General features: G+C 65.0%; 57 protein-coding genes and 1 riboswitch (2 of these 58 running past the window's edge). Of the genes, 18 read left to right on the forward strand and 39 right to left on the reverse strand.

The window, feature by feature from the left end:
• The 3 genes in view from G4G27_RS17610 to smc are tightly spaced (at most 37 nt apart) and all read left to right on the forward strand, a layout consistent with a single transcriptional unit that may run on beyond the window.
• Positions 1-41, forward strand: the end of a protein-coding gene (locus G4G27_RS17610) for a thioredoxin domain-containing protein (protein ID WP_183109842.1). Its footprint begins 676 nt before the window's first position; 41 of the gene's 717 nt are visible here — the last part of the coding sequence; the start codon falls outside the window, past its left edge; the stop codon is at positions 39-41.
• 37 nt (positions 42-78) lie between these two features.
• Positions 79-822, forward strand: a complete 744-nt coding sequence (locus G4G27_RS17615; protein ID WP_183113879.1) for a thioredoxin domain-containing protein — start codon at positions 79-81, stop codon at positions 820-822.
• 35 nt (positions 823-857) lie between these two features.
• Positions 858-4262 (forward strand): chromosome segregation protein SMC, encoded by a 3405-nt coding sequence (gene smc, locus G4G27_RS17620; RefSeq protein WP_183109843.1) that lies wholly within the window; start codon positions 858-860, stop codon positions 4260-4262.
• Between the two features lie 291 nt (positions 4263-4553).
• On the opposite strand, the gene G4G27_RS17625 is transcribed toward smc, so the two are convergent.
• From G4G27_RS17625 to G4G27_RS17635, 3 genes are read right to left on the reverse strand one after another with little or no spacing between them, the layout of a single operon-like run.
• Complete coding sequence (locus tag G4G27_RS17625) at positions 4554-4964, reverse strand: hypothetical protein (RefSeq protein ID WP_183109844.1); 411 nt, start codon at positions 4962-4964, stop codon at positions 4554-4556.
• A 26-nt stretch (positions 4965-4990) separates the two neighbouring features.
• Positions 4991-5818, reverse strand: a complete 828-nt coding sequence (locus G4G27_RS17630) for a sigma-70 family RNA polymerase sigma factor (protein WP_244624726.1) — start codon at positions 5816-5818, stop codon at positions 4991-4993.
• A 58-nt stretch (positions 5819-5876) separates the two neighbouring features.
• On the reverse strand, positions 5877-6341 hold the full coding sequence (locus G4G27_RS17635; protein ID WP_183109846.1) for a carboxymuconolactone decarboxylase family protein: 465 nt from the start codon (positions 6339-6341) through the stop codon (positions 5877-5879).
• Between the two features lie 162 nt (positions 6342-6503).
• Between G4G27_RS17635 and G4G27_RS24355 the strand changes: the two genes are divergently transcribed.
• Entirely contained in the window at positions 6504-6638 is a 135-nt protein-coding gene (locus tag G4G27_RS24355; RefSeq protein ID WP_267134674.1) for a hypothetical protein, read from the forward strand.
• 125 nt (positions 6639-6763) lie between these two features.
• Positions 6764-8011, forward strand: a complete 1248-nt coding sequence (locus G4G27_RS17640) for a putative DNA modification/repair radical SAM protein (protein WP_183113880.1) — start codon at positions 6764-6766, stop codon at positions 8009-8011.
• On the opposite strand, the gene G4G27_RS24040 is transcribed toward G4G27_RS17640, so the two are convergent.
• Complete coding sequence (locus G4G27_RS24040; protein WP_210275210.1) at positions 8004-8171, reverse strand: hypothetical protein; 168 nt, start codon at positions 8169-8171, stop codon at positions 8004-8006. The genes G4G27_RS17640 and G4G27_RS24040 overlap by 8 nt on opposite strands.
• Before the next feature lie 43 nt (positions 8172-8214).
• On the opposite strand from G4G27_RS24040, the gene G4G27_RS17645 reads away from it, so the two are divergent.
• Genes G4G27_RS17645 through G4G27_RS17655 form a run of 3 tightly spaced genes read left to right on the forward strand, consistent with a single transcriptional unit; the run spans position 8215 to position 11006 of the window.
• A complete protein-coding gene (locus tag G4G27_RS17645; RefSeq protein WP_183109847.1) occupies positions 8215-9408 on the forward strand; it encodes a parallel beta-helix domain-containing protein in 1194 nt (397 codons plus the stop codon).
• Entirely contained in the window at positions 9405-10469 is a 1065-nt protein-coding gene (locus G4G27_RS17650) for an SO2930 family diheme c-type cytochrome (protein ID WP_244624395.1), read from the forward strand. The genes G4G27_RS17645 and G4G27_RS17650 overlap by 4 nt, the downstream gene beginning before the upstream one ends.
• Before the next feature lie 51 nt (positions 10470-10520).
• Positions 10521-11006 carry a hemerythrin domain-containing protein gene (locus G4G27_RS17655; protein WP_183109848.1) on the forward strand — a complete coding sequence of 162 codons (486 nt, stop codon included), beginning with the start codon at positions 10521-10523 and terminating at the stop codon, positions 11004-11006.
• Here G4G27_RS17655 and G4G27_RS17660 read toward each other — a convergent pair.
• Positions 11003-12433: a glycosyltransferase family 39 protein gene (locus G4G27_RS17660; RefSeq protein ID WP_244624396.1), complete on the reverse strand. Its 1431-nt coding sequence runs from the start codon at positions 12431-12433 to the stop codon at positions 11003-11005. The genes G4G27_RS17655 and G4G27_RS17660 overlap by 4 nt on opposite strands.
• A 59-nt stretch (positions 12434-12492) precedes the next feature.
• Between G4G27_RS17660 and G4G27_RS17665 the strand changes: the two genes are divergently transcribed.
• Positions 12493-13893 carry a UdgX family uracil-DNA binding protein gene (locus G4G27_RS17665; RefSeq protein WP_183109849.1) on the forward strand — a complete coding sequence of 467 codons (1401 nt, stop codon included), beginning with the start codon at positions 12493-12495 and terminating at the stop codon, positions 13891-13893.
• 58 nt (positions 13894-13951) lie between these two features.
• A complete protein-coding gene (locus G4G27_RS17670) occupies positions 13952-14584 on the forward strand; it encodes a DedA family protein (RefSeq protein ID WP_183109850.1) in 633 nt (210 codons plus the stop codon).
• Here the strand turns inward: G4G27_RS17670 and G4G27_RS17675 are convergent.
• From G4G27_RS17675 to G4G27_RS17735, 13 genes are all read right to left on the reverse strand, one after another.
• Positions 14581-15279 (reverse strand): DJ-1/PfpI family protein, encoded by a 699-nt coding sequence (locus G4G27_RS17675; protein ID WP_183109851.1) that lies wholly within the window; start codon positions 15277-15279, stop codon positions 14581-14583. The two genes, G4G27_RS17670 and G4G27_RS17675, sit on opposite strands and share 4 nt — an antisense overlap.
• Before the next feature lie 20 nt (positions 15280-15299).
• Positions 15300-15378: riboswitch (ZMP/ZTP riboswitch) on the reverse strand.
• On the reverse strand, positions 15365-16816 hold the full coding sequence (locus tag G4G27_RS17680) for a hypothetical protein (RefSeq protein ID WP_244624397.1): 1452 nt from the start codon (positions 16814-16816) through the stop codon (positions 15365-15367). It overlaps the preceding riboswitch by 14 nt.
• Before the next feature lie 23 nt (positions 16817-16839).
• Positions 16840-17355, reverse strand: coding sequence for a DUF2306 domain-containing protein (locus G4G27_RS17685; RefSeq protein WP_183109853.1), 516 nt, complete (start codon positions 17353-17355; stop codon positions 16840-16842).
• A 77-nt stretch (positions 17356-17432) separates the two neighbouring features.
• Positions 17433-17846 (reverse strand): hypothetical protein, encoded by a 414-nt coding sequence (locus G4G27_RS17690; RefSeq protein ID WP_183109854.1) that lies wholly within the window; start codon positions 17844-17846, stop codon positions 17433-17435.
• A gap of 61 nt (positions 17847-17907) precedes the next feature.
• The gene (locus G4G27_RS17695; protein ID WP_183109855.1) at positions 17908-18444 is read right to left on the reverse strand and encodes a demethoxyubiquinone hydroxylase family protein; all 537 of its coding nucleotides are present in this window, start codon (positions 18442-18444) and stop codon (positions 17908-17910) included.
• Positions 18441-18929, reverse strand: a complete 489-nt coding sequence (locus G4G27_RS17700; protein ID WP_183109856.1) for a disulfide bond formation protein B — start codon at positions 18927-18929, stop codon at positions 18441-18443. Before G4G27_RS17700 ends, G4G27_RS17695 begins: the two co-directional genes overlap by 4 nt.
• Positions 18929-20248: a S41 family peptidase gene (locus G4G27_RS17705; protein WP_183109857.1), complete on the reverse strand. Its 1320-nt coding sequence runs from the start codon at positions 20246-20248 to the stop codon at positions 18929-18931. The genes G4G27_RS17700 and G4G27_RS17705 overlap by 1 nt, the downstream gene beginning before the upstream one ends.
• 142 nt (positions 20249-20390) lie before the next feature.
• Positions 20391-21581 carry a peptidoglycan DD-metalloendopeptidase family protein gene (locus tag G4G27_RS17710; RefSeq protein WP_183109858.1) on the reverse strand — a complete coding sequence of 397 codons (1191 nt, stop codon included), beginning with the start codon at positions 21579-21581 and terminating at the stop codon, positions 20391-20393.
• Positions 21582-21586: 5 nt separating this feature from the next.
• On the reverse strand, positions 21587-22009 hold the full coding sequence (locus tag G4G27_RS17715; protein ID WP_183109859.1) for a 23S rRNA (pseudouridine(1915)-N(3))-methyltransferase RlmH: 423 nt from the start codon (positions 22007-22009) through the stop codon (positions 21587-21589).
• Between the two features lie 243 nt (positions 22010-22252).
• Positions 22253-22660: a ribosome silencing factor gene (gene rsfS / locus G4G27_RS17720; protein WP_183109860.1), complete on the reverse strand. Its 408-nt coding sequence runs from the start codon at positions 22658-22660 to the stop codon at positions 22253-22255.
• Between the two features lie 8 nt (positions 22661-22668).
• A complete protein-coding gene (locus G4G27_RS17725) occupies positions 22669-23286 on the reverse strand; it encodes a nicotinate-nucleotide adenylyltransferase (RefSeq protein ID WP_183109861.1) in 618 nt (205 codons plus the stop codon).
• Positions 23283-23630, reverse strand: a complete 348-nt coding sequence (locus tag G4G27_RS17730; protein WP_244624398.1) for a hypothetical protein — start codon at positions 23628-23630, stop codon at positions 23283-23285. The genes G4G27_RS17725 and G4G27_RS17730 overlap by 4 nt, the downstream gene beginning before the upstream one ends.
• Positions 23627-24898, reverse strand: coding sequence for a glutamate-5-semialdehyde dehydrogenase (locus G4G27_RS17735; RefSeq protein WP_183109863.1), 1272 nt, complete (start codon positions 24896-24898; stop codon positions 23627-23629). The genes G4G27_RS17730 and G4G27_RS17735 overlap by 4 nt, the downstream gene beginning before the upstream one ends.
• A 95-nt stretch (positions 24899-24993) precedes the next feature.
• Between G4G27_RS17735 and G4G27_RS17740 the strand changes: the two genes are divergently transcribed.
• Positions 24994-26076 (forward strand): DUF3667 domain-containing protein, encoded by a 1083-nt coding sequence (locus G4G27_RS17740; RefSeq protein ID WP_183109864.1) that lies wholly within the window; start codon positions 24994-24996, stop codon positions 26074-26076.
• Positions 26077-26436: 360 nt separating this feature from the next.
• On the opposite strand, the gene ftsH is transcribed toward G4G27_RS17740, so the two are convergent.
• The 6 genes from ftsH to ruvB all read right to left on the reverse strand — a co-directional run bounded on the left by ftsH (position 26437) and on the right by ruvB (position 34932).
• Positions 26437-28395 (reverse strand): ATP-dependent zinc metalloprotease FtsH, encoded by a 1959-nt coding sequence (gene ftsH / locus G4G27_RS17745; RefSeq protein WP_183109865.1) that lies wholly within the window; start codon positions 28393-28395, stop codon positions 26437-26439.
• 84 nt (positions 28396-28479) lie between these two features.
• On the reverse strand, positions 28480-29499 hold the full coding sequence (gene tilS, locus G4G27_RS17750; protein ID WP_244624399.1) for a tRNA lysidine(34) synthetase TilS: 1020 nt from the start codon (positions 29497-29499) through the stop codon (positions 28480-28482).
• Entirely contained in the window at positions 29477-30433 is a 957-nt protein-coding gene (locus G4G27_RS17755) for a tetratricopeptide repeat protein (RefSeq protein ID WP_183109867.1), read from the reverse strand. The genes tilS and G4G27_RS17755 overlap by 23 nt, the downstream gene beginning before the upstream one ends.
• 61 nt (positions 30434-30494) lie before the next feature.
• Entirely contained in the window at positions 30495-31451 is a 957-nt protein-coding gene (locus tag G4G27_RS17760) for a helix-turn-helix domain-containing protein (protein WP_183109868.1), read from the reverse strand.
• A 109-nt stretch (positions 31452-31560) separates the two neighbouring features.
• On the reverse strand, positions 31561-33837 hold the full coding sequence (gene ptsP / locus G4G27_RS17765) for a phosphoenolpyruvate--protein phosphotransferase (protein ID WP_183109869.1): 2277 nt from the start codon (positions 33835-33837) through the stop codon (positions 31561-31563).
• A gap of 72 nt (positions 33838-33909) precedes the next feature.
• Positions 33910-34932 carry a Holliday junction branch migration DNA helicase RuvB gene (gene ruvB, locus G4G27_RS17770; RefSeq protein WP_183109870.1) on the reverse strand — a complete coding sequence of 341 codons (1023 nt, stop codon included), beginning with the start codon at positions 34930-34932 and terminating at the stop codon, positions 33910-33912.
• 118 nt (positions 34933-35050) lie between these two features.
• On the opposite strand from ruvB, the gene G4G27_RS17775 reads away from it, so the two are divergent.
• Positions 35051-35638: a hypothetical protein gene (locus G4G27_RS17775; protein ID WP_183109871.1), complete on the forward strand. Its 588-nt coding sequence runs from the start codon at positions 35051-35053 to the stop codon at positions 35636-35638.
• Positions 35639-35689: 51 nt separating this feature from the next.
• Here the strand turns inward: G4G27_RS17775 and G4G27_RS17780 are convergent, their stop codons facing one another.
• The 9 genes from G4G27_RS17780 to G4G27_RS17820 form a co-directional block, all read right to left on the reverse strand.
• Positions 35690-36295 carry an RcnB family protein gene (locus G4G27_RS17780; RefSeq protein ID WP_183109872.1) on the reverse strand — a complete coding sequence of 202 codons (606 nt, stop codon included), beginning with the start codon at positions 36293-36295 and terminating at the stop codon, positions 35690-35692.
• 109 nt (positions 36296-36404) lie between these two features.
• Positions 36405-36731 (reverse strand): hypothetical protein, encoded by a 327-nt coding sequence (locus G4G27_RS17785; protein WP_183109873.1) that lies wholly within the window; start codon positions 36729-36731, stop codon positions 36405-36407.
• Between the two features lie 99 nt (positions 36732-36830).
• On the reverse strand, positions 36831-37421 hold the full coding sequence (gene ruvA / locus G4G27_RS17790) for a Holliday junction branch migration protein RuvA (RefSeq protein WP_183109874.1): 591 nt from the start codon (positions 37419-37421) through the stop codon (positions 36831-36833).
• Between the two features lie 60 nt (positions 37422-37481).
• On the reverse strand, positions 37482-37967 hold the full coding sequence (gene ruvC, locus G4G27_RS17795) for a crossover junction endodeoxyribonuclease RuvC (RefSeq protein ID WP_183109875.1): 486 nt from the start codon (positions 37965-37967) through the stop codon (positions 37482-37484).
• A 13-nt stretch (positions 37968-37980) separates the two neighbouring features.
• Positions 37981-38523, reverse strand: coding sequence for a hypothetical protein (locus G4G27_RS17800; RefSeq protein WP_183109876.1), 543 nt, complete (start codon positions 38521-38523; stop codon positions 37981-37983).
• Positions 38524-38546: 23 nt separating this feature from the next.
• The gene (locus tag G4G27_RS17805) at positions 38547-39290 is read right to left on the reverse strand and encodes a YebC/PmpR family DNA-binding transcriptional regulator (RefSeq protein ID WP_183109877.1); all 744 of its coding nucleotides are present in this window, start codon (positions 39288-39290) and stop codon (positions 38547-38549) included.
• A 110-nt stretch (positions 39291-39400) separates the two neighbouring features.
• Positions 39401-39640: a DUF2312 domain-containing protein gene (locus G4G27_RS17810; protein WP_183109878.1), complete on the reverse strand. Its 240-nt coding sequence runs from the start codon at positions 39638-39640 to the stop codon at positions 39401-39403.
• Positions 39641-39716: 76 nt separating this feature from the next.
• Positions 39717-41063: an amidohydrolase family protein gene (locus tag G4G27_RS17815; protein ID WP_183109879.1), complete on the reverse strand. Its 1347-nt coding sequence runs from the start codon at positions 41061-41063 to the stop codon at positions 39717-39719.
• Between the two features lie 63 nt (positions 41064-41126).
• The gene (locus G4G27_RS17820; RefSeq protein ID WP_183109880.1) at positions 41127-41423 is read right to left on the reverse strand and encodes a DUF1244 domain-containing protein; all 297 of its coding nucleotides are present in this window, start codon (positions 41421-41423) and stop codon (positions 41127-41129) included.
• Between the two features lie 70 nt (positions 41424-41493).
• On the opposite strand from G4G27_RS17820, the gene pyk reads away from it, so the two are divergent.
• Complete coding sequence (gene pyk / locus G4G27_RS17825; protein WP_183109881.1) at positions 41494-42972, forward strand: pyruvate kinase; 1479 nt, start codon at positions 41494-41496, stop codon at positions 42970-42972.
• Between the two features lie 4 nt (positions 42973-42976).
• On the opposite strand, the gene G4G27_RS17830 is transcribed toward pyk, so the two are convergent.
• Together G4G27_RS17830 and ykgO are read right to left on the reverse strand one after the other, a co-directional pair.
• Positions 42977-43642, reverse strand: coding sequence for an HAD family phosphatase (locus G4G27_RS17830; RefSeq protein ID WP_183109882.1), 666 nt, complete (start codon positions 43640-43642; stop codon positions 42977-42979).
• Positions 43596-43721: a type B 50S ribosomal protein L36 gene (gene ykgO / locus G4G27_RS17835; RefSeq protein WP_003046794.1), complete on the reverse strand. Its 126-nt coding sequence runs from the start codon at positions 43719-43721 to the stop codon at positions 43596-43598. The genes G4G27_RS17830 and ykgO overlap by 47 nt, the downstream gene beginning before the upstream one ends.
• Before the next feature lie 159 nt (positions 43722-43880).
• Between ykgO and G4G27_RS17840 the strand changes: the two genes are divergently transcribed.
• The 5 genes from G4G27_RS17840 to G4G27_RS17860 all read left to right on the forward strand — a co-directional run bounded on the left by G4G27_RS17840 (position 43881) and on the right by G4G27_RS17860 (position 48155).
• Positions 43881-44498, forward strand: a complete 618-nt coding sequence (locus G4G27_RS17840; protein WP_183109883.1) for a DUF4136 domain-containing protein — start codon at positions 43881-43883, stop codon at positions 44496-44498.
• Entirely contained in the window at positions 44495-45628 is a 1134-nt protein-coding gene (locus tag G4G27_RS17845) for a carboxypeptidase family protein (protein WP_183109884.1), read from the forward strand. Before G4G27_RS17840 ends, G4G27_RS17845 begins: the two co-directional genes overlap by 4 nt.
• Before the next feature lie 135 nt (positions 45629-45763).
• Positions 45764-46450: a 2,3-diphosphoglycerate-dependent phosphoglycerate mutase gene (gene gpmA / locus G4G27_RS17850; protein ID WP_183109885.1), complete on the forward strand. Its 687-nt coding sequence runs from the start codon at positions 45764-45766 to the stop codon at positions 46448-46450.
• 152 nt (positions 46451-46602) lie between these two features.
• On the forward strand, positions 46603-47088 hold the full coding sequence (gene purE / locus G4G27_RS17855; RefSeq protein ID WP_183109886.1) for a 5-(carboxyamino)imidazole ribonucleotide mutase: 486 nt from the start codon (positions 46603-46605) through the stop codon (positions 47086-47088).
• Positions 47085-48155 (forward strand): 5-(carboxyamino)imidazole ribonucleotide synthase, encoded by a 1071-nt coding sequence (locus tag G4G27_RS17860; RefSeq protein WP_183109887.1) that lies wholly within the window; start codon positions 47085-47087, stop codon positions 48153-48155. The genes purE and G4G27_RS17860 overlap by 4 nt, the downstream gene beginning before the upstream one ends.
• Positions 48156-48276: 121 nt before the next feature.
• Here G4G27_RS17860 and G4G27_RS17865 read toward each other — a convergent pair whose 3' ends face one another.
• The 4 genes from G4G27_RS17865 to G4G27_RS17880 all read right to left on the reverse strand — a co-directional run.
• A complete protein-coding gene (locus tag G4G27_RS17865) occupies positions 48277-48579 on the reverse strand; it encodes a hypothetical protein (RefSeq protein WP_183109888.1) in 303 nt (100 codons plus the stop codon).
• Between the two features lie 38 nt (positions 48580-48617).
• Positions 48618-51452: a pitrilysin family protein gene (locus G4G27_RS17870; protein ID WP_183109889.1), complete on the reverse strand. Its 2835-nt coding sequence runs from the start codon at positions 51450-51452 to the stop codon at positions 48618-48620.
• Between the two features lie 118 nt (positions 51453-51570).
• Positions 51571-53724, reverse strand: a complete 2154-nt coding sequence (locus G4G27_RS17875; protein WP_183109890.1) for a penicillin acylase family protein — start codon at positions 53722-53724, stop codon at positions 51571-51573.
• Between the two features lie 112 nt (positions 53725-53836).
• Positions 53837-55996, reverse strand: the 3' portion of a protein-coding gene (locus G4G27_RS17880) for a TonB-dependent receptor (protein ID WP_183109891.1). The gene runs 186 nt beyond the window's last position; only the last 2160 of its 2346 coding nucleotides appear in the window; its start codon lies off the right edge, out of view — the gene reads right to left on this strand; it ends in the stop codon at positions 53837-53839.

Here is a 55996-nt window from a genome sequence, read left to right on the forward strand (position 1 = left end):
CCGGGCTCGACACGGTATTGCGGGCAGCCGGTGCCAAGTAATTTATGATTTCGTGATTCTTCCTGGAGTGTGATCGTGATGAAGTTTCGTCTTGCAAGCGCGTTGATCGTCCCATTGGCCGTCCTGGCGGGCTGTGGCGGCGGCGATGCCACCGGCAATATCTCAGCGCCCGCCACTCCGATCGCGACGGTCGCCGCGCCGGCCGGCAAGAATTGGAGCGAAACGGTCGCGGTAACCGCAGAGGGCGGTTATCGCGTCGGCAATCCCGACGCGCCGCTGAAGCTGGTCGAATATGGCTCGCGCACCTGCCCGACCTGTGGCGCATTCGGCCGTGAAGGCACGATGCCGTTGATCAACAATTACGTCTCGACCGGCAAGGTGAGCTTCGAGTTCCGCGACTTCCTCGTCCATGGCGCACCCGATCTCGCCGCCGCCCTGCTCGGCACCTGCGGCGGACCGCAGCCCTTCTTCCCGCTGCTCGAACAGATGTACCAGAATCAGCAAAGCTATCTCGACAAGCTGCAAGCGATGTCGCCCGAGATGCAGGCCAAGTTCCAGACCATGAAGCCCAATCAGGTGGCGACCGCGCTCGCCGAGCAGATGGGCCTGATCGAGTTCGTCAAGCAGCGCGGCATCCCCGAGGCCAAGGCGCGCGCTTGCCTCAACGACCAGGCCAAGCTCGAAGCGGCAGCCAAGCTGAGCGACGATGCCAGCGCATCGGGCAAGGTCACCGGCACGCCGACCTTCATCCTCAACGACCAGAAGGTCGATGCGGTCAGCTGGAGCCAGCTTGAGCCGATCCTGAAGGGCGCGGGCGCCTGATCTCAGGCAATCATCCGCGGGGGGCGGTGGTCTAGGTGCAGATCAAGCGGCTCAGGCTGTCCGGCTTCAAGAGCTTCGTCGATGCCGCCGATTTGCGCATCGAGCCCGGGCTGACGGGGATCGTCGGCCCAAATGGCTGCGGCAAATCCAATCTGCTCGAGGCGCTGCGCTGGACGATGGGCGAGACCTCCGCCCGGTCGCTGCGCGGCGCGGGCATGGAGGACGTGATCTTCGCCGGCACCGCGACGCGGCCGGCGCGCGAGTTCGCCGAGGTCTCGCTGCTGATCGAGGATGCCGGGTCCGAGGAAACCGAGGTGGTGCGCCGGATCGAGCGCGGCGCCGGCTCGGCCTATCGGATCGACGGGCGCGACGTGCGTGCGAAGGATGTCGCGCTGCTGTTCGCCGACGCGGCGACCGGCGCGCATTCGCCCGCTTTGGTCAGTCAGGGCCGGATCAGCGCGGTCATCTCGGCCAAGCCGGCCGAGCGCCGCGCGATGCTCGAAGAGGCGGCGGGCATTGCCGGCCTGCATGTCCGGCGCAAGGACGCCGAGCAGAAGCTACGCGCGACCGAAGCCAATCTCACCCGGCTCGACGAGGTCATCGCCGATCAGGACGCGCGCGCCGCCGCACTGAAACGCCAGGCGCGTCAGGCCGAACGCTACCGCACCTTGTCCGATCAAATCCGTGTCGCCGAAGCTCGCATGATCTTCGCCCGCTGGCGCGATGCGGCGGCGGCGGCGGATGCGGCCAAGGCCGAGGCCGCGCTGGCCGAAACGCGGGTGAGCGAGACGGCGGAAAAACAACGCGCCGCCGCCGCCTATCAAACCGAGGCGACCGATCGCCTGGCGACGGCGCGCGCCGCTGCGCTCGCCGCGCGCGACCGGGCGAGCGAGGCGGGCCACCGGCTCGCCAGCCTGCGCACCGAAAAGGCGACGATCGAACGGCGGCTGACCGAACTGGCCGACAACCGTGCCCGACTGATCGACGACCGCGCGCGAGAAGGCGCTTTGGCCAATGATGCGGCCGAGGCACTGGCGCGCTTGGCCGAGGAAGCCAAAACGCTTGAGGCCAGCATCGCCGAGGCGACCAGGCGCACGCCCGAACTCGATACCGTGCTGGCCGAAGCCGAACGCGCCGCGCGCGATGCCGAGGTCGCACTGGCCCAGGCGCTCGCGGCACAGGCAAGCGAAGCCGCCGAGGCGCGCGTGGCCGAGGCAGCGCTGGCGGCGGGCCGGTCGCGGGTCGAGCGGAGCGAGCGCGACCTCTTGCGCGTGACGTCGGAGGGCGCCGCGCTGGGCGATGCCGCGCCATTGCTCGCCGAACGGACCCGCGCCGCCGAGGCGCGCGCCCAGGCGCTGCGCCACGCCGAATCGGCACGCACCGCACTGGCCCGCGCCGATGCCGGTGAGCGCTCGGCGATCGACCAGCGCGACCGCGCGCAATCGGCGCGCGCGGCCGCTCATGCCGAACTCTCCGCGCTCGACAGCGAAGCGGCGGCACTGGTCAAGGCGACGCGCGCGAGCGGGCGCGAACGACTGCTCGATCAGGTCCGCGCCGATCCGGGTTATGAACGCGCGCTCGCCGCGGCACTGGGCGACGATCTCGAAACCGGGCTCGATTCGTCAGCCGAGCGCTTCTGGGCCGGCGCCGAAACGCTGCCCGGCGATCCGTCTCCACCGGCCGGCACCGTCGCGCTCGCCAAGCATGTCGCCGCACCACCCGCTCTGGCCCGGCGCCTGGCGCAGATCGTCGTCGCGGACAGCGATGACGGCCAGCCGCTTGCGGTCGGCCAGCGGCTGGTGACGATGGGCGGCATATTGCGCCGCTGGGACGGTTATGTCGCCAAATCAGGTGGTGCGGCGGCGGCCGAGCGGCTCGAACGGATGAACCGGTTGCGCACGATCGAATCGGCGCGGCCCGCCGCGGTGCGCGCGGTCGATTCGGCCGATGGCGAACTGGGCCGGATCGACGAAGCGATCACCGAGGCACGCCGCGCCGCGGCCGATGCGCGGCGCGTCCTCGAAGCCGCCGAAACCAGCGCGCGCGACGCTGGGCGCGCCGAAGACAAGGCGGCGGCCGCGCTGGAACGGATCGAGACGCAGCGCGCCGATCTCGAATCGCGGCGCCAGCGCATCGCCGCCGAACTGGCCGAGGCGCAAGCCGAACTCGACCGCGCGATGCGCGACAAGGCGGCGCTGCCCGACGGCAGCGCGACCCGCGACCGCGTCGCCACGCTGTCGGGCGAGGCGGAAACCCGGCGCACCGCGGTGGCGACCGCGCGCGCCGAACGCGCCGGGCTTGAACGCGCCATCGCGCAGGATCGCGACCGGCTGGCGAGCGGTACCGGCGAAGCCAAGGGTTGGCGCGCCCGCGCCGGTGAGGCGGCTCGGCGCATCGGCGACATGGACAAGCGCGAGGGCGAATTGACCGCCGAGGCCGAAACACTCGCCGACCGGCCCGACACGCTCGACAAGGACATCGCCGCACTCGACGCGACGCATGGCACGGCGCGCGCCGAGGCCGAGACCGCGCAGGGGGTCGAGCGCGAGGCCGAAGGGATTTTGCGTGAGACCGATGCCGTGGCCCGCCTCGCCGGCGAGGCGCTGGCCGAGGCACGCGAAGCGCGCGCCGGTGCGGCGGCGCGCGCGGAAAATCAGGAGCTGCGCCGGGTCGAGATGGGCCGGCTGTCGGGCGAGCGTTTCGAATGCCCCGCCCCGGTGCTGCCCGAGCGGGTCGGTTTCCCGGTCGATACGGTGCGCAGCCCGACCGAGGAATCAAGCGCACATGAACGGCTGACGCTGGAGCGCGAGCGGATCGGCCCGGTCAATCTCGTCGCCGAAAGCGAACTGGCCGAACTGGAAGCCGCGAGCATTGGCAACAGCGCCGAGCGCGACGAGCTCGGCCAGGCGGTCAACCGGCTGCGCGGGTCGATCGGCACGCTCAACCGCGAGGGGCGGCAACGCCTGCTTGCCGCGTTCGAGGCGGTCGACGGGCATTTTCGTCGCCTGTTCACCACATTGTTCAACGGCGGCAGCGCGCATCTTGAGCTGATCGATTCGGACGATCCGCTTGAGGCGGGTCTTGAGATCATGGCGCAACCGCCGGGCAAGAAACTTCAGTCGCTGACGCTGTTGTCGGGCGGCGAGCAAGCGCTCACCGCGGTCGCGCTGATCTTCGGCCTGTTCCTGACCAACCCGGCGCCGATCTGCGTGCTCGACGAAGTCGACGCCCCGCTCGACGACGCCAATATCGAGCGTTTCTGCGACTTGCTCGATGCGATGACCCGCGAAACCGCGACGCGTTACCTGATCGTCACGCACAATGCCGTGACGATGAGCCGCATGCACCGCTTGTTCGGCGTGACGATGATCGAGCAGGGCGTGAGCCGGCTGGTCTCGGTCGATCTCGGCGGCGCGGAAAACCTGTTGGCGGCGGAATAGCGCGCGCAACCCCGAATCGCGTTCGGTCCATGTTGGATGTCCTATATCTCCTTTGGACCGAAGCGCTGCCTTCCGCCGTCAGATTTATATAAACACTTGATATATCGAAAGGAATTTCAGTTCTTCATTGTGACGGCGGCGGCGAAACGGAACATTACCGGTGTCCTATATCTCCCGCCATTCGCTCGCTCGCCGGGCGGCGATTCAACCATAGCGCAGCATCTGGTCTGACAGTCGTTGCCGGACTCGTCTGGCTCGCTCTTTCTTATCGCTGGAACGGTATTGCCGCAGTCAGGCCGCGCGTCGGCGGCGCCGGCTCTCGGCATAACTCCACGCCGTCAGCCCGATGCCGAGCAGCGCGGGCAGCGTCACCGCGGGAAAATCCCGCGGGAAGGCGGAAGGCGAACAGATGCCGACCGCGATCTCCCACAAATGGAACAGCGCATGGCCCGAATACCAGATCGTCGCCATCGCCCAGAGCAGCAGACGCAAATCGGTGCGGAACGCACCCACCATATAGGCGCCACCGGTCATCACGAAGATGATCCCGATATCGCGGATGAAATGCTGATTGAACGCGCCGGTCGAAGTCACTCCCGGCACCGCGAAATACCAGTCGAGCGGCGCGGCGAGCATGAACATGCCATTTGCCGCCATGCCCAGTCCGAGGAGTGTCGCAACGACGATGCAGGGCATTCTCATGGCTCGGATTGTCCTTTGATGGTCGGTCAATGCGGCAATCCGGACTGCCCCTCGGTGGCCAGCGCCAGTGCGACATGTTTCAGCTTGTCGGGATTGCGCATGACATAAATGCCCGCGATCCGGCCGTTTTCGATCGCCAGCGCGGTGGTCTGCAGGATTTCGCCGCGCTCGCTGCTGACATAACCGGGCAGGCCGTCGATCCACACCGGGCGGATCATCACCATCCCCTGTTCGCCGAACTTGCGATACAGGCCGGCGAACAGGCGCAGCATGCGATCGATGCCGATGATCGGATTGCGGAAGGCGAGGACACGGCCGCCGCCGTCGGAATGCAGCACGACATTGTCCGCGAGCAGCGCCTGCAATGCCTTGGTGTCGCCACTGCGCGACGCGGTGAAGAACGCTTCGGCGATGCGGTCGGCTTCCTGTTGGTCGACCGGGAAGCGCGGACGCGCGTCATGGACATGCTTGCGCGCCCGCACCGCGAGCTGGCGCACCGCGCCCGCATCGCGATCGAGCGTCGTCGCGACGTCGTTCAACGCGACGCCGAACACGTCGTGGAGCAGGAATGCCGCCCGCTCCAGCGGCGACAGCCGTTCGAGCGCCAGCATCAGCGTCATGGTCAGGTCGTCGGCGGGCTCGTTTTCCTCGGCCGGATCGAACAGCGGTTCGGGCAGCCATTCGCCGACATAGGTTTCGCGCCGCACCCGCGCCGATTTCATGACATCGAGGCACAGCCGCGTGACGATCCGCGACAGAAAGGCGGCGGGATGATCGACCACACCGTCGAACCGGCGCCAGCGCAGCCAGGCGTCCTGCACCACATCCTCGGCTTCGCCGACCGAGCCGAGCATGCGATAGGCGAGGCGCAGCAACCGCGGCCGCTGCGCCTCGAATGGGTCGGTGACGCGATCAGGCCGCGACACGCGCCGCATCCACCGGGTGCACCGCGCGCAATCCGATCTGCAGCCGGTTCCACAGATTGATCGCGCCGATCAGCAGCGTCAGCTGGACCTGCTCGGCCTCGTCGAAATGCTCGGCAAGCGGCGCGAAGTCGCTATCCGGCGCGCCGGTATCGGCAACCCGGGTCAGTGCCTCGGTCCAGGCCAGCGCGGCACGTTCGCGATCGCTGTACAGCGGCGATTCGCGCCATGCGTTGAGCAGGTAGAGGCGCATCTCGGTCTCGCCATGCGCGCGCGCATCCGTCGCATGCATGTGCAGGCAATAGGCGCAGCCATTGATCTGCGACGCGCGCATCTTGACCAGCTCGCATAGCGTATGGTCGAGGCCGCTGGCCTGGATGCTTGCCTCAAGCGCCATCATCGCCTTGATCCCGTCGGGAGCGGATTTGAACGGGTTCTTGATACGGGGAGTCATGATCTTCTCCATCAGTGCACCATGCACCATCGTATCCAAGACGAGATAGCAAAGCCCGGTGTGACATGCCCCGCGGAAAAAGATCCTGCCTTTGTCGTCGGGCCAATCCGGAACAGTTGCACCTATCGATGGTTTTCACTCCGTAACAATGGAGGAACGATCATGCCTGAAGTCCGGAGTGACGAACGCGTCGTCGTCGAACGCAGCACTTTCAACGTCGCCAATATCATCATCGCCATCGCCGTATTATTGGTGGCGTTGGGCGCTCTCAAATATTTCGGCGTCTCGCCGATCTGACCCGGTCGGGCCGGCGCGCGTCCGCGTCGCCGGCCGCGACGCCAAACTATTGACCATACTGAAAAATATGGCCTGATTGATATCGATCAGTCGACTTGCGTGCCGCAAGAACATATGTCGAACATATGGCGCAGCTCGACGTTCAGAAAAAGCTCGAAATCCTCGCCGACGCGGCCAAATATGATGCGTCATGCGCCTCATCGGGCACGGTCAAGCGCAGCTCGCGCGACGGCAACGGGCTCGGCTCGACCGATGGCGGCATGGGCATTTGCCACGCCTATGCGCCGGATGGCCGATGCATCTCATTGCTCAAGATTCTGCTGACCAACAGCTGCATCTTCGACTGCCATTATTGTATCAACCGCAAGAGCAGCAATGTGCGCCGCGCGCGCTTCACCGCGCCGGAAGTGGTGCAGCTCACCCTCGCCTTTTACCGGCGCAATTATATCGAGGGGCTGTTTCTTTCCTCCGGAATCATCCGCTCCTCCAATTATACGATGGAGCAGATCGTCGAGGTCGCGCGGAGCTTGCGCGAAGATCACCATTTTCGCGGTTATATTCATCTCAAGACGATCCCCGACGCCGACCCCGAGCTGGTGCGTCAGGCCGGGCTCCATGCCGATCGCGTTTCGATCAATGTCGAATTGCCGACCGCGAGCGGTCTCAAACGGCTCGCGCCGGAAAAATCCGAGATGCGCATCGAGAGTGCGATGACCGACATGAAATCGGCGATCATCGATACCGCCGATGCGAGCCGAAAATACCGCTCCGCGCCAAAATTCGCGCCGGCCGGGCAATCGACGCAGATGATCGTCGGCGCGGACGCGGCGACCGATGGCGACATCGTGCGCAAGGCATCCACATTGTACGACCGCTTCGGGCTCAGGCGGGTCTATTATTCGGCCTTTTCGCCAATTCCCGATGCCAGCGCGATCCTGCCGCTGCAGCGACCGCCATTGATGCGCGAACATCGCTTGTATCAGTCGGACTGGCTGATGCGTTTCTACGGCTATGCCCCGGGTGAGGTCGTCGCGGCGACCGATGAGGCGACCGGCATGCTGCCGCTCGACATCGATCCGAAGCTTGCCTGGGCGCTCAAATTCCGCGGTTCGTTCCCGGTCGATGTCAACCGCGCACCGCGCGAAATGTTGCTGCGCGTTCCCGGACTGGGGGTGAAGGCGGTCAATTCGATTCTCACCGCGCGGCGCTGGCGCCGGCTTCGGCTCGAGGATATCGGTCGGCTGACTGTGTCGATCGTCAAGATGCGCCCGTTCCTGATCGCCGACGACTGGCGCCCCGGCGCGCTGACCGATCAGGCAGGATTGAAGACGATTGTCACGCCGAAGCCGAAACAGATGGAGCTTTTCAACTGATCATGGCCGGCAAGCCGCGGCGGCGCCCGGCCCGCCGAAATAGGCTATTGACCATAAAATAGTTATCGCTAGGTTTTTTGCCGATGCCGGAACATGTCGGCACGGATGCGGAATTGGTCAGAGCCAAAGGCTCCGGTTCGGTCTGAAAAATGATCGTCATCGACGTGGGCCGAACCCGCGCATGACAATAGAGGAGCTATACCATGAAGCTTATCCTGCCGTTTGCGGCGCTAGCGATCATTGCATCGCCCGCGCTGGCCAAGACCGTCACTGTCGCACCCGGCGCCGATGCGCAGTCGCGGCTGCAGGGTGCGCTGATCGAGGCGACGCCGGGCGACGTGATCGAGATCGGCGCGGGGCGCTTCGAGCTGACCGACGGCCTGTCGCTCGATGTCGATAAGGTTACCGTGCGCGGTGCCGGACCGGACAAGACGATCCTCAGCTTCAAGGGTCAATTGGGCGCGGGCGAGGGTTTGCTCGTCACATCCGACGATGTCGTGCTGCGGGGCTTCGCGGTCGAGGATTCGAAGGGCGACGGGATCAAGACCAAGGGCGCCGACCGGATCGTCTACAAGAATGTCCGCGTCGAATGGACCGGGGGGCCCAAGGAAACCAACGGCGCTTACGGCATCTATCCGGTCGAGAGCAGCGACGTACTGATCGATTCGGTGATCGTGAAAGGCGCGTCCGACGCTGGCATCTATGTCGGCCAGTCGAAGCGGATCATCGTGCGCAACTCGCGCGCCGAGGGCAATGTCGCCGGGATCGAGATCGAGAACAGCCGTAACGCCGACGTTTATGGCAACACTGCGACGCACAATACCGGCGGCATCCTGGTGTTCGACCTGCCCAATCTGCCGGTGATGGGTGGCGGCGACATCCGCGTGTTCAAGAATATGGTGGTCGACAACGACACGCCCAATTTCGCGCCTAAGGGCAATATCGTCGCCACCGTGCCGACCGGCACGGGCGTGCTGGTGATGGCCAACGACAATGTCCATGTCTTCGACAATGATCTGTCGGGCAATGGCACCGCGAACGTGATGATCATCGGTTATCCCAAGACCTTTACCGACGCGCGCTACAACCCGTTGCCGCGCGGCATAGCGGTCGGCGGCAATCGTCACGGCAAGGCCGGCTTTGCGCCGAAACTGCCCGGCGGCGATCAGCTCGCCGCAGCGTTTGGCGGGTCGCTTCCGCCGATCCTGTGGGACGGCACTGGCGACAAGGCCGACCTGGCGGTGACCGACAAGGTCGCGGTGCTCGGCCTGGGTCTCGCGCTTGGCGCACCGCCGGAGACGGCCAAACCGGCACCGGCCGACCTGTCCAAGGGCACGACCAAGCCACAGCCCGCCAAGGTCGTCCTGCCCGAAGCGATGGAGGCGGCCGCGCGGTGAAGCTTGCCCAGCATATCGCCGCGACCGTCTCGGCCTGTGCCGCGCTTGTCATCCTGGGCGCGGCCGTGGAGGACGCGCGCGGTGTAAACGACGCTGCGATCATCGGCGACGGCTATCCGGCGAAATTGTCGGAGTTCCACTTGTTCACCGACATCGCAGCCCGGACACCGGCGCCGCGCGTGACGTCCTATACGCTCAACACGCCGCTCTTCTCCGACTATGCCGAGAAGCAGCGCTACCTTTATGTCCCGGGCGGCAAGATCGCTGCCTATGATCCGGACAAGGTCATCGACCTGCCGGTCGGCTCGGCGCTGGTGAAGACTTTCGGCTATCAGCAATCGGGCAAGTTCAAGGCGCTCGAGACCCGGCTATTGTTGCACCGCGCGAGCGGCTGGGTCGCGATTCCCTATGTCTGGAACGCCGACGGCACCGACGCGGTGCTCAAGCGCGCCGGCACGCGCATCCCGGTGACCTTCACCGATCCGTCGGGGCAGAGCCGCACGATCAGCTATTCGGTGCCCAACCAAAACCAGTGCAAGGATTGCCACGCGCTGTCGGGCGCGATCACCCCGATCGGGCCGAAGATTCGCAACCTCAATGACGGCAAACAGCTTCAGGCGCTGCTCAAAGCGGGCATGATCGATCGCTTGCCGGCCGATGCCCCGCGTCTGGCACGCTGGGACGATGCGGCCACCCCGCTTGCCGACCGCGCGCGCGCCTATCTCGAAACCAATTGCGCGCATTGCCACAACCCCAATGGCGCGGCGTCCAATTCGGGCCTCTATCTCGACTGGAAGCAAGCCGACGCCAATGCGCGCGGCATCCTCAAGCACCCGGTCGCGGCGGGGCGCGGCAGCGGCAGCAACGAGTTCGACATCGACCCCGGCCATCCCGAACGCTCGATCCTGATCTTCCGCATGGAAAGCACCGATCCCGGCATCGCCATGCCCGAACTGGGCCGCGCGACCGTCCATGCCGAGGCGATCGCGCTGCTCACGCGCTGGATCAGCGATATGCCAACCGATGGCAACCGGACCGGGGTGAAAGCGACTCGCAACTGAAACAAGCGACGCGCCGATCGGTTCTCCTGTTTGACCCGACAGGAGATTTTCATGGCCGACGCCCGCATCTTTGCCGATCTCAAAGCCGACCATGACCGCCACCGCGCGTTGCTGGCCAGGATCGACGATACATCGGGCGCTGGCGATGAGCGCGAAACCCTGTTCGAAGCGTTCCGAATCGAAGTCTCCGCGCACGCCGCGGCCGAAGAGGAGTCGCTCTATGCGACGATGCTGGCCAACCCCGAGCTGCGCGACGATGCGCGCCATTCGGTCTCCGAGCATAAGGAGATCGACGACTATTTCGGCGAGCTGGCCGAGATCGAGACCGCATCCGACGCCTGGCTGACCAAGTTCAAGGAAATGCGCCACCGCTATGAGCATCATATCGACGAAGAAGAGGAAGAGATGTTCCCAGCCGCCGCCAAGGAACTGAGCGGTGACGAGGAAGCAAGGCTCGCCAACATATTCGAGACGCGCAAGCCGAAGGAACTCGAACGCGCCGAAGCGACCCCGGCAGGTAGCGACGAACGCGATTAGGCGATCGCCGGTTGCCGTCTCCGGCTGTCGCTCATTCGCGCCCAGTGGGGCACCGCGACGGCCACAGCGATCAATATGAACGGCGTGAGGAACTCGCGGTGACGCTCGCCGAATTCGAACCACATGCCGAACAGCATGAGCTGTACGACGCAGGCCGCCAGCAACGCCGCCAGTGCCGCGATTGCCGGGTCACGTCGAAGGCGGAGCGCGGCGGCGCCTCCCGCCAGGGTCAGCAAATGCGCGCCATGCGAAACCGGCAGCAGCAGCGCGCCGATCGCGGCGGAGATTGGCGGATTCATCGCGGCCAGGCGCACCACGCCGAATTCGCCGATCGCCACCGCGCGAACGAACTTGGCGATGGTGATCCGCACGAAACCGACCGGGTGCTGAACGATCCATTCTTGGGCCAACCCCGCCGCCGCTTTGCCGAAGGTGATTTCAGGCAGGCCGCGCAATTGCTCGGGCGGCGGCAGCCAATTGCCCGTCGCATCGGCATTATTGCCGATCCACAGACTGTAACCGGCCGAGCTGGTCAATGGCACGAAAGCGCCGAGCACGACCAGATTGCGGATCCACCAGGGCAGCATGACTGCCACGGCGATCAACGCCGCCGGCATACCGATCGTCATGACGCGGCGCAGGCCGATGCCGGGGATCAACACCAGCCCGAACAGCAAGGCAAGCATCGCCTCACCCGGCTGAGTCAGGGCAAGCAAGGCAGCCGGCAAGCCGATCGCCAGGGCGTCACGCCAGCGTCGCGCATCACGCGCAGCACGCAACCAGCCAAACGCAAGCGCCAGGACCAGCAACACGCTCAACCCCTCTTTCTGCGCGAGCGGGGCGGAGAACAGCACCGAAGGAAGGATGAGATAGACCAGCGCCGCGGCGATCCCAGCGCGCCGCACGCCGAGAAAGCTCGCCAGCCGGACGATCGACCATGCTGCGCCGAGGTCGATCAGCGTCGACAGCGCCAGCAGCGAGGGCGTCGAGAAACCAACAACCGCACCCCAGCCCGCCAGCACGATGCCATAGAGCGGTGGGAACAGCGCGTAGCAGGCGACGCCCATGAACGGCTCATCGACCACCAGGCCGCGTCCGGCGATCAAATTGTGCGCGAGCACGAGATACCAGTGCGAATCCCCGGGCGACACGCGCGGCGCTGCGAACCAGGCGCTCCCCAGCCGGAGGCCGATGGCAATGACCGCAAACGCGATCCATTCGGTCCGCAGCCGATGGCGGATCGTGGTGGCAAGCGCCCACAGCGCGGTGAGGCTCCATGCGACAAAGATGGCGACCCCGCCCGGCGACGCGCCCCAGCGGACCATCAAGCCCGGCGTCGAAAACACGCCATAAGCAAGCAGGACCAGCAGCAGCATCGCCATGGCGCCGCGCGAGCTTCGATCGAAAGCGGATTGCACAATCGTCACGGTACTCGCCATGCACCCGTGATGGTTAGGACGGCTTTAAGAGCAATGGCGTTCAAGCGATGAGGATCGTCACGCTTGCCGAACCCGACGATTTCGACGGCTGGCGCGATGCCGCGCGATGCTTGCTCGCCGAATCGGTGCCGCCAGACGAGGTGATCTGGCAGGTCGGCGATTTCGGCGGCGACTTGTTCGCCGCCGAGGCCGAGCCGCAAGGCCCCGCCATCGCGTCCGGTTTCTCAGTGTCGCGCGCCTTTCTCGACCTGGCGCGCAGCGTGGTGCCGCACCTCGACCCGGAGCGGTTCGCGCTGCTTTATGATCTGCTGACACGGATGCGCGTCCAGCCAAAACTGATCGAGGATCGCGCCAACTCGTTGGTTCGTCGGCTCGACCATCTCGCCGCACAGGTGCGCCGCGATATCCACAAGATGCGTGCGTTCCTGCGTTTCCGCGAAATGCCGAACCGGGACGGAGGCGGGGATGGTACGCGCTTTATTGCCTGGTTCGAACCCGAGCATCACATCGTCCGCGCCAATGCGGCCTTCTTCGTCAACCGCTTCGCATCGATGCGCTGGTCGATCCTGACGCCGGACCTGTCGATCCACTGGGACGGCGCGACGCTTAGCGAGGGTCCGGGCGCACAAAAGGGCGATGCGCCGGACGGCGATCCGGTCGAGGATGTGTGGAAGACCTATTATGCCTCGATCTTCAATCCGGCGCGCGTGAAGATCGGCGCGATGCTGAAGGAAATGCCGAAAAAATATTGGAAAAACATGCCTGAAACCGCGTTGGTGCCCGGCCTGATCGCAGCGGCGCAGGCGCGGGAGAGTGGCATGATCGAGACGGCGCGCGCCAGTGTCGGCGGCAATATCCAGGTCGCATGGAAGGCACTGCGCGACGAGGCGGCGGGCTGTACGCGCTGCCCCTTGTACCGGGACGCGACCCAGACCGTGTTCGGCGAAGGCCCGGTCGATGCGGCGCTGATGTTCGTCGGCGAGCAGCCCGGCGACCAGGAGGATCTGGCCGGCAAGCCCTTTGTCGGCCCGGCGGGCCAGATGTTCGATCGCGCGCTGACCGAGGCCGGGGTCGACCGCGCGAGCGTCTATGTCACCAACGCGGTCAAGCATTTCAAATTCGAGCAGCGCGGTAAGCGGCGCGTTCATTCCAAACCCGGTGCGGGCGAAATCGAGGCATGCCGCTGGTGGATCGACCAGGAGCGCGCACTGGTGAAACCCCGGGTGACGGTCGCACTTGGCGCGACGGCGGCGCGCAGCCTGTTCGGCAAGGTGATGACGATCGGCCGCGAACGCGGACGGGCGCTGGAATTGCCCGATCAAGGCGGCGAGGCCTGGATCACGGTGCATCCGAGCTATTTGCTGCGTTTGCCCGACGAAGCGGCGAAGGAGGAAGAGTTCGCCCGATTCGTCGAGGATTTGAAGATGGCCGGGGAGCGAGCTTCCTAGCCCGCTTTAGAAGAAAATCTCTTCCCTTTCGTCTCTACCTCCCCCATCGCCCGAGCCCATGATCGAGCACATCCTGGGCATCCTCGCCACTTTCACCATCTGGGTCATCTCCAGCGGCGGCTATCTCGGCATTGCGCTGCTGATGGCTATCGAATCGGCGTGCATTCCACTGCCGTCCGAAATCATCATGCCGTTCGCCGGCTATCTCGTCTCGACCGGGCATTTCGACCTGTATCTGGCGGCGACCGCCGGCGCGATCGGCTGCAATATCGGCTCGATCCCGGCCTATGAGCTGGGCAAGCGCGGCGGCCGCCCCGCGATCGAGCGCTGGGGCCGTTATGTCCTGATCGGCCCGGGTGAGCTCGACGCCGCCGACCGTTTCTTCGCGCGCTTCGGCAATTCAGCCGTGCTGATCGGCCGGCTGCTGCCGGTGATCCGCTCGTTCATCGCCTTTCCCGCCGGCGTGGCGCGAATGAAGTTGCTGCCGTTTCATATATATACCTTTGTTGGATCATGGCCGTGGTGCTTCGGCCTTGCCTGGCTCGGCATGGTGCTGGGTGAAAAGTGGAACAGCGACCCGCGTCTCAAGGCCGCGTTCCACAGCGCCGATGCGCTGATCGGCGTGGTGCTGGTTGCGGGTATCGCCTTTTATATCTGGCACCGCGTGCGCGGAATGAAGCGCAAGCCCTAAACCGGCGGCATCCGCGCGGCGAGCGCCAGCGTGCGTTCGTCGCGATCCGGCGCGCCGCGCGCAGCCAGCGCGTGATAGCGAGCGAGCGTCGCCGCATCGGCACGATCGGGCGATCCTGAATCGAACGGCGGCGCGGGATCATATTCAAGACTGAGCTGGACCAGCCGGGCATGATCCTCGCCGCGAATGGCGGCGGTCAGCGCCAGACCGAAATCGATGCCCGCCGTCACCCCGCCGCCGGTGACGCGATTGCGGTCGAACACCACGCGGTCATGCACCGGGATCGCGCCGAATGCGGCAAGATGCTGGTGCTGCGCCCAATGCGTCGTCGCGCGGTAGCCGCGCAACAACCCCGCCGCACCGAGCAGCAATGCCCCGGTGCAGACGCTGGTCACCCAGGTCGCGCCAGCCGCCGCGGAGCGCACCCAGGCCATCGTCGCGTCATCCTCGCTCGCAGCGGTGACACCAAAGCCGCCCGGCACGCAAAGGATGTCCGGCTGGCTCACGGTCGCGAACGTCGCGGTCGGCAGCAGCGCGAAGCCTGCATCGGTAACCACCGGGTCGAGCGTCCCGGCGACAAGGTCGATCGTCACATTGCCGAGCCGCGACAGCACTTGGGCAGGGCCGGTCAGATCGAGTTGCGTGACGTTTGGGAAGAGCAGAAAGGCGACGCGGATCGGGGACAGTTCGACCATGGGAGTCTCTCCTTATGCGGTGAGGTTGCCCAGGCGAGCGGCGTGGATCGGTCCCGCTTCCCCGTGGTGCTCCACGCTTCGCCAGTCACGCGACCGTCGTTGGATTACCCTCGGCTGGTGCGTCCGACAAGGCCGCGGCACGGATCAGGAACCACAGCAAGGGCAGCGCAAGCGCGAGATACAGGCCCAGCCCGAAGGCGCGCTGCCATCCCCACCAGTCGCTCGGCAGGGTGGTGATCCTGAGGGTCAGGAAATGCGTCATTACCGGGTCATAGACCGGAAAGCTGAACCCATGCGGCGCGGCGATCTCCGCTGCGGCGATGGCCAGGTTGATGAACATGCTTAAGGCCATCAGCCCGGCGAACCAGCGCCGCCCGATCCGGCCCGATGCCTGCCAGAGCGACGCGAGGCCGAGCACGAGGAAGCCGAGCGCGGGCACGGAATGGCGTGGCCCGGTCGAATGGCCGCCGTCCCAATAATAATAGGAGGAATTATACAACAGCACGATGATCGTGATGGCCAGCGCGAGCCAGCCAAGATCGCGGGTTTCGGGCTTTCGAATCAGCCGGGACAAGCCGAACGGCGCAAGCAGCAGGATCGGCGCGACGTAGATCAGCCCACGCTCCGGCCCGGCGATGATCTGCGCCAGCACCTCGATATGCGGATAGGTCAGGCCGAACAGGCCCTGCTCCATCCCCTCGAAGCCGACCACGCCCTGATAACCGACCTTGAACGGCACGCCAAAGGCGATCTCGTTGTAAATCACCATCGGCACCAATGCGACGAGCCCCGCAGCGGCGGCCAGACCGGCGAGTTTCAGGCGCCCGGACCATGACATGTCGCGCGTGCGCCAGATCGCCCAGACGCCGATCGCGAATCCGGGCAGGGCGGCGGGCAGCTCAACCACGATCGCCCAGCCAAGCGCGCCGCCGAGCATCAGCGGATAGCGCCAGCGACCAAGCTCGCGTGGTCCGGAGGTGCCGCGCCACACCGCCCAGGTCGCGATCAGCAACAATGCGCCGACCGGCGCATGTCCAAACAGCGTGGTCGACCAGCCCCAGGCGGGTGTCGCCAGGGCATAAGCCAACGCCGCGACCAGGCCCGCTTTGACATTGCCGGTGATGCCGGTTGCAAGATCGAACAACAATACCGCCGCGAAGCCGATCAGCACTGCGACTGTCGTGGCGACCGCCAGGCGCAAACGCAATTTCACGAAAGCTTCGAACCGCGCATCGCCGAAATCGGGTGGATGATTATCCGCCCGGTCACCCGTCAACAGGTCCGCGACCCATACCGCCGGCATCGCCATCAGCGTCATGCCCGGTGTCTTGTCGGTATAATAGTGACCGCCGAACTGCGCCTTGTCGATCGTCATAGGGTGAAATTCATCGATCGTCGCGTCGCCCTGTTCGACCAATGAGATCGCGGCGAACAGCCGAGTCGAATTGTTCGGATTGAACGGCCACGACCCGAACCAGATGCATGACAGCCAGACGAGCAGGAACAGCCCGACCGCGATTCCATGCGGCGCCCGCACAATTGACGTCTCTTTCACGCGGATCAACCGAACAGCCAGGTGCCGAGCAGCCGCCCGAACGGCAATGTGAAGAACCCGGCGATGATCAGCGCGCCGAGCACCATACCGCGCACCGCCCTCCGGTGACGCACGAGATTATGCGTGCGCGCACTCCACCAGATGATCGGCACCTGGATCAGCGTCCAGGCCGACAACACATGGATGATGCTGAAGCCGCCGGGATTGGTGAGGCGGATGTCGAGCGAAATCAGCGCGGTGAGGATCATCGCCGCCACCCAAAGCGTGCCCAGCATGCGGTGCGGCCGGTCACCGCGTCGCCGCAGCAACATGACCGGGGTCAGCGCCAGCGCGGTCAGGACGGTCGCGAGATGGGCCCAGACTTGCCAAGGCAACAGGCCCCATTGCGCATGCCCTTTGGCCAGCGCGACAAGCACGACCAGCAGCAGCGCGATGGCGGCAAAGGCCAGGACTCGCTCGAAAATATCGGGCGCGAGCGATTTCGGCCGGGGCGTCGGATTGGTATCAGCGAGCGTTGCCATTGTTTCCCCGCGGCCAGCGACCGATGCGGCCGTCCGAAACCGTCTCTAGCGCGCGGGCAACGCGGTGCAACCGCTTATCAGGGCAGCGATTCCTGGACCTGCTGATCGGCCTTCTTCTTGGCCTTGTTTTCGCTTCGCGTGCGATTGGCCTGCTGCACGAAACAGCCGCTCGCGCCGCCCGGTCCGACCGTAGTGCAGCTGCCGATACCGGCCGCGCCCGCCTGATCGGTCGATTGGGCACGGACCGCCCAGCTTTCATTCTCCGGCGTGATTTCGAGCTCGCGCAGTTCCTTGGGAATGCGAAACTGCTCTTGCGCGCTGCGCCGTTCGCACACGACGATCTCGTTGCCGTTTGGATCGGTCGGGCATTTTTGCGTGCCATAGATCACCAGCACGCCATTTTGTGGCGCGTTCTGGGCGAAGGCCGGGGCAGCGGCACCGCCGGCGGCGAGTATTGTTGCGGCGAATGCCGCACGGAGTATGAATTTCATAAACCTTGCTCCTGTCCGACTAAACAACGCTTCAGCGCCGCTCGCGTCTCCATGAATTCGATCATATCCGCTTCGCCGTTGCGATCGCGACGCGGCAACCCAGGCGAATCACCGCACTGAGCAACGGATAAGCGATCGCCGTCTCCGCGCCTGCGGCGAGCGCTGCTTTCTTATGTTCGACCTCTTCGGCCTGGAAATCCAGTACCGCGGCAGAGAGTTCGGGGTCGCTGTCGCCCAGTTCGACCAGCTGATCGGCATAATGCTTGTCGATCTCGGTCTCCACCGCGACGGTACAGGCCATCGCCGCCGCCGGTCCGATCGCGGCCGTTACCGCACCGAGCGCGAATCCGGCGACATTCCAGAACGGCTGCAACAAGGTCGGGCGCACGCCGCGCTCGGCGATCATCGCATCGAAAAAGGCGCGGTGGCGCTCTTCCTGGTTGGCCATGCCGGCGATCGCACGCGCGACCGGGGTGCGGTCGCCCATCACCGCCAGCTGCCCGGCATAGATTCGCGTCGCGCCATATTCGCCAGCCTGATCCACCCGGATCATGCTGTGCGTCGCACGCTTCGCGTCACCGGGTTTCCAGCCGCTCATCTGCGTCGACCTTGTACCATCAACCACAAGATGGTGGCAGCACCGCCCAGCGAAAAGATCGCATTGAACCCGGCAAGAGAAATACCGAACAGGCTCCACTGCGCGACGTCGCAGCGGATCAGCGGCGCGCCCATGATGCGCGCCAGCATCTCCTCCGGTGTACCGCCCGATTGGGTGATGGTCGATGCGCAGGCGGTGATCCCCTGCCACCAATGATATTCGACCCCGGCGTGAAACACGCCGATCGCGCCGCTCGTAGCGATGGCCAGCGCGGCAAGCACCACCAACGGGCGCCGCGCGGTCGGCGGCACGAAGAAAGCGAAACCGGCGAGAGCAATCGCGGTATAATGCGGCCAGCGCTGCCAATGGCACATCTCGCACGGATATAGCCCACCCCAATATTGCGAGAGCAGCGCGCCCGCCATCAGCGCCGCGGGCAGGAAAAAGGCGAGCTCGTGCGCCAGCTGGAAACGCGTGCGCGCCATTATTTGCCCGATGCCATCTTCGGCGCGGCGCCGAGCCGGGCGATCGTCTTCAGCGCATAATCGAGCTGGAAGTCGGTAACCCCCTTGGCCTTGAGCTGGTCGGGCGTCGCGCTGTAGCGCGGATCGTCCTTGGTATCCTCTTCGAGTACAGCGTTATCCGCCTTGACCTCATTGATCAGGTGGCGGCGTAGATCGGCCTCGCGGAACACCGGACGCGTCTTGAAATCGGGGTCGGAGATCTGCGGCACCTTGATGTCGGGCTCGATCCCGCCTTCCTGCACCGACCGTCCCGACGGGGTGTAATAGCGCGAGGTGGTCAGGCGCAGCGCCGAATTGTTGCCCAGGTCGAGCACGGTCTGCACCGACCCCTTGCCGAACGAGCGTTCGCCCATGATCAGCGCGCGGTGATGATCCTGCAGTGCGCCGGCGACGATCTCGGATGCGGAGGCCGATCCTGAATTGACCAGCACGATCACCGGCAGGCCGCGCGACGGGTCGCCGTTCTTGGCATAGAAACGCTCGATATCGCCCTTTTCGCGGCCGCGTTCGGAGACGATTTCACCATAATTGAGGAAATTGTCGGCGACGTTGATCGCTTCGTCGCGCAGGCCCCCGCCATTGTCGCGCAGATCGACGATATAACCGAGCGGCGCATGGCCGAGCGACTTTTCGATCCCCACCATGCCCGCCTTCACCGCCGCGCCGGTGTTTTCGGAGAAGGTGTTGATGTTGAGGATGCCAATGCCGTTCTTGACTTCCCACTTGACCGGCTTCTGCACGATTTTCTCGCGCACCAAAGTCACTTCGATCGGCTTGTCGCGGCCCGGACGGACCAGCGTCAGCGCGATCTTGCTGCCCGGCGTGCCGCGCATCTGGGTGATCGCCTCGTCGAGGCTCAGGCCGTAAATGAGCTTGCCGTCGATATGGGTGATGTAATCGCCCGACTTGATGCCGGCGCGGAAGCCCGGCGTGTCCTCCTGCGGTGCGATGACCTTGACCGCGCCGTCCTCCGACGTGACGGTCAGGCCGAGCCCGCCATAGCTGCCCATCGTCTGGATGCGCAGATTGTCGTAATCGAGCCCGGTCTCGAACGCGCTGTGCGGGTCGAGTGCCGCCAGCATGCCGTCGATCGCGCCCTTGATCAGCGTCTTGTCATCGACCTTGTCGACATACGCGCCCTTCACCCGGTTGAACACGTCCATGAACTGGTCGATTTCACGATAAGCGTCGGTATCGACCTGCGCCATCGCGGCGGTCGCGGTGGGAACGAGCGCGAGGATCGCGGCGATCGCGGTGGCCTGGATAAAGGGACGAGCCATGGAATTCCATTTCGGGAAGAGCGTGTTGCCGCGACTCTAGCGGCTAATTCGGCGTGATCAAAGCGGCCTGAGGATGAACAGGGACTGAGTGCTCATCCGGAAATTTCGCGAACGAGCGGATTTTTACAACAAACCTCCGCAATCAGCCAATCAATGGGGTCATATCAACGGCTCGCCCCTTGCGGCGCAGCTCGACTGTAACACGCGCATCGTCGTCCTTTGTAGCACGGCCGATCGGCGCGCCCTGGCCGACGCTCTCGCCGACTCGTACCGAGGCCGCCCCCAGGCCCGAGACGAGCGAGGTCCAGCCGCCACCATGGTCGATGATGACGATCGTGCCATAACCGCGAAAAGCACCGGCATAAGCGATCCGCCCGGCGGCCGGCGCGACCACCGCAGCTTCGGCGGCCGAGGCGATGGTCAGGCCGCGTGAGCGCACCCCGGCATCGGAGAGTTCGCCCAGCCCGACAACCACCTTGCCGACCACCGGCAGGCGATAGGGCGGCGACCCGTGCGGCCATGACACGCTGTCGAACGGCGAAGCGACTTCACCAGGTCGCGGCGGGCGCGGCAAGGGGCCGGGCAGCGACTCGAGGCTTTCGCGCACCACCGCCTGATTGCCGAGCTGATCCATCAGATCGACGATATCCCGCGCTCGCTCGCCCATGGCGATGGCACGGTCGGACTCGAACAGCGCATCACGCCCGAGCGAGCGCGAGCGCAACCGGTGTTCAGCTTCGAGCCGGGTCAGGGCAAGACGTTGCGCCTCGAGCCGGGTGCGGCTGTCGGCCAAGGTCCGAGTGGCAAGCGCGGCATCCGCCTGCAGAGCGCGTGTCCGTGCGAGATCGGCTCGGACATTGGCGGTACGGGCATGGATCACGGGCAAGCTGCTCGCCAGCACCGCGCGGACATGGACGATGTCGTTGACCGATCCCGGCTGGACCACGCTGATCAGCACCGGACGGCGCGCCAGCGACTGGAGCGCGGCGACCAGCCGGACGATCGGCCCCTGACGCTCCGCGAGCCGCGCGCGTTGCTCGCCGAGCTGACGGCGGATGATCTCGATTCGTGCCTGGCCGGCGGCGATGTCGGCCTCCGCCTGCTGGATACGCGCGGCGACCGCAGCTTCCTGTGCACGCGCCTGGCGCGCCTGGTCACGTTCGCGTCCGGCCTGCGCCTCGAGCCGCCGCGAGCGTTGCGCGGCGGCCTCGGATTGCGCCTTGGCCTCGGCGAGCCGTTGCTGCTGGTCCTGTGCGGGAAGCGATGGCGCGCCCAGGCCGATCGCAGCGACCCCCGCCACGACCAAGCCCGCCACTTTGATGCCGCCCCGCATGCCGCTCATCCTTCGCGGTGATACGGATGATTGGCAAGGATGCTCGCCGCGCGCCACAATTGCTCGGCAAGCATTGCGCGGGCGAGCATATGCGGCCAGGTCGCGCGGCCGAACGACAGCAGCAGATCAGCGCCCGCGCGATCGGTATCGTCGAACCCATCCGCTGCGCCGATCATGAAACGCGTTTCCCGGACGCCGTCATCGCGCCAGCGGCCGAGTTTCTCGGCGAAAACGCGCGATGGCAGTACATCACCGGTTTCATCAAGCATGACGATGCGCGTCTGCGGCTCGACCACCGGGATCTTGCCGCCGGTATCGGGAAGTTCAGTGACTTTGGTCGGCCAGGACAGCCGCTTCAGATAACGCGCGACCAGTTCCGCCTCGGGGCTCTGCCCGATGCGACCGCGCGCGACGATGTGGAGCAGCAAGGCCTAAAGTCCGTTTGGAAATGCGCTGAAGGCGCATTTCAGCGGTTCCGGCCAGTGTTGGGATGCCATCAGGTGCAGGATGCCCCCGGCATCCTGCAGATCATGCCGGGGGCATGATCGACCTGAGGGCAGAACAACACTCCCCCTTCCGGCCACCCGCAGCGTATCCTGAATGGGTGGCCGGGAGGGGGAGCGGGCCGGAACCGCTCCAAAATTCGGTCTTTCACGAATTTTCAAGCACTCTCAGTCTTCGGCGTCGGCCACCGGTGCGTCCGGCACGGGCGGCGCGTCGCCGAATGCCCACATCCGCTCGAGATTGTAGAAGCTGCGGACCTCGGGGCGGAACAGATGGACGATCACGTCGCCGGCATCGATCAGCACCCAGTCGGCGGTCGGCAGCCCTTCGATCCGCGTCTGGCGGCCAAGCTCGCCCTTGATCTTCTCGGCCAGCTTCGCAGCCATCGACGCGACTTGGCGCGTCGACCGGCCGCTCGCGATCACCATATGATCGGCGATCGACGATTTGCCGGCCAGCGGGATGGAGATCGTGTCGACCGCCTGATCATCGTCGAGCGACGCCAGGACCAGCTTGTGCAGCGCCTCGACCTCTTCCGGGTCGGTCGCGCGAATGACGGGTGAAGTTGAAGCCAAAACGATTCCTATGTTGAGCGTGTTAATCCGGATTGCGGCAAGAAACGCCGTTGCCAGGCGGGATCGGCCTTGCGCAGCCCGGTCGCCGAGGTGGGGTCAGGGCGGAATCGCAACAGCACGAGTGCCGGCATTCTCCACGTCGTCCAGCTCTTTGCCTGGTATGCGGGCCGGATGAAGCGCCGCAACCAACCCATCGCGGGAGCCGCGCGAGCAGCCCGGTCATACCCCGGACGCGCGATCACCGCAATCGGAACCTCGCGGGCGATCCCGCGCCAGTTGCGCCACTGGTCGAACTGGGCAAGATTGTCCCCGCCCATCAGCCAGATGAAGCGTTTCTTCGGATAGAGCCGGACCAGCTTTTCGAGCGTATCGGCGGTGTAGCGCGTGCCGAGCCGCGTCTCGATATCGCTGACCCGGATCGGCGCATGCCGCGCCATCGCCCGTGCCGAGGCAAGCCGCACGGCCTGCGGCGCCATATCGCGCGCCTTATCCTTGAGCGGATTGCCTGGCGACACCAACCACCACACTTCATCGAGATCGAGCGCACGAATCGCGGCAAGGCTGATCGCGCGGTGGCCGCGATGAGCCGGATTGAACGAGCCGCCAAGCAGGCCGATACGGGTCATTCGGGGAAGCGGTGCACAACCGAAATGCCACCGATGATCGCAGCGTTGAAGGCAGGCAATTCCTCGGCCGGGATCCAATATTCGCGGTGCGCGCGCCCGCCCGCCTCCTCAACGCGGTAGCGATCGAGAAAATCGCGACGCACCTGAAATTCGGTGACGAATCCGGAACCGCTCGCCGGCACGTTCCAGTCGCGCGCGATCTTCACCGCATAATCCTCGGTCGTCACCGGATAGAAGATCGGCTGATCGGGCAAGCGCGGCGGAAATTCACGCATGCCGCTCTGTTCGATCAGCGCCAGCTCTTTTGGACCGACCGGGCGCCACAGCGTGACGGTATCGTTCAACCCCGCACCTGACCGGTACCGCGCACCACCCATTTATAGGTCGTCAGCCCTTCCAGCGCGACGGGGCCGCGGGCGTGCAGCCGCCCGGTCGCGATGCCGATCTCCGCGCCCAGCCCGAACTCCCCGCCATCGGCGAACTGAGTCGAGGCATTCCACAGCACGATTGCCGAATCGACCCCGGCAATGAAACGTTCCGCGACGGATTCGTCGGCGGCGATGATCGCATCGGTATGATGCGATCCGTGCGCCGCGATATGCGCCATCGCCGCGTCGACCCCATCGACGATCGCGACCGAGGCAATCGCGTCGAGATATTCGGTGTTCCAATCCACATCGTCGGCGGCATCGACCGCTGCATCGAGAGCGCGCGTCGCGGCGTCGCCGCGTAGTTCGCAGCCGGCCGCCCGCAGCGCAGCGGTCAGCCCCGCCGGATCGGGATAGGCACGGTCGATCAGCAACGTCTCCATCGCGCCACAGATACCGGTGCGACGCATCTTGGCATCGACCACGACCGATGCCGCCATCGCCGGATCAGCCGAAGCATGGACATAGACATGATTGATCCCATCGAGATGCGCGAGCACGGGCACGCGCGCCTCGGCCTGAACGCGGGCGACCAGGCTCTTGCCGCCGCGTGGCACAACCAGATCGATCGCCCCTTCCGCGGTGAGCATCGCGCCGACTGCGGCGCGATCGGTCGTTGGCACGAGTTGGGCGATGTCGGCGGGCAGCCCGGCCTCGGCCAGCCCCGCGACAAAGGCGGCGTGAATTGCACGGTTGCTGTGCACCGCCTCGGATCCGCCGCGCAGGATCACGGCATTGCCCGCCTTGACGCATAACGCCGCGGCATCGGCGGTGACGTTGGGGCGGCTTTCATAGATGATGCCGATCACGCCGATCGGCACACGGACCCGGCGCAGCACCAGGCCGTTGGGACGGCGGCTTTCGTCGATCACTGCGCCGACCGGATCGCGCAGCGCGGCAATTGCCGCAACTCCGGAGGCCATCGATTCGATGCGACCTTCGTCGAGCAACAGTCGGTCGAGCATTGCCCCCGACAGTCCGATCTCCCGGCCATGCGCCATGTCGAGCGCGTTCGCCGCCAGGATTTCGGCGACCGCGTCGCGCAGCCTTTGCGCCGCCGCATCGAGCGCACGCGACTTGGCGACGCACGGCAGCGCGGCAACCATGCGTGCGGATTGGCGGGCGCGCGCGCCCATATCGGCGATGAGCCGGACGGGATCGAGGTCGAGAACGTCGGTAGCCATGACGCTATGGCTATCACGCCCGCCGCGCCCGGCCAAATAATGATCCGCCCAAAACGCTATCGTCTTTGCGCATCGTGATGCTATTCGACGCGGCGATGACGGGGGAAATCGAAGCAGTCGGCGATATCGCCACGGGAGCGTTGATCGGGCGCGCGGTCGAGCCGGATGCCGGCGAGGGCCATGCGGCGTGCCATGCGCATGGCCTGTGCCTCAATTGCGGCACCGCGCTGATCGGCGATTATTGCCATGCCTGCGGGCAAAGCGAGCATGTCCACCGCTCGCTGGGCTCGATCGGCCACGACCTGCTTCATGGCGTGTTCCATTTCGAGGGCAAGATCTGGCGTACCTTGCCGATGCTGCTGTTCCATCCCGGCGCGCTGACCCGGCGCTATGTCGCGGGCGAGCGCGCGCGCTTCGTCTCGCCGCTCGCTTTGTATCTGTTCTTCGTCTTCCTGATGTTCGCGTCGATCCACACATTCGGCGGCGAACTCGATTCCGGGCTGACCCCGGCGGCGCGGCAATCCACGATCGGCAATCTGGACAAGCAGATCGCCAAGGCATCGACCGAACTGGCCAGGCTCGAAGCGGGGTCGACCAAGGCGGCGTCGACCAAGGCGGGGACGACCGAGCCAAGCGACGATGTCGTCGCAATGCGCTCCACCGTGAAGGCGCTGAAGACCGCTCGCATGGCCACGGCGGCGCCGGGCAGCGGGACCACGGGCGGTCATTCCGATCTGAGTACCGGCTGGCCAGCACTCGACAAGGGAGTCGCCAAATTCAACGCCAACCCGGGGCTGATGCTCTACAAACTACAGTCGAGCGCGTATAAATATAGCTGGGCGTTGATTCCGATCTCGGTGCCGTTCGTCGCGCTGCTGTTCCTGTGGCGACGCCGCTTCAAGCTTTATGATCATGCGATCTTCGTGACCTATTCGCTGTCCTTCATGATGCTGCTGGTGACCGTTTTCAGCCTCGGACTGACAGTCAATGTGCCGGGCGGATGGCTCACCGCGCTGCTGATGATCGCACCGCCGGTGCATATGTTCGCGCAATTGCGCGGCGCCTATTCGCTGCGCAAGCGATCGGCCTTGTGGCGGACCGTCATGCTGATGACTTTCTCGCTGTTCGCGCTGATCCTGTGGGGGATGCTGCTGCTGGTACTCGGCCTGACCGGCTAGACGCTTGTGCAGAGCTCTGCCTTTTCGCGCTGCGATACCGTTTCCGACGACAAGAGGAGCGAGCCGGCCCGAGTTCCGGCAAGGGGTGACTTCCAAATTCCGAGCCATGGTTGAATCACCGCCGGTGACGGAGCCGGCGGAGTGGCGGAGATATGGGACACCGGTAGTGTCATATCTCAGGCCCTCGCCACGACGCGTGGGGTCGCATCAAATGCCCTTAAATATCAGCTAGTTATCGAGATAATGGCGATACTGGGCACGAACGGAACCGTGCGACACTCGCCGCACAAGAAAAACCCTCCCGCGCGAGTCCGCGCGAGAGGGTTATGGTCGGACCGCCGAAGCGGCTGATGATTTGGATCAGGCTCCGGCTGGTGCCGGGTTGCCGAACGGACCCTTGGGACGACGCGTCTTGGGGATCGAGGTGCCGCCGACCGGCACCGACGGCGCCTTGGGGCCGCTGTCACGATCGATCGCGTTGCCCGCGACCAGCGCCTTGATCTCCTCACCGGTCAGCGTCTCGAATTCGAGCAGCGCGCCGGCAATGGCGTGCAGCTGATCAACATGCTTGGTGATCAGCTCGGTTGCGCGCGCATGCCCGCCCTCGACCAGCCGGCGAATCTCGCCGTCGATCGCCAGCGCCGTCTCGTTCGACATATTGTGACGCTGGGTCTGCGAATAACCGAGGAACGTCTCGCCCTGCTGCTCTTCATATTGCAACGGGCCGATCGCTTCGGACATGCCCCATTGCGTGACCATCGCACGGGCGAGCTTGGTCGCCTGTTTGATGTCGCTCGACGCGCCCGACGACACCTTGTCGTGACCGAAGATCACTTCCTCGGCAACGCGGCCGCCCATCACGGACGCCAGATCGGCGTACATCTTGTCGCGGTGGTACGAGTAATTATCGCGCTCCGGCATCGACACGACCATGCCGAGAGCACCGCCGCGCGGGATGATCGTCGCCTTGTGGATCGGGTCCGACGCCAGTTCATGGACGCGGACCAGCGCGTGGCCCGCCTCATGATAAGCGGTCATGCGCTTTTCATCAGGGGTCATGACGAGCGATTTCCACTCTGTGCCCATGATCACGCGGTCCTTGGCGATCTCGAACTGCGCCATCGCGACCAGCCGCTTGCCCAGGCGCGCCGCCATCAGCGCCGCCTCATTGACCAGGTTGGCGAGATCGGCGCCCGACATACCCGGCGTGCCACGCGCGAGCGTGCGTGCATCGACGTCCGGTGCCAGCGGCACCTTCTTCATATGAACTTCGAGAATCTTCACGCGGCCTTCGATATCGGGCAGCGGCACCGTCACGCGGCGATCGAAGCGGCCCGGACGCAGCAGCGCGGGGTCGAGTACATCAGGGCGGTTGGTCGCCGCGACGATGATGATGCCTTCGCTTGCCTCGAACCCGTCCATCTCGACCAGCAACTGGTTGAGCGTCTGTTCGCGTTCGTCATTGCCGTTACCAAGGCCGGCGCCGCGATGGCGGCCGACCGCGTCGATTTCGTCGATAAAGACGATGCACGGCGCCGATTTCTTGGCCTGTTCGAACATGTCGCGCACGCGGCTTGCGCCGACGCCGACGAACATTTCGACAAAGTCCGAACCGGAAATGGTGAAGAAGGGCACGCCCGCCTCACCCGCGATGGCGCGGGCAAGCAGCGTCTTGCCGGTGCCGGGCGAGCCGACCAACAGCGCGCCCTTGGGAATCTTGCCGCCGAGCCGGGCGAATTTGGTCGGGTCCTTGAGGAACTCGACGATCTCCTGCAGTTCCTCGCGCGCTTCGTCGATGCCGGCGACGTCGTCGAAGGTCACGCGGCCTTCCTTCTGCGTCAGCATTTTCGCACGCGATTTACCAAAACCCATCGCCCCGGAACCGGAGTTCTTCTGCATCTGGCGCAGCACGAAAAAGGCAATGCCAAGGAACAGCAGGAATGGCAGCGACTGGATCAGGATGACTTGCCAGATCGCCGGGCCTTCCTCGGGCTTGGCAGTGATCACGACGTTCTTGGCGCGCAGCTTGTCGGTCAGCTGCGGATCGGCCATCGCATAGGTGCGGAAACGCGTATCGTCGCGCAGCGTGCCGGAAATCACGTCGCCAGCGACATTGACCTCCTTGACGGTGCCTTCCTGAACCTTGTCGAGGAAGGTCGAATAGGCGATCGCGCCGCCCGCCGCCGGCGTGCTGCGAGTGTCGATCATGGTCACGAACAGCGCCAACGCGACGAGAACGCCAACCCATACGAGCAGGCTCTTCATCCACGGGTTGGGGCCGCCGCTGTCGGGGCCGGGCTGCTTGTCGTTGTCGTTCATCGGTGCGCGTACCTTTCGTGACCTTAAGATAGGCGACGCGAGGTTAATGGCAATGGAACAAGCGCAGACTCGGGCCGATAGGTGCTATCGCCGGGGCGGCGCCTCGCGGAATCGCCAGATATCGCCCTTTGACGACGCCATTACGCCGGCCTGAGTAGCCGACCTGCCCCCCTCAAGCGAATCGAGCAGCGCTTCGATATTGGCGGCGGATGACCATTTCGGCGAATCGATCGCCGCCGATTCGCGCACCCGGGAGATCGCGATCCGCGCGAGACGGCGGCGAACCTCGCGCGGCAGTGCCGTTACGTCGACCCGCTGTTCACCGTCATCACCCGGCGTGGCTCTGCTGCCCCACAGCCATGCCTCCAGGGCGCGCAGATCATGATCCGCTTCCGCAAGATAGCCTGCCGAGCGGGCGATCTGCCCCGCATCAAGCCATGCATTGTCGCGTAACAATGTGCGAAAACGGGTCCGGTCGAACCGGTCACTGGCATTGCTTGGGTCGTCAACGAACGGTAGCGCGCCCGCCCCCATCCCCGTCTCGGCCACGGCACGCAACTCGGCGCAGCGCCAGCCGAGCAGCGGCCGGACCAGCAGCAGCCCCTGCCCCAAATCCTGAACCGGTCTTACCGCTGCAAGCCCCGACAGACCGGCGCCGCGCGCCGCGCGCATCAGAAATGTTTCAGCCTGATCGTCCGCATGGTGTGCGGTGGCGAGCATCGTCGCGCCACTCTCGGCCGCCCAGTCGCGCAAGGCGAGATAACGGGCGTCGCGGGCAGCCGCCTGGATATTGGCCGGCCCGATCGGTCCGGCGAGCGCCAGCGTGGCATGAGGGAGGTCATGGGCCGAGCAATATCGGGCAACCATCGCCGCCTCTGCCGCACCGTCGGGCCGCAAACCATGATCGACCGTTGCCGCGATCGTGCGTCCGGGAAAAGCCGCGCTGCCCAGCGCGAGCATTGCCATGCTGTCCGGCCCACCCGACACCGCCAGCGCCAGCCGGTCGTCCGACCCGAACGGCCGCCGCAGCGCCGCCTCCAGATCGCGGCGGAAGCGCGCGATCTGATCGGCGACCATCACCTCATTTGCATTTGGAAGTGACACGGCCACGCGCCACATCGGCCTTCATCTGCGGCGACAATTTATCGGGATAGACATCCTCGAGCTCGTCATAAACCTTGCAGACTTCGGCCGCCGGCTTGTTGAGCTTGACCAGCGCCTGAGCAAGGTAGAACAGGCTCTCATGCGCCCGGTCGCCCTTGGGCATCTTGCGGTAATTGTCGTAGAAAGCGAGGATCGCGAGGTTCGGCTTGCCGCCGTCGAGCAGCGACCGGCCGAGCATGTTCTGCGCACGGCTGATGCGGCGATGCTGCGGGTAGTCCTTGATCAAGGATTTGAACTGCACCTCGGCCTCCGGGTAGAGCTTCGCCTCCCACAGCCGATAGCCGTAATTATAGGTGTCTTCGCCGGCGTCGTCGGTCGCCGGTTTCTCGATCGCTGCGGCGCGTGTGGCGCGGGCCGCATCCTTGGCCGGCGCCGGCGTGGATACCGCCGGCGTCGCCGGTTTTGGCGTGACCGGCTTTGGCGTCGCGGTGGCGACCGGCTGCGTTGCCGTATCTCCGGCCACCGCACTGCCCGACGTCGTGCCTTCGATCGCCGTCAGTCGCGCTTCGGTCGACCGCTTGAACGCGGCAAAACCTTCCTCGACCTGACGGTTCTTGAACTGAAGCTGCTCGATCTGCCCGGTGAGCCCGCTCAGTTGAGATTCAAGCGCATCGACCCGCGCGGTGAGATCGGCGACCGGGCTGCCTGACGGCGTCCCCGATGGCTGGGCAGGGTATTCGCCGGGCGCGATGTCGGGCTGGATCAGCTGATTATTGCCCCCCTGGCCCTGTGGCGGAAAGACCTTGCGCTGCACGGCGCGCATCTGCCCTTCGAGCCGCTCGACGCGGTTCTCGACCGCCGATTGCGCGACGGCGGTGCCGGGAATTGCCCCGACCCCGATCAGAAGAACAGCCGCCGTCAAATAGTTACGCATGAACACCCCCCGGTGCAGTGAATGGGGCGGTATAGCTGACATTGTCATGGTGTCGCCAGTCTTAAGGAGTGGGTGTCGACGGCGCCGACGGTACGGGCGGCGGCGCCGAGGCGGCGGGAGTCGATACGCCGGTCGGTGACGCCTCGGGTCGGCGCTGCGTCGCGAATGCAGGTGGGATTCGCGTCGAAGTACCGGTCGGCGTGGCCCGACTGATCGGCGTGGCGACGGGCGTCGGCACCGATACGCCATTGACCCGCGCCTTCAATACGGCAGCACTGATACCGATATCCTTGATCGCCAGCCGTCCGTCACCGAGCGGCGGCAATTGCGATCCGTTGAGCAGGATCTGCAGCTTGTCGGGCCGGCCGATATTGATCATCGGGCCATTGGCATCGGCCGGCACATCATAACGATCGCCCGGTTTCATCGTATTCTGGAACAAGGTCTTGCCGGTCGCGTCATAGATGCGCAGCCAGATCTCGTCGGTCGCGACCAAAGTCACCTGTCCGCCGGCGGGCGCGGCGGACGTTGGATTGGCGATCGGGGCCGCCGGCACAGTCTCGCTTTCGGCGGCAGGCGCGGCAGGCGCGGAGTCTTCACCACGGAACAGGTTGGTGCCAAACCACAGCCCTACCGCGATCAGCAACAGGATCGTCAGCGCTACCGTGACGGCGACAACACCACCGGTCGGCGTGCGTGCGGGATCGCTGATTTCGTAAGCTTCATATTCGGTGCGCCGCACGGTCGTGTCATTCTGGCTGCGCACCTCGCGCGCGATCGCGACTTCGTCCATGCCGACCGCCCGAGCATAGGCCTTGGCAAAACCGACCGAATAAGTGACCGAGGGCAAGGCGGCGAAATTGCTCGTTTCGATCGCTTCGAGCTGCCGAATCGGAATGCGCGTGCGCGCCGCGATCTCGGCCAGCGACAGACCTTGTGCTTCGCGCGCATCGCGCAGCCGCTCACCTGCCGTCTTGGGGAACAGGGTGGCTTCCTCGCCGGATTCGACGTCGGTCATGAATATCTCCGGCAGGAGGGTGCGGCCCGATATTATTTCCTGCGATTACGACGTGTCTCACAAAGGGTCGCAGCGGTGTCAACGCCCGCTTTACCCACCCGTCACGCAATCACGCCAGTTCGACGCCGCTTTCCGCCGCCCAGGCGGTCAATGCGCCGCGCATGTCGCGCGGCGGCGCCGCCAGCAACATCTTCATATGTGCCATCAGCGCGTCGCGATCGAGCGAGCGGACCATCGCCTTGATCGGGCCGACCGCCGCCGGCGTGATCGACAGCCGATCGATGCCGAGTCCGATCAACGCCATCGCCTCCAGCGGTCGGCCGCCCATCTCGCCGCACACGCCGAGCGGCACGCCCGCGGCACCGGTCGGCCCCACGAGCCGCGCGATGAAGCGCAGGATCGCCGGGCTGAGCCAGTCATAGCGTTCGGCGAGCTTGGGATTGGCGCGGTCGGCGGCGAACAGGAACTGAGTCAGGTCGTTGGTGCCGATCGACAGGAAATCGAGCTTGGGCAGCAGGATATCGAGCTGCTCGGCGAGCGCCGGCACTTCGAGCATCGCGCCATAATTAATCTCGTTGGGCAATTTACGGCCGCGCTGCGCGAACCATTCGCGCTGCGTCTCGAACAGCGCCCGCGCTTCCTCATATTCCCAAGGTTCGGAAACCATTGGGAACATCACGTTGAGCGTCCGCCCCGCCGCCGCCTCGAGCAGCGCGCGCGCCTGCACCTTCATCAACCCGTCGCGTTCGAGCGCGAGGCGCAGCGCGCGCCAGCCCATCGCCGGATTCTCCTCCTCGGCCCCGTCCTGAATCAGATAAGGCAGCGCCTTGTCGCCACCGATATCGACGGTGCGGAAGATCACCGGCCGGTCGCCCGCCGCGTCGAGTACTTCCTTGTAAAGCCGCTGCTGGCGCTCGCGCGCGGGCAGGGTGGCCGATACCAGGAACTGGAATTCGGTACGGAACAGCCCGATGCCATCCGCGCCGGTCATGTCGAGCGCGGCGACATCGTCGCGCAAACCGGCATTGACCATCACCGTCACACGGTGCCCATCAGCGGTGATCGGCGGTTCGGACTTAAGCGCGGCGAACACCGCGCGGCGCTTCTGGCGCAGCTGCAGCTTTGCTTCGAACGCTTCCTCCATCGCCGGCGAGGGCCGCGCGAAGACGTTGGCCGCGGTCGAGTCGAGCAACAACATGTCGCCTTCGGCAATCGAGCGGCGCACGCCCTTGACCCGGCCAAGCACCGGCACGCCCATTGCCCGCGCGACGATGGTGACGTGCGCGGTCAGCGACCCTTCCTCAAGGATCACACCCTTGAGCCGGCGCCGGTCATATTCGAGCAGTTCGGCGGGTCCGAGATTGCGTGCGATCAGGATCGTATCCTGCCTGAGCCCGCCTTGCGCGGCAGTGCCCATCTGGCCCGACACGATGCGCAACAGCCGGTTCGACAGATCCTCCAGATCGTGCATCCGGTCGGCGAGCAATGGATCGTCGATCTGCCGCATGCGCTGACGCGTGCGTTGCTGCACACGCTCGATCGCTGCCTCGGCAGTCAGGCCGGAATCGATCGCCTCGTTGATGCGCCGGCTCCAGCCCTCGTCATAGGCAAACATCTTGTAAGTCTGCAGCACTTCGTCATGCTCGCCGCCGACGCCGAATTCGGCCTGACTGGCGATCCGTTCGATCTGCTCACGCATCTTGTCGAATGCGGCATAGACACGGTGGCGCTCGGCATCGGTGTCCTCGGCAACGGTGTGCTCAATGGTGATGCGCGGCTGATGGAACACGGCATAGCCGCTGCCCATACCCTCGACCAGCTTGAGCCCCTCGATACGCATCGCAGCGGTCGATTGCGGGCGCAATGTCGCCGCGCTGCTGGCATCGACCAGATCGGCATTGGCGATCAGCTCGCTCAGCACCATCGCGACGGTCTGCAGCGCCTCGATCTCGACATCGTCATATTTATGCGGGTCGGCATGCTGTACGCACAGCACGCCGACCGCGCGCTCCCGGCGAATGATCGGCACACCGGCAAAACTGTGGAATTTCTCCTCGCCCGTCTCCGGCCGATAGGCGAAGTCGGGATGGCTCGCCGCCTCGTCGAGGTTGAGCGTCTCGACCTGCTCGGCGATCGTGCCGACCAGCCCCTCGCCCAGCGCGAGCGTGGTGACGTGAACCGCCTCCTGCGCCAGGCCCCGCGTGGCATAGAGTTCGAGTACCCCATCGCGCAGCAGATAGATCGAACAGACCTCGCTCGACATCGCCTCACCGACGATCCCGACCACCGAATTGAGCTTTGCCTGCGCCGCCGTGCGCGACGCCATCACGTCGTGCAATCGAACGAGGATTTCACGGGCGGAGTTGGCAGCGGTCGGCATGTCCATAGCGCTATCAGATTGTTACGCGAGGAGCTATCGCGCAGGTGCTGTTCCTCCCCGGCACGGGGAGGAGCGGGGTCAATCGAACAGTCCGTCCTGCGAATCCGCCGGCGGATTGAGGCCGAGATGCTTCCACCCTCCCGCGTTCAGGCACCGGCCGCGCGCGGTGCGCGCGATCAGGCCGAGCTGGATCAGATAGGGCTCGATCACTTCCTCGATCGTATCGCGCGGCTCCGACAAGCCCGCCGCGAGCGTCTCCACGCCGACCGGCCCGCCACGATAGATCCCGGCGATCATCATCAGATAACGCCGGTCCATCGCGTCGAGGCCAAGCGAATCGACTTCGAGCCGGTTGAGCGCCGCATCCGCCGCCGACGCATCGACCACTGGCGTGCCCGCGACATTGGCAAAGTCGCGCACTCGTCGCAGCAGGCGCCCGGCGATCCGCGGCGTGCCGCGCGAGCGCCGCGCGATCTCATGCGCGCCATCCGCCGAGACATATAGGTCGAGCAACGACGCGGCCCGCGCGACGACGCGTTCAAGCTCGTCCACGGTGTAGAAATTGAGCCGCACCGGAATACCGAACCGGTCGCGCAATGGTGTGGTCAGCAGCCCCTGGCGCGTCGTCGCACCGACCAGAGTGAAGCGCGGCAGGTCGATCCGCACGCTCCGCGCGCTCGGCCCCTCGCCGATCATCAGGTCGAGCGCGCGATCCTCCATCGCCGGATAGAGTATTTCCTCAACCGCCGGCGCGAGCCGGTGGATCTCGTCGATGAACAGCACATCGCCGTCCTCGAGATTGGTCAGCAGCGCAGCGAGATCACCCGACTTGGCGATCACCGGGCCGGAGGTGGCGCGAAACCCGACGCCCATTTCGCGCGCGACGATCTGCGCCAGCGTGGTCTTGCCGAGCCCGGGCGGGCCGAAGAACAGCACATGATCGAGCGCATCGCCGCGCGATTTGGCGGCGGCGATGAACACGCGCAGATTCTCGCGCGCCGCCTTCTGCCCGACAAACTCGTCGAGCGATTTGGGGCGCAGCGCGGCATCGATATCCTCGGGCTTGCGCTCGGGCGTCATGAAGCGGTCGGCATCAGTCACCGCCCCACCTAGCGGGCAGCGGGCAGTGCTGTCTATCGTCGCCCATCATCCCGTCCTATAACCGCCCCGCTGCACGATAAGGGTCGCACCACCGCAGCGGCAAAACGGAGTGATGTGCATGAAGCCCTTATCCCCCCTCGCCTTTGCTGGCTTAGGCTGCGCGCTCGTGCTCGCCGGTTGTGGCGGCACGACCGCTGGCAACACGACGGCAGGCAGTGCGACCACCACTGCGGAAACCAGCGCCAGCGGCAGCAGCGGCGGGAAATCCCCGCCGGCCGATTTCAAGGCGACCGATGCGTGCGTACTGCTCGACAAAGCAGCGGTCGCCGAAGTGCTCAAGACGCCGGTGACCGCGGCCACGCTTGGCCTTGTACATGAATCGAGCGGCAGCGACGCCGCGACGTCCGAATGCACTTATGACACCGCTAACGGCAAGGCGAGCCTGATGGCGCGCTGGTCGCCGATCGCCGACAACACGCCGGATGCGATCAAGATGGCGCGCGATGGCGTCGCCGCGTCGATGAAGGCGTTCAGCGACAAGCCGGTCGAGGATATTCCCGGTGTCGGCAAGTCGGCATTCTTCGTGCCCGGCATCAACCAGCTCAACGTGTTCATCGGCGATGACAAGTTCGTCGTCATCACCACGCCGGGCCGCGAGGAAGGCCGCGCGACCGCGCTTGCGCTGGCCAAGAAGCTCGGCGCCTGACGGGAACGGGCGCCCGGTTTCCCGGGCGCCCGCCATTTCCGCTTCGGTTTCTCAGTAAAAGGCGCCGTAGATCACATCGGCAATGCGGCCGGTGCGCGTCTGCACCAGCAGCAGGTCCGGCCCATAACGGACCCAGCGATAACCACGTGGCGGCGCGCCGACACCGAGGCCATACCAGTCATTGTAATAATAGCTGTTCGACAGGAACAGGCGCGGCAGCAGCAGGCCGATCGCCCAGCGGCGATAGCGATAGCCGCGCGGATACTGGAATCCGGGCCGATGGATCGGCCGGAAGTTGGGCGGACGTCCGATGCCGGGGCGATGCGGCGGACGCGGCGGCCGGACCTGCGCGGGCCGTCCGGGCCGTGGCGGCTGAATCTGTGGACCACCCGGACGGGGCGGCTGAATCTGCGGTCCGCCATTGCCTGGATTGGGCCGGCCAGGGCGCGGTGGCTGGATTTGCGGGCGGCCCGGACGAGTCGGTTGAATCTGGGGACCGCCCGTTCCCGGGCGGGGCGGCTGGACATGCGGCCTGCCCGGCGGCGCAGGTCTCGTCTGCGGCGGCGTGGGTCGTCGCTCGGGCGCGGTCTGATAAGCGAGGGCCAAATCGGGAAAGATCAACAACACACTGGTTGCCGCCAATACGAATCGCTTCATGCGTCGTCTCCGCCTGTGGAATGCGCGAAGCTATGCCCGTCGACGCACACTGACAACCGGTGTTGCAACCATGTTCGCGGCACCACCATGCCGCGCGGTGTAAAGTCCGCTAGCGACTGTGCGGGAAGTGAAGCTTGAGCACCGGGACGATCAGATAACCGCCGCTCAGCGCCCGAAAGGCGCGCCCACCGCTCAAATGGTCGCCGCCCCGCAAATGTGCGGACAAGCGCTCGTCGTTGATCATGTTATCGAGTCCGGTCGCGGTGGCATTGCCGCGCGGCCAGCGGTCGGGATCGGTCGCCGCGTCGCCCGGCTCGGGGTCGGGCATCCAATCGGCGCCAAGAGCGGGGAGAGGCGCGGGCGGCACCGGCGTCGGTTCAGGCTGATCGGCCAGACATGGCGAGGCAGCAAGCGCGAGTGCCCCGATAATGATCAATCGCATTCTCGACATGACAACCCACAATCGATCCGACACCGCAAGGTTCCATTCACGCACAGTCGACTTGGCTCGACGCGATCCGTCGCGGCGCCAGCCTTACTTCGCCGCCTTGCGCAACGCCAGGCGGACCAGTGCATCGAGCGTCGCGCCGGCACCCAATTCTTCTTCGGCCGAAGCGACCGCGGCGCTCGCCTCGGCGGGACGAAAACCGAGGTTGAGCATCGCCGATACCGCATCCGCGCCCGCGCCGCTCGGCGCGACGGGAGAGGCGCCGCCGATCGCGACACCGCCGATCCTGTCCTTCAATTCGCGTACGATGCGTTCGGCAAGCTTCGGCCCGACACCATTGGCGCGCGCCACCATCGCCTTGTCCTGCGCGGCAATGGCGCGGCTCAGGTCGGCCGGATCGAGTGCCGACAGGATCGCCAGCGCGACCCGCGCGCCCACCCCCTGCACACCGGTCAGCAGCCGGAACCAGTCGCGCTCGCTTGCGGTGGAGAAACCGACCAGGCGGATGAAATCCTCCGCCACCAACATCTCGGTGTGGAGCATCACCGCTTCGCCGACCGGCCCGATGCTCGCCAATGTCCTGGTCGAGGCGCCGACCAGATAACCGACGCCGCCGACATCGACCACCGCATGGTCGATACCGGTTGCGTCGAGGCGGCCCTTGAGATGCGCGATCATGTTTCAACCATAGGGTGATTTTACTCTCCCCGTCATCCCCGCGTTCACCCGAATGGCAGATCAGGGAATACGTCGTGCCGACGCGAGATGATGCGCATGACAGATCGCCACCGCGAGCGCGTCGGCGGCGTCCGGGCCATCGATCTTCACCCCCGGCAACAACCGCGCGACCATCGCATGAACCTGTGCCTTTTCCGCCGTGCCGGTGCCGACCACTGCCTTTTTGACCAGTCGCGGCGCATATTCGCCGATCTCGACCCCGCTTCGCGCCGCCGCGCACAGGATGACGCCGCGCGCATGGGCGAGCTTCAACGTCGATTGCGGGTTGGCGTTGACGAACACTTCCTCGGCCGCAGCGCCATCGGGCGTGTGATCGGCGATCAGCGCAGCGACCATCGCGTCGAGATGAGCGAGGCGACGCGGCAGCGGCGCGGCGCTGTCGGTCTTGAGCCGGCCATTGGCGAGGTGGGACAATCGGTTGCCCTCGGCGCGAATCAGGCCCCAGCCGGTCGTCCCAAGGCCGGGATCGAGGCCGAGGATGATCATGGCGCGCGCATCATCAGAACCACATCTGGAACCGCGCGTCGCCGTCGTCGAGCGTCCCGCGAACCGATTCGGGGGCAGCGGCGTAGATCGGCGCGGTCCAATCCCCGGCGATCGTCGCGGTGCCGGGACATTGTTGCGTCGACACCTGCTTGCCGTCGCGGCTCACATGGATTCCCGACCATGTCTTGCCCGGCACATCGGTATATTGGCCGCCCACACCCTTGAAGACGATGTAATGGTAGCGCCCCGCGGTGAAACGGATGCTCTCCTGACCGCCGCCGCCACCGGTGATCGTGCCGAGACGGATGTTGCTCCATTTCCGGTCCGTCACAAGGTCGATCGCGGGGCGGTTCGGCGGCCCGTAACGATAATGGATGGCATTTTTCGAGGCGCACACGCTGCCGACAGCCCGTCGGAAACGGCATGAATAGACGATCGTCTCGGTCGCGCCACACTGGCTCGCGCGATCCGCACGCTTCGTGGTCGCGCCGGGCGGGGCGAGCGCACCCAACAGGAGAATGGGAGCAAGGAGAAGGGTCACATGAAGCACACGCATCGTCATCCCCTTCACATCGTTGACTAACCCAGCTTCTCCATTACCTCGTCGGAGACTTCGTAATTGCCCCAGACGGTCTGGACGTCGTCGTCATCGTCGAGCGTGTCGATCAGCTTGAACAACAGGCCGGCATCGCCTTCGCCGACTTCGACCATGGTCTGCGGGCGCCAGGCGAGCTTCGCGCCCTCGGGCTCGCCGAGCACCGGGGTGATCGCCTTGACCACTTCGTGCAGCGAATCGTTCGAGGTCCAGATCTCATGGCCATCCTCGCCCGAGGACACGTCCTCCGCACCCGCGTCGAGCGCTGCCTCGAACACCTTATCGGCATCGCCTGCGCTCGCCGGATAATTGATCAGGCCCATGCGGTCGAAACCATGGCTGACCGAACCCGATGCGCCGAGATTGCCGCCATTCTTCGCCACTGCGGTGCGCACATTGGTCGCGGTGCGGTTGCGATTGTCGGTCAGCGCCTCGATGATCAGCGACACGCCACCCGGGCCGAAGCCCTCGTAACGGATCTCTTCATAGGTCTCCGCATCGCTGCGGCTCGCCTTGTCGATCGAGCGCTGGATATTGTCCTTGGGCAGCGACGCCGCCTTGGCCGCGTTGACCGCCATGCGCAGGCGCGGGTTCATGTCGGGGTCGGGCAGGCCCATCTTCGCCGCGACGGTGATTTCGCGGCTCAGCTTGGAAAAGAGCGAACTGCGCTTCTTATCCTGCGCACCCTTGCGGTGCATGATGTTCTTGAACTTGGAATGGCCTGCCATGGTGACGTCCTGAAAAACTAACCCTTCGCGCTGGCCTGCCGAAGCGCCAGCCTTCTTCAATTATGCGGTAGAAGAAAGACCGGGGGTTCGACAAGCATATCGCGCGCGACTTATGCCAGCCCGAGCGCGATCTTGTAGGTTTCGAGCAATGCTTCCGCTTCGTCACGGTGATGCTTTTCCATGCGCCGCAACCGTACGATCGCGCGCATCGTCTTGGTATCGTAACCGGTCGACTTGGCTTCGGCATAGACATCCTTGATGTCGTCGGCGATGCCCTTCTTCTCTTCCTCGAGGCGCTCGATGCGCTCGATCAGGAGGCGTAGCTGGTCGGCGGCGATGATGTCGCTCATGAGTGGGAAAGCTCCGGATTAAAGATGAAGGCGCGCGTCTAGGCCATCGTTCGACGCGGCTCAACCATCGCTGCGATCAATTCGGTGGAAAAGCCTGACGCGCACCGCCGATCTTGACCGCAACGCCGTGGCGCATGACGAAATCGACTTGCTCCAGCCGCGTCACATCGACCAGCGGATCGCCGGTCACCGCGATAATGTCGGCGAATTTGCCCGGTTCGAGCGAGCCAAGCTGATCCTTGCGCCCGAGCAAATCGGCGGCATCGATCGTCGCCGCGCGAATCGCCCCGGCGGGGGTCATGCCGGCCCTGACCATCAGCGCGAATTCCTGTGCGTTGTCGCCGTGGCGCGATACGCCGGTGTCGGTGCCGAAGGCGATCCTGACCCCGGCGGCGATCGCGCGTTTATGGCTTGCCGCGGCGACCGCACCCGCCGCCTCGGCCTTTGAGATGGTCGCAGGCGGCAATTGCCCGCCGCGCGCCTGGGCCAGCGCCGCAACCGGCGCCATCATCGTCGGCACCAGCCAGGCATTACGCTGCTTGAACAGCCGAATCGTCGATTCCTCCAGGAAAGTACCGTGCTCGATCGAATCGACCCCCGCCTCAAGCGCGGCCTCGGTGCCTTCGCGAGCATGCGAGTGCGCCGCGACCTTGCGGCCGAAACCATGCGCCGTGTCGACGATCGCCTTCATCTCCTCCGGCGTCATTTGCCGCCCCAGCCCGCCCGCGACATTGGACAGCACACCGCCGGTCGCAGCGAACTTGATCACCTGGGCGCCGAGCGAAATCTGCGCACGCACCGCACGACGGCAATCATCGGGGCCGTCACAGGTGTTGATCTGATGCGCATGGGCGGTCTCGGCATAGTCTTCGGCCAGGCCGTTGCTGCCATCGCCATGTCCGCCGGTGACCGAGACCATCTGCCCGGCGTTGACGATCGTCGGCCCCGCGACCGCCCCGCCTTCGATCCCGTCGCGCAAGGCGCGGATGCCGCGCGGATTGCCGCCAAGGTCGCGCACCGTGGTGAAGCCCGCCTCCAGCGTGACGCGCGCATTCTTCTCCGCCTCGATCAGATCGTCGCTCTCGTCGCGATTAAGCTCACCGAGCCGCGACCGCAGCGGATCGCCGCCGATACCCCACAAATGCACGTGCATGTCGATCAGTCCGGGCAGGACGTAACGATCCTTGAGATCGATGACGCTGGCATCGCCATCGGGCGCGGCGAAACCATCGCGCAGCTCGGCCACCTTGCCGTCGCGCACCACGATGGTCGTCGCGCCGCGTGCCGGCTGGCCTGGGCGATCGATGACATGCCCAGCCTGAATATAGATGGTTCTGGACGGCGTTATGGGCGCGGTCTGCGCCTGCACATTTCCGGCCACGCCCATGCCAAGCATGATCGCCGACCCCAATATCCGCCGCATATCCGCCCCCTTCTTTCGTTGGGGTCAGCCTAGCGGGATAGCGCGGCTAATCAATCGCGCGCGTCATGCATTCTTCGCGACACTCTCGCGCATGCGCTCGAGCTGCTCCGGCGTCGCCTCGGCCTGATGCGCCGCCTTCCAGGCGCCATAGGGCATGCCGTAGATCGCCTCGCGCGCGGCGTCCTTGTCCAGGGCGCCCCCGCTCGCCTCCTCGACCCAGTCCGACAGGCAGTTGCGGCAAAATCCGGCAAGCCCCATTAAGTCGATATTCTGCGCATCGTCGCGGTGACGCAGGTGCGCGACGAGTCGACGGAACGCTACGGCCGCCACTGCGTCGTCAATGTCCTCGATCCGCGCCATTTGAATTCTCCCGGTTGATCGGCGGGAGATAGGCTTTAGAGCCGGGGCCGCAAGCGCAAGGACGTAAAGAATGACCAAGGCCATCAGCCCCCGTTCGCGCAAGGTCCGCGTTCTCGCCACGCTGGGCCCCGCCAGCAACAGCGTCGAGATGATCAGCCGGCTGTTCGAGGCCGGCGCCGACGCATTCCGCGTGAACATGAGTCATGGCGATCAGGAATCGAAGATCGCGGTGATCAAGGCGATTCGCAGCCTCGAAAAGAAATACGGCCGCCCGACGACGATCCTCGCCGATCTTCAGGGCCCGAAGCTGCGTGTCGGCAAATTCGAGGGCGGCCGCACCGACCTTGTCACCGGCACCATCTTCACGCTCGACCGCGACAAGACGCCGGGCGACGCGACGCGGGTCGAATTGCCGCACAAGGAGATTTTCGCCGCGATCGAACCCGGCGCGCGGCTGTTGCTCGACGACGGCAAGCTGGTGCTGCGCGTCACCGAACATGACGCCGACCATATCGTCACCCGGGTCGAGGTCGGCGGCGCCCTGTCCAACAATAAGGGCCTGAACGTGCCCGACGTAGTCGTGCCGATGGCGGCATTGACCCCGAAGGACCGCAGCGACCTCGCCTTTGCGATCGACCAGGGCGTCGACTGGATCGCGCTGAGCTTCGTGCAGCGTCCCGAGGATCTGGCAGAGGCGCGCAAGCTGATCGGCGGCAAGGCGGCTTTGCTTGCCAAGATCGAAAAACCTTCGGCGATCGAGCGGCTCGAAGAGATTGTCGAGCATTGCGACGGCGTGATGGTCGCGCGCGGCGATCTCGGCGTCGAACTGCCGCCCGAATCGGTGCCGCCGCTGCAGAAGCGCATCGTCGAAGTGTCACGCCGCCAGGGCAAGCCGGTGGTGGTCGCGACGCAGATGCTCGAATCGATGATCACTTCACCCTCGCCGACTCGCGCCGAAGTCTCCGACGTGGCGACCGCAGTCTATGACGGCGCGGACGCGATCATGTTGTCGGCGGAAAGCGCCGCCGGCGCCTGGCCGATCGAATCGGTCGCGATGATGAATTCGATCGGCATCGCGGTCGAAAGCGACCCCGGACATGGCGACCGCGTCCATTTCACCATCACCCGCCCCGACCCGACCACTGCCGACGCACTCGCCGAGGCGGCGAAGAATATCGCCGCGACGGTCGATGCAGTGGCGATCATCTGCTTCACCGTATCCGGGTCGACCGCGCGCCGCGTCGCGCGCGAGCGCCCTTCGGTGCCGTTGATGGTATTGACCCCCAAGCTGGAAACGGCGCGGCGGCTCGGCCTGTTATGGGGCACACACGCCGTCCATACGCGCGACATCGAATCGTTCGAGGAGATGGTGGCGAAAGCCAAGCGCATGGCGCTGCGGCACAATATCGCCAAGGCGGGCGACCGCGTGATCCTGATCGCCGGCGTGCCGTTCCGCACACCCGGATCGACCAATGTGCTTCACGTCGTGCGTATCATCGGCGACGAGTTGAAGGGTTATACCGACCAGGACGGATCGACCGGCGGGTAAAAGGTCAGGCGAGCAGGCCGAGCCTCACCAGGTCGCTCCGCAAGGTCACCGCGTCGGTGAACAACAGGCCGGTCATCCCGACATTTCGCGCGCCGACGATATTTTCTTCGCGATCATCGACGAACACAGCCTGTTCGGGGCGTAACCCGAATCGCTCCAGAGCAAGATGGTAGATCGCCGCATCGGGCTTGGTCAGCTTCTCGTCGCCCGACACGACGATATCGCGAAACCGGTCGAAGGTCGCGGCTTCGCGCGCCCGGAAGGGTGGCCAGAACTCGCCCGAGAAATTGGTGATCGCGAACAGCGGTACGCCGCGCGCATCGAGTTCCGCGACCATCGCCTGCATGCCCGGCAGCATACCCGGCACCTGATCGTTGAAACGCGGCCCCCATAGCGCGATCATGTCAGCGTAATGGGGATATTGCGCGCTCAACTCGGCGGAAGTTTCCGCAAAAGGCCGGCCCGCGTCATGCTGAAAATGCCATTCCTTCGTCGCGACATCGCGCAGGAACGCATCGAGCGCCCGATCATCCTTGATCAGGCGCCCGTAAAGGACCCGCGGGTCCCAATCGTAAAGGACGTTACCGACATCGAAAACGACGGCGGTGTCCCCGCTCGACAAATCAGCCCTGGCGGGCCTTGAAGCGGCGATTCGTCTTGTTGATGACATAGGTCCGGCCGCGACGACGGATCACGCGGTTGTCGCGATGGCGGTCCTTGAGGGACTTCAGGGAGTTACGGATCTTCATGGTCGAAACTTCTTCGATTCTGGTGGTGCCGGAAAGACGAGAGCGCCTATAGTCGGTGGCCTCCCAAGTCAAGGCGAACCGGCCAGGTGAGAGTCGGGAACCGGCGGGGGGAGGTGAAGCGTTACACCCGTGCAACAATATGGTCGAAAGAGATACGAGATGAAGAACGCGGCATATGGAATTGTGATCGCGCTCGCGGCGGTGTCGCTTGGCGGCTGCGCCACGACCACGACGAGCGGCCCGGTCGAGGTGACGCGTTTCCATCTCGGCGCCCCGCTCGAACGCGGCACGCTGACGGTCGAGCCGCTGGCCGGCGGCGGCGCCGCCAGCCTTGAGTTCAAGACCTATGCTGCTGCGGTCGAGACCGAATTGATCCAGGCCGGCTATACCACCAGCGCCCCGAGCACCACGGCGCAATATCTCGCGGTAGTCGGCTTTACGCGCACCTCACAGGATGTCGGACCGCGACGGTCGCCGATCTCGATCGGCCTTGGCGGCGGCGTCGGCGGCGGTGGTTATCGCGGCGGCGGAGTCGGCGTCGGTGGCGGCATTTCCTTCCCGATCGGCAAGGCAAGAGCCCGCGAAATTATCCTTTCGGAATTGTCAGTGCAGATTCGCCGGCGCAGCGACGGCACGGTGATTTGGGAAGGCCGTGCCCAGACCGGTGCCGATGTCCGCGCCGCCGATGCCCAGGCCAGCGCCGCGGCGGGCAAATTGGCCAATGCGCTGTTCCGGGGCTTTCCCGGAGAATCGGGTCGCACTATCACGGTCAAATGAGCTCGAACCAGAACAGCATCGCCATCGACGCCGCCTTTGACGGCGGCAACATCAAGATCGTCGCGATCGACGGAGACCGAATCGACCTGGACATCGTGCATGATCACCAGTCCGATTTCTATCAATGGTTCTATTTCCGCCTCGCCGGCGCCAGGGGTCGCAAGCTCAGCTTGCGTATCCTCAACGCCGGCGATTCGGCTTATCCGCTCGGTTGGCCGGACTATAAGGCGCGCGTCTCGACCGACCGCGAGACCTGGCGCCAGACCGCGACGCGTTATGCCGATGGCGTGCTCGAATTCGATTGGACCGGCGAGACCGACCTGGCCTGGTTCGCCTATTTCGCGCCCTATACGATGGAACAGCATGATGCGCTGATCGCCCGAACGGCGCTGCTGCCCGGCGTATCGCACCGCCAGCTCGGCACCACGATCGACGGCCGCGCGATCGATTGCCTGACCATTGGGCGCGGGCCGAAACAGGCCTGGCTCTACGCCCGCCAGCATCCCGGCGAATCGATGGCCGAATGGTGGATGGAAGGCGCGCTGGAGCGACTCACCGACACCACCGATCCGGTGACTGCCGCACTGCTCGCCAAGGCGACCTTCCATGTCGTGCCCAACATGAATCCCGACGGGACATTCCGCGGCCATCTGCGCACCAATGCGGTGGGCGTGAATCTCAACCGCGAATGGCATGAGCCGTCGCTCGAGCGCAGCCCCGAAGTGCTGTGCGTGCGCGATGCGATGGACGCGAGCGGCGTCGATTTCGCGATCGACGTTCATGGCGACGAAGCGATCGCCGCCAACTTCATCGCCGGGTTTGAGGGCATCCCCTCCTGGACCGACGAACTGGGCGAGAAATTCTACGATTTCGGCCGCCGTCTCGCGGTCAACACGCCCGATTTCCAGACCGAACTCGGTTACGGCAAGGCCGCACCCGGCCGCGCCAATCTCACCATGTCGACCAATCAGGTCGCCGAGCGATTCGGCGCGCTCGGCATGACGTTGGAAATGCCGTTCAAGGATCATGACGCGAACCCCGATGCCGAATTCGGCTGGTCGCCCGAACGCAGCAAGAAGCTTGCGCATTCGTGCCTTGAAGTGTTCGCCGAGGTGATCGACACACTCTAACCCCATTGACGCCGTCATGCTGAACTTGTTTCAGCATCCAGGCACGGTCATCCAATTCAACGAGCGACGTTCGTTTGGTGACTGACCGCGCATGGACCCTGAAACGAGTTCAGGGTGACGTCTGTGAGGAACGCCATGCCCACCCTAGTCCTGATCCGCCACGGCCAGTCGTCGTGGAACCTCGAAAACCGCTTCACCGGCTGGTGGGATGTCGACGTGACCGAAAAGGGCGCTGAAGAAGCACGCGCGGCGGGGCGGCTGATGGCCGAAAAGGGCCTGGATTTCGACCAGACCTTCACGTCGCTGCAGACCCGCGCGATCAAGACGCTCAATCTCGCGCTCGAGGAGATGGGCCGGCTGTGGCTACCGGTCGAGAAGGACTGGCGCCTCAACGAGCGGCATTATGGCGGGCTGACCGGCCTCAACAAGGCCGAGACCGCGGCGCTGCACGGCGACGAACAGGTGCATATCTGGCGCCGCAGCTTCGACATCCCGCCACCGGTGCTGGAGACGGGCAGCGACTATGACCTGTCGCAGGACCGTCGTTACGCCGGCATCGCCATCCCCTCGACCGAGAGCCTCAAGGACACGATCGCTCGCGTCCTGCCCTATTGGGACGGCCGTATCGCCCCCGCGCTCAAGGCCGGGCAGCGCGTACTGATCTCCGCGCACGGCAATTCGCTGCGCGCGCTGGTCAAGCATCTGTCGAACATTCCCGACGATGAGATCACGTCGCTTGAGATCCCGACCGGCCAGCCGATCGTCTACGAACTCGATGCCGATCTCAACGCGACCGACCGTTATTATCTGAGCGAGCGGTAAGGGCCCGCCTCAACAAGCACCGTCATGCTGAACTTGTTTCAGCGGTAACCACTAACAAGTCTCTGCCGCCTGCCCTGCACGGTTGCCCTCCCCTCGTCTCGCCGCTAGTCAGGCCCCTCCCGGACACAGACCCGGGGGGACGGGGCACGGATATGGCGGATACGCCACTCATCGGCATCATCATGGGCAGCACTTCCGACTGGGAGACGATGCGCCATGCCGCCGACATCCTTACCCAGCTCGGCGTCGCGCATGAAACCAGTGTCGTTTCCGCACACCGCACGCCGAAGCGCCTCTACGATTATGCCACCAGCGCCGCCGGACGTGGCCTGAAGGTCGTCATCGCCGGCGCAGGCGGCGCGGCACATCTGCCCGGCATGACGGCGTCGATGACGCATCTACCGGTGCTCGGCGTACCGGTCGAAAGCGCTGCGTTGAAGGGCATGGATAGCCTCCTCTCGATCGTGCAGATGCCCGGCGGTATCCCTGTCGGCACGCTGGCGATCGGCAAGGCCGGCGCGATCAACGCCGGCCTGCTCGCCGCGTCGATCCTCGCGCTTGGCGATCCCGGCCTGAGCGAGCGCCTCCAGGCGTGGCGCGCGGCGCAGACCGATGGCGTGGCGACCGATCCGGCATGACCGTCCTGCCCCCCGGGTCCACCATCGGCATTCTCGGCGGCGGCCAGCTCGGCCGGATGCTCGCGGTCGCTGCGGCGCAGCTTGGTTATCATACCCGCGTACTCGCGCCCGATGCCGAAAGCGTCGCCGCGCAAACCGCATCGAGCTTCACCCGCGCCGATTACCACAGCCGCATCGTGCTCGACGAGTTCGCCGCCGCCTGCGACGTGGTGACCTATGAGTTCGAGAATATCGCGCTTGAACCGGTCGAATATCTCGCCGGCAAGGTGCCGGTCCATCCGGCACCCGCGGCACTCGGCATCGCGCAGGATCGTGCGACCGAAAAGGCGTTCGTCGGCAAGATCGGCGGCCGCACCGCGCCTTGGGCGGCGGTGGCAACGCTCGACGAACTGAAAGCCGCGATCGCCACGACCGGCTGCCCGGCGATCCTCAAGACGCTGCGGCTCGGCTATGACGGCAAGGGCCAGGTGCGCATCGCCGCGCCGGACGACGCCGAAGCGGCATGGCAGGCGATCGGCCAGCGCCCCGCGATCCTCGAAGGCTTCGTCACTTTCAGTCACGAATTCTCGATCCTGCTCGCGCGCAGCCCCGACGGATCGACCGTCAGTTATCCGCCGCCCTGGAACGAGCATAAGGACGGCGTCCTGGCGCGCTCGACCTTGCCCGCACCGGCGGAGATCGCCGCACAATGGGACGAAGCGGCAGCGCTTGCCGGCCGCATCGCCGAGGCGCTCGACTATGTCGGCATCCTTGCCTGCGAGTTCTTCGCCGGCACGGACGGCCCGGTGTTCAATGAAATGGCACCGCGCGTGCATAATTCGGGGCATTGGACGATCGAAGGCGCCAATTGCTCGCAGTTCGAGAACCATATCCGCGCGATCTGCGGTCTGCCGCTCGGCGATACCGGTCTCACCGCGCCGAAGGTCGTGATGGACAATCTGATCGGTCACGACGCCGATCGCTGGGCCGAGATTCTCGCCGAGCCGGGCGCGCATTTGCATCTCTACGGCAAGGAAACCCGGCCCGGCCGCAAGATGGGCCATGTCACGCGGCTTTCCCAGGGCTAGAGGGTTTTCGACCTGATCCCTCACTCTCCGGGGCGATTCCACTCGACCTGAGGCGCTCAAACGAAAAGGCCCGCTTCCTCATCGGAAGCGGGCCCCTTCAATCTCGCAATCGCAACGCCGATCAGGCAGCGCGCGCTCCCGTCAGCGGGAAGCTGCCGAATGCGCCAGCGCCGACATTGCCGGTGATCGTGTCGCCATCGACCGTCGCGGTGCAATCGAGCGTCATCGGCATCGGCACGACGATGCTCATCTTCCAGCTGATCGTGTTGCCATCGACGGTGCCATCGGTGATCTCGACCGAGCCCATCGCGCCGGTGTTGCTGCCGGTCCAGCTATTGCCGTCGCTCTTCACAACGAGCGTAGCTTTTTGATCGCCCAGCGGCGATTTCACAACGGTATCCCAGGTGCCATCGACATCGGCCATTACGTCTCTCCCTCAACTCGGAACTGGTTGGTATCGGATTACTTCGCGCCCGCAATGGACGCGGCGGGCACCACCTCAACCGGCAGCCCGAGGCTGTCAAGCTGAGGCCGGACCGTCTTGGCATCGCCGACCACCACCCAGATGAAGGTCTTGGGGTCGATTGCCGCGCGTGCCGCAGCGTCAAGTTCGCTTTGCGTCATTGCGCGATATTTTTGCGTGATGGTCGCGTAATAATCGTCGGGACGCTTGTAGAGGTCGTTGGTCTGCATCGCGCCGAGCACATCGCTCGATGTTTCGAAGCTGCCCGCCAGTTCGCGAGTCTTGCCGATGATCGTGCGATCGAACTCGGCCTTGGTTAGCCCCTTGGTGGTCAGGAAGTCACCGACTTGCTGCCGGATCGCCGCGATCGACGCGCCGGTCTTGTCGGCCTGGACCGGTGCCGAGACGATATAGGGCGCGGCATTCTGCGCGCGGCTGAAATTGCCCGACGCGCCATAGGTCCAGTGCTTGTCCTCACGCAGGTCCATATTGATCCGCGACAGGAAACTGCCACCGAGCGCGTCGTTGGCGGTCATCACGGGCAGCAGGTCCGCAGTGCCTTTCAATCCGTTGGGCGCGGCGCCGAGAATCAGCGACTGCGGCGAATCGGGACGATCGATCAGCAGGATCTTTGGCGCCGACGGTGCCGAGGCCGCGCCGAAATCCTTGATGCCGGCAGTACCGATCCCCTTCCAGCTGCCGAAGCGCTGGTCGAACGCCGCCGACACTTCGGCCAGCGGGCGATCGCTGACGACGAAGATCTTGGCTTTTTCGGGACGCAGCCAGGCGTGCTGGAACGCGACCAGATCGTCACGCGTCAATGCAGCGACCGCGACCGGATCGCCGCGTCCGGCCGACTTCGCATAAGGCGAGGCCGGCCCATAGACGAGCTTGGGCAGCGCACGGCCGGCAAGGCCACCGGGATTGGTCAGTTCCGAGGCGATTCCGGCAAGCTGCTGGTTCTTCAACCGTGCCACCTCAGCGGGGGCAAAGGCCGGATTGAGCGTCACATCGGCGAACAGGTCGAGCGCTGGGCCGAGATTGGCGCTCGGCGTCGACAGCGACAGAAAGGTCTGATCGAGGCTCGCACCGGTGCCGATCTCCGCACCAAGCCGCTCGCGCGCTTCGGCAATCGCGGTCGAATCCTTGGTCGTCGTGCCCTCGTCGAGCATGCTCAGAACGAGCTGCTGGGTGCCGAGCTTGGTCGCCGGATCGGCCGCCACGCCGGCATCGAAGCTGATCACCGCACGCGTGATCGGCACTGCGCCACGCTGTGCATAGATCAGTTCGATGCCGTTCTTGAGCCTGGTGCGCTCGACCTTGGGGAAATCGAGATCGGCGATCGTGCCGACCGCCGGCATCTCGCCACGCGTGCCCTTGAATGCCGCGGGCTCGGCCGCTTCGACCACTTCTTCGGGCGCCTTGGCCTCGTCATAGGCGACGCGCGCGCCGGGTTCGACAGTTAGTGCATAGACCGGGCGCGACAGCCATTTCGCGGTTACCGCCTTCACATTGGCCGGAGTCTCGGCCGCAAGCGTCGCGAGCTGTTTCTTGTAAAAGCCGGGATCGTTCGAATAGAGCGCGCCTTGCGCCAGCGCGACGGCCTTGCCGCCGAATCCGCCGACCGACTCCAGTCCCTCGATCCGATCGCTGACCTCGCCGGTGGCGACGCGCTGCACTTCATCGGCGGTCGGGCCATTCTTGATGAAATCGGCGATGATCTCGTCGAGGCGCTTGGCGACCAGTGCCGGGTCGATCCCCGGACGCACATCGGCGCTGACCTCGAAGGTGCCGATCTGGGCGAAGGTCTGGTTGCCCGCGGACACGCCGACCGCGAGCTTTTCCTTGCGCACCAACGCATTGTCGAGCCGCGAGCTGGCGAGGCCGCCAAGCACGCCGGCGGCGACGTCGAGCGCGGTCGCGTCACTGCTGTCCAGGCCCGGCACGACCCAGGTGCGCATGATCCGAGTCGTCGCGACGCGGTCCTTCATCACTTCGGACTTGGGCGCGGGCAAGGTCGGCACTGGCGCGGCCGGGCGTACCGTCTTCGGGCCCGCGGGAATCGCGCCGAAATATTTCTCGACCAGCGGTTTGGCGGTCGCGACATCGACATCGCCGGCGATGACCAGGATTGAATTGTTCGGACCATAGTGGCCGCGGAACCAGTTCTTCACATCCTTCAGGCTGGCGGCGTCGAGATCGGCCATCGAGCCGATCGTGTCATGACCATAAGGATGCTCGGGCGGGAACAGCGCCGCGGTCTTGGCATAGTCGACCAGGCCGTAAGGCTGGTTGTCGCCCTGGCGCTTCTCGTTCTGCACGACGCCGCGCTGCACATCGAGCACACGCTGCGTCACCGCGCCGAGCAGATACCCCATCCGGTCGCTTTCGAGGAACAAGGCGCGTTCCAGCGCCGGGGCCGGCACCGTCTCGAAATAATTGGTCCGGTCGTACCAGGTGGTGCCGTTATAGTCGGTCGCGCCGACCTGTTTCAGCGGCTCGAAGAAATCGCCCGGCGCGTTCTCGCTGCCGTTGAACATCAGATGCTCGAACAGATGGGCAAAGCCGGTCTTGCCCTTGGGCTCGTGCTTCGACCCGACATCGTACCACACCGATACCGCGACGACCGGCGCCTTGCGATCGGTATGGACGATGACGCGCAGCCCGTTTTTGAGGGTGAATTCCTCATACGGAATATCGACCTGCTTGACGAGGTCGGCGACCGGTGCAGGCTTGGCCGCCTGAACAGCCGGTGCGGCGGCAGGTGCCGCAAAAGCGGGGCTGGCAAGCGCGATCAGCGCCACGCCGGAGAGCGCGAGAATCCTGGGGGACATTATGGGGAAGGTTCCTTGGTTTGCGACCACTGTGTCACACCATATCACCGGGATAACGCCATGCAATCCAAGCGCTTCAATCACTTCGACCATAATGGACATGTCGCGGGTCGGGCGGTTACGGCCGATAGACCCGCTCGACATGGCCGCGCAGCGAGGCCGGGGCGAAACGCACCGGTTTCAGCTTGTGCGCGACGAACAGCGGCGCCTGATCGGCATAATGCGGCGATGCCGGGCGCGTCGTTGCAGCGCCGAACGGCTGGATCGACTGCGAATTGACTTGCCCCTGCTTGTCCCATTCCATGAACATGATGAAGCTGTCGCCATGCTTCACCGAAAGTCTTCCGTCCGGATCCTCGTCCCATAATGCGGCGGCGCGCAGGACGTCAGGCCCGCCGTCGAGCGGCAGATCGACCTTGCCCTGGCGCAACCGCAATACGGTACCGAGCGGCGGATCGAGCCGCCCGAAATGGTCCTGCAGATACGCCGCCGCCTTGCCCAGTTCCTCGCGCGGATCGGCCTCCGGGCGGCGCTGATAATGCCATTTATTGCCCGCGCGCAGCAGCAGGGCGGCGATCGAGTCGGCCGGTCCCTTGCCGTCGTAATTCCAATCCCATTTCGCCAGTACCGCTTTCGCCGCCGCAATCTGCCGGTCGCCCCTGGCATCGACCGCCATGATATCGGCGAACCATTTCGCTGCCCAGCCGACCCGGCTGACCGTCGTGTCGTATTTGATCCGCTCCAGATCGGCGCGGCTGATCGCCCCGTCCGCGCCCATCAGCTCAAGCGCGCGGGTGCCGCGATTGGTCGTATCGGTCTCGATCCCGAGCAGCGGCGAATAATCGCCGGCACGCATTTCCGACCCGGCACCGGCCGCCTGATAGGGCGTGTTGTTGGCGTTGATCAGAAAGCCCGATGCCGGGTTCACATTGCGCGGCACATTGGCGAATGGCACCGTGCCCGCCGTCAGGTCGCGCGACGTGTCGCCGGGCAGCACTTTTGCGTAATCGAAACCGGGCTTCCGGTTGGGAAAGCTCGCATTGTAGAAATAAGCGATATTCCCGGCGGCATCGCCATAGAGGAAATTGGTCGCCGGCACGCCCTGGATCGCCAGCGCCTTTTGCCATTCGGCGAAATTGCGTGCGCGCGTCAGGCGGTAATATTCCTCGATCATGCGCATCTGGTCCGCGCCGCCATAACGGATCGCGAAGATGCCGTTCTTGTTGGCGATCGCCGGACCATGCACGCTGCGCAGCACCGTCTTCGGCACCGGCAGGACGAACGGCCCGATCTTCACATGCAGCCAGACCCGCGTGCGCTCGAGCGGCAGCCATTTCCCGTCGAACCGGTAATGCGTACCGCCGCCATCGAGCACCAGCTTGTAGACATCGGTCAGGTCGGGGCGATTGACCGTGTTGGTCCAGCCCAGCGTCTCATTATGTCCAAGTACCGGGAAGGGCACGCCGGGGAATGTCGCACCGGCAAAGTTCCAGCCGGTGCCCGAATGCACGACCAGTTCGTACCAGGCGACCGGCCCGCGCCACGGCTGGTGCGAATTGGATACCACGCGGGTGAAACCATCGGCCGAGCGCTTCGGCGCAACGACAAAGGCGTTCGATCCATTCTGATTGCCTTCATTGACATCAGTGCCGGCCGGCAGCGCGCCGGGATCGGGCGCATCTGGCGTGGCGCCGGCGCTTTCCACCGGCAGCGGCGTCTCACCAACCAGCGCGCCGAGTGTCTGGTCGAGCCCGAAGAAGAAGGGCGAACGCAGCACGAAGCCGGTCGCGATATCCTCGCCATTGGCGGGGAACAGCTTGGCCAGCTTGACCTCGCCCGGATGACGTTCCGCATATTTGTTCAGCCCGCTGGCATAGGCATCGAGCAGCGCGCGGACATCGGCCGGCTGCTTCATATAATCGCGGTGCGCGGTGGCGCGCGCGCCGAGCAAAGCGAGCGCATAATCGGTCTGCGCGCCGGCCGCGCCGGTCATCGCGCCGAGCCGGCCGCGCGTCATCGCGACCGCCTCCTGCAAGGTCGCGAAATCATCCTCGGCATGGGCATAGGCAACGCCGTAAGCCACGTCCGGATCAGTCTTGCCGAAGATATGCGGCACACCAAATGTGTCGCGCGCGATGATGCTGTCATATTTATGATCGGGCGGCGGCGCGGCGCGCTCGGCCAGCAGCGGTTCCCAGATAGCCAGGCCGATCGCCACGAGCACGAGCAAGGCCAGCAATCCGATCGCACCCGTCTTCAGAAATCGCCGCATCGCCATCCTCACCGCATCTGTTTTGCGGTGAGCCTAGCGAGGCGGCGGGACTTCAGCGAGCAGCAATAATGTCCGCCGCCTCCACCGAGGCGGAGACGGCGGACGGAGCGGGTCAGAAGCCCGTTTTAAGCGTCACGAACACCTGACGGGGCGCACCGATCAGCAATGTCTGGCCGTCGCCGCTATTGCCGAAGCCGTTCGACCCGATCGTCGCGACATAGTCCTTGTCGAGCAGGTTGGTGCCGTTGAGCTGCAGTTCGACCTGGCGGTCGCCAGCAAGCTTCACCCGCACACCGATCGTCGCGTCGAACAGCACCCGCGCCGGCACCGACTGGTCGTTGGTGTAGGTGAAGTAGCGCTTGCTCATATAGTTCGCGCCGAGCCGACTGAAGAACAGGTTGCTGTCATAGGTCAGTTCGCCGGATGCGATATGCGTCGGCGCATCGACCACATTCTTGCCCTCGATCGCGGCAACAACCGTCCGCGTCGGCACGCCCCCGATCAGCGGGAAGGCGATGACGTCGTCGCGATATTTCGAATTGTTATAGGCATAGGATGCGAACGCGCCGAATCCGCCCGGCAGCTTGACCTGACCGGTCGCCTCGACGCCGTAGGATCGCACCCCGCCGACATTCTGCAGGATCGCCGGATTGCCGAGAATCCCCGCACCATTGGAGAAAGCCAGCAAGCGGTCGCGGAAGTTGATATAATAGGCGCTGAGCGAACCGGTAAAGATGCCCGAGCGTCCGCGCACGCCGAGTTCATAAGTGTCCGACGATTCAGGCTTAAGATTGCCAAGCCCGTTGAAACCGGCCTGAGTAGTGGCCAGCGGCCCGCTGGTGGCGGCCGCGACGAATGCGCGCGTCACCTGAGTGAAGCCGCCGAACAATTCGGCGCGCTCGCCCAGCTTGTAGGTGAAGCCTGCATGCGGCTGGAACCAGTCGGTGGTCTTGACCTTGCCGGTCGCGAGCGGGCCGGCCAGGATCGCGTCCGAGCTACCGCGGACGTCGAAGCCTTTCCAACCGAGATTGATCGTCAGATCGCCGATCGGAATCTTGTCTTCGACATAATATTGCACGGTATCCGTCTTGTAGCGCAGGTCCCACTGCGTCGCGAACGCGCCGTCCTGAAACTCGAGCGCATTGCGCGTCGGCACGAGCCGGCTGTCGAGCCCATAAAAACGGCGTGCCTGGCGCAGGTCGTTGCGTTCGTACCAGCCGCCGACGGTGATGTCGCCGAATGCGCCCAGGTCGGTGCCAAGCGAGCCGAACACGCCTTTGCGATGCATGTTATATTCGGTCGTCCGCACCGAAATCGGCACGCCGGAGGGCGACGGGACATAGGGCGTGAACCAGATGCCCTGGCCGCGATTGTCATGATAATAGGCCTTGAGCTGGCCATGGACCTTCGCGTCCTTGCTGGTCTCGATACCAAGCGAAGCGACATAGTCATTCCGCAGGCCCGCCGCGTCGTAATAGGCGTCATCTGCATTGAGGAACGGGGCCGGATTGACCGTGCCGGCTGCCGGATTCAGTTTCGGCGCACCGGTATAGCCGCTATTTGCGCCGACATCGGCGACGAGCACGGCGAGTGGAAACTGGCCGGTGATATTATCCCAGCGATAGCCAAGGCGCCGGATCATATCGAGCGACATGTCCTGATAATCTTGCTCGCGGCGTTCCGAATAGTTGAACGTGCCGACGAGGCGCAGGTCGGGCGTGATCGGTGCGATCGCCTTGGCATTAACCTGGTTCTGGCGCTGCGCACCGCGGCCCTTCCACTTGCCGGTGTCGAGATGGCTGTACGACACATAGGCGCTTGGCCCGTTGTCGCCGAGCTGACCGGTGTCGAGCCGGCCAAAGGCGTGGACCGTATTGTTGCTGCCATAGCTGCCGTCGAGCGACAGGCCGAACTCGGACTTCGGATCGGACGAGAAGAATTCGATCGTACCGCCGAGATTGTTGGTCGCTTGCGTCCCGAGCGAGCCCGAACCCTGCGACACGCGCGTCTCGCCGATATTCTCCGAGCTGATCGCGCGGCTGATGTGCAGGCCGTTGGTGTTGCCATAGGTGCCGTCGCCAAGCGGAATGCCGTCGAGCGTGAAGCCGAGCTGATTCTGGTTAAAGCCGCGGATCGACACGCGCTGCGACCATTCATAGGCGCCAAAGGGATCGGCGGACTGGAAATTCACGCCGGGCAGCTTCTGGATCGCTTTCAACGGGCTGGTGCCCGGAGTCAGGATCGCGATGTCGTCCTGGCCCAGGCGCTGCAC

This window comes from Sphingomonas sp. So64.6b, from assembly GCF_014171475.1.
Taxonomy (GTDB): Bacteria; Pseudomonadota; Alphaproteobacteria; order Sphingomonadales; family Sphingomonadaceae; genus Sphingomonas; species Sphingomonas alpina_A.

Coding starts and splice junctions, on each gene's coding strand:
- G4G27_RS17615 (WP_183113879.1), top strand. CDS start 79: ATGAAGTTTCGTCTTGCAAGCGCGTTGATCGTCCCATTGGCCGTCCTG.
- G4G27_RS17625 (WP_183109844.1), bottom strand. CDS start 4,964: ATGAGAATGCCCTGCATCGTCGTTGCGACACTCCTCGGACTGGGCATG.
- G4G27_RS17630 (WP_244624726.1), bottom strand. CDS start 5,818: ATGCTCGGCTCGGTCGGCGAAGCCGAGGATGTGGTGCAGGACGCCTGG.
- G4G27_RS17635 (WP_183109846.1), bottom strand. CDS start 6,341: ATGACTCCCCGTATCAAGAACCCGTTCAAATCCGCTCCCGACGGGATC.
- G4G27_RS24355 (WP_267134674.1), top strand. CDS start 6,504: ATGCCTGAAGTCCGGAGTGACGAACGCGTCGTCGTCGAACGCAGCACT.
- G4G27_RS17640 (WP_183113880.1), top strand. CDS start 6,764: ATGGCGCAGCTCGACGTTCAGAAAAAGCTCGAAATCCTCGCCGACGCG.
- G4G27_RS24040 (WP_210275210.1), bottom strand. CDS start 8,171: ATGACGATCATTTTTCAGACCGAACCGGAGCCTTTGGCTCTGACCAAT.
- G4G27_RS17645 (WP_183109847.1), top strand. CDS start 8,215: ATGAAGCTTATCCTGCCGTTTGCGGCGCTAGCGATCATTGCATCGCCC.
- G4G27_RS17655 (WP_183109848.1), top strand. CDS start 10,521: ATGGCCGACGCCCGCATCTTTGCCGATCTCAAAGCCGACCATGACCGC.
- G4G27_RS17665 (WP_183109849.1), top strand. CDS start 12,493: ATGAGGATCGTCACGCTTGCCGAACCCGACGATTTCGACGGCTGGCGC.
- G4G27_RS17670 (WP_183109850.1), top strand. CDS start 13,952: ATGATCGAGCACATCCTGGGCATCCTCGCCACTTTCACCATCTGGGTC.
- G4G27_RS17675 (WP_183109851.1), bottom strand. CDS start 15,279: ATGGTCGAACTGTCCCCGATCCGCGTCGCCTTTCTGCTCTTCCCAAAC.
- G4G27_RS17685 (WP_183109853.1), bottom strand. CDS start 17,355: ATGGCAACGCTCGCTGATACCAATCCGACGCCCCGGCCGAAATCGCTC.
- G4G27_RS17690 (WP_183109854.1), bottom strand. CDS start 17,846: ATGAAATTCATACTCCGTGCGGCATTCGCCGCAACAATACTCGCCGCC.
- G4G27_RS17695 (WP_183109855.1), bottom strand. CDS start 18,444: ATGAGCGGCTGGAAACCCGGTGACGCGAAGCGTGCGACGCACAGCATG.
- G4G27_RS17700 (WP_183109856.1), bottom strand. CDS start 18,929: ATGGCGCGCACGCGTTTCCAGCTGGCGCACGAGCTCGCCTTTTTCCTG.
- G4G27_RS17705 (WP_183109857.1), bottom strand. CDS start 20,248: ATGGCTCGTCCCTTTATCCAGGCCACCGCGATCGCCGCGATCCTCGCG.
- G4G27_RS17710 (WP_183109858.1), bottom strand. CDS start 21,581: ATGCGGGGCGGCATCAAAGTGGCGGGCTTGGTCGTGGCGGGGGTCGCT.
- G4G27_RS17725 (WP_183109861.1), bottom strand. CDS start 23,286: ATGACCCGTATCGGCCTGCTTGGCGGCTCGTTCAATCCGGCTCATCGC.
- G4G27_RS17735 (WP_183109863.1), bottom strand. CDS start 24,898: ATGGCTACCGACGTTCTCGACCTCGATCCCGTCCGGCTCATCGCCGAT.
- G4G27_RS17740 (WP_183109864.1), top strand. CDS start 24,994: ATGACGGGGGAAATCGAAGCAGTCGGCGATATCGCCACGGGAGCGTTG.
- ftsH (WP_183109865.1), bottom strand. CDS start 28,395: ATGAACGACAACGACAAGCAGCCCGGCCCCGACAGCGGCGGCCCCAAC.
- G4G27_RS17755 (WP_183109867.1), bottom strand. CDS start 30,433: ATGCGTAACTATTTGACGGCGGCTGTTCTTCTGATCGGGGTCGGGGCA.
- G4G27_RS17760 (WP_183109868.1), bottom strand. CDS start 31,451: ATGACCGACGTCGAATCCGGCGAGGAAGCCACCCTGTTCCCCAAGACG.
- ptsP (WP_183109869.1), bottom strand. CDS start 33,837: ATGGACATGCCGACCGCTGCCAACTCCGCCCGTGAAATCCTCGTTCGA.
- G4G27_RS17775 (WP_183109871.1), top strand. CDS start 35,051: ATGAAGCCCTTATCCCCCCTCGCCTTTGCTGGCTTAGGCTGCGCGCTC.
- G4G27_RS17780 (WP_183109872.1), bottom strand. CDS start 36,295: ATGAAGCGATTCGTATTGGCGGCAACCAGTGTGTTGTTGATCTTTCCC.
- ruvA (WP_183109874.1), bottom strand. CDS start 37,421: ATGATCGCGCATCTCAAGGGCCGCCTCGACGCAACCGGTATCGACCAT.
- ruvC (WP_183109875.1), bottom strand. CDS start 37,967: ATGATCATCCTCGGCCTCGATCCCGGCCTTGGGACGACCGGCTGGGGC.
- G4G27_RS17800 (WP_183109876.1), bottom strand. CDS start 38,523: ATGCGTGTGCTTCATGTGACCCTTCTCCTTGCTCCCATTCTCCTGTTG.
- G4G27_RS17805 (WP_183109877.1), bottom strand. CDS start 39,290: ATGGCAGGCCATTCCAAGTTCAAGAACATCATGCACCGCAAGGGTGCG.
- G4G27_RS17810 (WP_183109878.1), bottom strand. CDS start 39,640: ATGAGCGACATCATCGCCGCCGACCAGCTACGCCTCCTGATCGAGCGC.
- G4G27_RS17815 (WP_183109879.1), bottom strand. CDS start 41,063: ATGCGGCGGATATTGGGGTCGGCGATCATGCTTGGCATGGGCGTGGCC.
- G4G27_RS17820 (WP_183109880.1), bottom strand. CDS start 41,423: ATGGCGCGGATCGAGGACATTGACGACGCAGTGGCGGCCGTAGCGTTC.
- pyk (WP_183109881.1), top strand. CDS start 41,494: ATGACCAAGGCCATCAGCCCCCGTTCGCGCAAGGTCCGCGTTCTCGCC.
- G4G27_RS17830 (WP_183109882.1), bottom strand. CDS start 43,642: ATGTCATCAACAAGACGAATCGCCGCTTCAAGGCCCGCCAGGGCTGAT.
- ykgO (WP_003046794.1), bottom strand. CDS start 43,721: ATGAAGATCCGTAACTCCCTGAAGTCCCTCAAGGACCGCCATCGCGAC.
- G4G27_RS17840 (WP_183109883.1), top strand. CDS start 43,881: ATGAAGAACGCGGCATATGGAATTGTGATCGCGCTCGCGGCGGTGTCG.
- G4G27_RS17845 (WP_183109884.1), top strand. CDS start 44,495: ATGAGCTCGAACCAGAACAGCATCGCCATCGACGCCGCCTTTGACGGC.
- gpmA (WP_183109885.1), top strand. CDS start 45,764: ATGCCCACCCTAGTCCTGATCCGCCACGGCCAGTCGTCGTGGAACCTC.
- purE (WP_183109886.1), top strand. CDS start 46,603: ATGGCGGATACGCCACTCATCGGCATCATCATGGGCAGCACTTCCGAC.
- G4G27_RS17860 (WP_183109887.1), top strand. CDS start 47,085: ATGACCGTCCTGCCCCCCGGGTCCACCATCGGCATTCTCGGCGGCGGC.
- G4G27_RS17865 (WP_183109888.1), bottom strand. CDS start 48,579: ATGGCCGATGTCGATGGCACCTGGGATACCGTTGTGAAATCGCCGCTG.
- G4G27_RS17870 (WP_183109889.1), bottom strand. CDS start 51,452: ATGTCCCCCAGGATTCTCGCGCTCTCCGGCGTGGCGCTGATCGCGCTT.
- G4G27_RS17875 (WP_183109890.1), bottom strand. CDS start 53,724: ATGCGGCGATTTCTGAAGACGGGTGCGATCGGATTGCTGGCCTTGCTC.